Here is a 57,535-nt window from a genome sequence, read left to right on the forward strand (position 1 = left end):
CGGGCTTTTTGTCCTTTGGAACTCAGACCCTGATCCAAAGGAATTCCCCATGACCAAGCCCAAAACGGCGAACCCGACTTTTTCAATCTCCGACGCTAACCTCGCCTCTGCACTGGCACAGATCTGCGCGGAGATCGCCCACCAACCCCTGCGCAGCTCAGCGCTGGCGCGCATCATGCGCGAGACGTTTCATGGCAGTGATGCCGGGGGCGCCTGGGACTGGCGCATAGCCTATGACATGATGCAGGCTGCGGCCATCCAGGTGCTGCTGGGTGGGGACGGCGCGGCAGGTGACATCGCCGCTGCAAAGCTGCTTGCCTCACGGCTTCTCACGGAAACGCGCCGGTCAGAGCAGCAGATCCGGCTGCAGCAGTTTTCCACGCCGCTGCCATTTGCGGCGCTGGTCTTGCGGGCTGCGGCGATCCGCAAGGGCGAGACCGTGCTGGAGCCCTCGGCTGGCACCGGTGCCCTGGCTGCTTTCGCCGCCCGGGCCGGTGCCATGCTTGTAATCAATGAAATCGACCCCTCTCGCCAGCGCCTCCTGCGCGCGGTTTTCGGCGGCGAGGTCACAGGCCATGACGGCGAGCATATCGACGATCTGCTGCAGTCGCCGGTTCTACCCGACGTCGTGGTGATGAATCCGCCCTTCGCCTCCTCGGTCGATCGGTCGCGGGACAAGCACATCGCCGCCAAACATCTCATCGCGGCTTCAAAGCGTCTCGCGCCCGGTGGGCGGCTGGTGGCGATCATGCCGCCGGGGTTCACGCCCGAACGCGATGCCGCGCATTGGTCCCGCGCCTGCGGTCTCCTGACGCCACGCTTCGCGCTGACGATGCCGGGGCAGGTCTACCGCAAGCTCGGCACCTTCTGTCGAAACCCAGCTGATGGTCTTCGACAAGGTGCAGGAGGATGGGGAGATGATCCGCGCTATTGTGTGCGATCTGGATGAGGCCCTTCCTTTTGTCGACTCCGTGGCCGCGACCCGGACCAAGATGCGCCACGTACAACAGGCGGCAGCGGTTACTACTGCGCGACCGACCGTTGCACCCTCTGCCCCGCGCAAGACCGCCGCTGCGCCTGTTGCCGCCTCCAAACCCCGGGCCAATGCCGTCCGTCCGCTCAGCTTCACAAGCTTTGAGACCCCTCGCGACAACACGCCGGTCTCGGACATCTATGCGCGTTACCGGCCGCAGCGGATCGCGATTGCGGGTGCGCAGGAACATCCCACGCCGCTCGTTGAAAGCATCGCCATGGCCTCGGTTGCCCCGCCCATGCCCTCAAACACGGGCAGTGATGACTTGCGCCTGCCCGCCCGGTTGATCGAGGAGGGACATCTCTCCGAGGCGCAGCTGGAAACCATCATCATGGCGCATGACGCCCATGGGCGCGACCTGCCGGGTCGGTTCGCGATCGATGACGACCAGACCAAGCTGACGCGCGCCGATGATGACCCGGATGCACGAGCCTATCGCCTTGGCTATTTCCTCGGCGACGGCACCGGTTGCGGCAAGGGCCGCGAATGCGCGGGGCTCATTCTCGTGAACTGGCTGGCCGGACGCAGAAAGGCGATCTGGGTCTCTAAGTCCGCCGCGCTCATCGAGGACGCGATCCGCGACTGGACCGATCTCGGCGGCTCGCCCGCCGACATCCAGCCGCTCTCCAAATGGAAACCGGACCAGCCCGTCCCGATGGGCGACGGTATCCTCTTCGTCACCTACGCCACGCTGCGGTCCGCGGGCAAATGCGGCACCACGCGACTGAGCCAGATCCTGGACTGGATGGGCGAAGACTTTGAAGGCGTGCTGGCCTTTGATGAGGCCCATGCCATGCAGAATGCGGCGGGGTCCGAGCAGGGCAGGGGGGCCAAACCCTCCCAGCAGGGCCTTGCAGGCCTGCGGCTGCAACTGGCAGCACCCCGCGCTCGCGTCTTCTACATTTCGGCCACGGGCGCCACGAGCGTGCACAACCTGGCCTATGCCGCGCGTCTCGGTCTCTGGGGGCAGGGGCAGGAATACCCCTTCCCGAGCCGCGAGAGTTTCGTGTCGGCGATGGAAGCCGGTGGCGTTGCTGCCATGGAGGTGGTCGCGCGCGATCTCAAGACGCTCGGGCTCTACACGGCGCGTGCCCTCAGCTTTGATGGCGTGGAATATGATGTGCTGGAACATGCGCTGACCCCGGCCCAGATCGAGATCTACGACGCATACGCGACTTCGTTTCGGACGATCCACCACAATCTCGAAGCCGCGCTGACGGCGACCGGCGTCAACGACGCCTCGGGAGAGACTAATGCCTCGGCCGCACGCGCCTCGGCCAAGTCCCGCTTCGAGAGCACGAAACAGCGCTTCTTCAACCATCTCCTGATGGGCATGAAAGCCCCGACCATCATCCGCGCGATCAAGGACGATCTGGCGGCGGGCAAGGCTTGCGTCATCCAGGTTGTCTCTACAGGCGAAAGCCTGTTGAAGCGTCGGCTTGAGACGATGGACCCCGAGGATGAACTCGTCGAGGGTGCTTTGACGCCGCGCGACTATGTCTTGGGCTATCTCGAACAGGCCTTCCCGATCCATGCGCAAAAGCTCGTGGAGATCGACGGCAACATGGTGGCTGAACCCTTGCGCGACGCCAATGGCGCGCTGGTTGTCTCCCGCGAAGCGCTTGCCCTGCGCGATGCGGCCATGATGGAGTTGATGACGCTGGCCCCGATCCCTTCGGCGCTGGATCAGATCCTCTGGGCCTTTGGCGACGATGCCGTGGCCGAAGTGACCGGAAGGTCGATCCGACCTCTGAAGGCGGACGATGGCCACCTCTTCATCGAGAAGCGCGCCGCCAGCAGCAATTCCTCCGAAACCCAAGCCTTCATGGACGGCGAGAAGGATATCCTTATCTTCTCCGATGCAGGCGGTACGGGCCGGTCCTATCACGCGGCGCAAACGGCGAAGAACCAGAAACGGCGGCGGCACTATCTTCTGGAGCCCGGCTGGCGCGCGGATGCGGCCATCCAGGGGCTCGGGCGCACGCATCGCTCGGCTCAGGTCAGCGCGCCCTTCTTCCGGGTCTGCACCTCGGATGTGCATGGCGAAAAGCGTTTCACCTCGACTATAGCCAAGCGCCTCGACCAGCTGGGGGCCTTGACCAAGGGTCAGCGCGAGACCGGCTCGCAGGGCATGTTCCGCGAGGAGGACAATCTCGAAAGCCCGATCGCACGGGCGGCGCTGCGTGGGTATTTCGCCGATCTTGCCGCCGGGCGCGCCGAGGCGATGAGCTACGAGAGCTTCACCGACTGGACGGCCCTGCGGCTGATCGACAAGGACGGGGTGCTCCTTGAGGAGCTTCCCCCGATCCAGCGGTTTCTCAACCGGGTTCTGGCCCTGCCCATCCACATGCAGAACGCGCTCTTTGCCGAGTTCATGCGCCGGATTGCCGATCAGACGGAACGGGCGCGCGCGGCGGGCACGCTCGATCTCGGCGTGGAAACCCTACGCGGCGAAAAGATCGAGCAGGTCTCCACAGAGGATCTCTGGACCTGCCCGAAATCTGGCGCCGTGACGCGGATCATCGGGCTCGAGGTGACGGACCCGGTCCATGTCCTGGGCGCTGAAGAGGCCATATCGCGCAATCCGGACAAGCTGCCGATGGTCAATCGCGCCTCCGGCCGCGCGGCGCTCATCTCGGCGCGCCCTATGCAGATGTATGACGAGGACATTGTCACGCTGATGCGCAAGGCGGTGCGGCCCAACGGGTCGAGCTATCTGGAGGAGACGCGGTTCGGGTCCTCGGCCTGGGAGAACATCGGTAAGCCCGAGTTTGCAAGGCTTTGGGATGCCGAGGCTGCCTCCTTGCCCAAGACCACCACGACCAAGCTCTACCTGTTGACAGGGCTGCTGTTGCCGATCTGGAAGGACATTCCGACCACCAATGAGCGCATCTACCGGGTCACGCCCGACGGGGCGACCGCGATGATCGGGCGCACGCTGAGCGAGCAAGGCGCGGCCGCGCTGCACGCCCGCTTCCTCGTGTCCAACCCGCAAACACCGCAGGAGATGTTGACCGCCGCCCTGGGCACCACCGCGCCTGTCGATCTGGGCCGGGGTCTCACCCTGACCCGTCGCCGGGTCGCAGGCGAGATGCGCCTCGAGCTGGGCGGCGCGGACAAGGGCATGATCGACGGCCTCAAGGCCGCCGGCTGCTTCACTGAGATCATCGCCTTCCAGCTGCGGGTGTTCCTGCCGCATGGAGACGGGATCGACACGGGCCGCATTCTGGCTCGGATCGTCGGGCAGGGAACCACCAAAGCGGCAGAACAAGCCGCCTGAAAAGTCAAAGCGGGCTTCCGGTCGGGCGTCGCGGATCTGGGTTTCACCGGTCTGCGCTTTCCGGCGGCGCGCTGACCAATGCCACGCCCGGCCCCCCAATTACAGACAAGAGGACAGACCCATGACCAATCCCCAGATCGATTATGCCGCAATGGCGGCTCAGTGGCGCGCGGAGCGCGAAACCACCTTGAAGGCATCCCGAACGGAGCTGCTCGCGCAACTACGTGCGCTTGGCATCAGCGAGGTCACTGCCGAATACGAAGGCTATGGCGACTCCGGCAATGTCGAGGATGTGACGGTGCAGCCTGCAGAGGTCCAGCTGCCGGAGGCGCTTGCCGCAGAGGTTGGCGATTTCGCCTGGTCGCTTGCCTATCACCATCATCCGGGGTTCGAAAACAACGAGGGCGGCTACGGCACGCTGACCTGGGACATAGCACTAGACAGCATCACGCTCGATCATGCCGACCGCTATGTCGAATGCTCGCACAGCTATGACGAGGGGCTTTGAGATGGCCCATCCGCTTCATCATGCCGAAAGCTCTGCCCGGAAGTTCGGCGGGGTGCCGTCTGACTATCAGGCCGTCCACGATTGGTTTGACGCCTCGAAAGAGCACCTCGCGCTCTTCACGCACCGGGCCTTGCGTCACCATGCCCAAGGCCTGTTTGAAGCCGAACGTGTCTTCGGCTTGACCCTGACCAATAGCGCTGGTCGAGAAATCCCCGTGCGCTGGATCGGCGAACAGCATGTCCGTGAAGACTGCCAGGGCCGAATCCCGAGTATGGCGGACTGGCTGCGACGGATACAGCCCGAGCCATGGATGGCCAATGGCCACATCGACCGGCATTCCGGCTCCGAGCCCTGCGGCGACCCAAGGTTTGCCTGGGCCTCCGAGGTCGCCGCCGGACGAACGGTTCTTGGCCTGAAGGATTGGATGGCGGCGCGCGCGACGCAAGCGGCGCAGAGTGCCTTAAAGGACCCGGCTTTTTGCCAATTGAATGCCGCACGGAAGCCCGATTGGAAGATCGGGCCTCTTGAGTGTAAAACGCGGAGCAATATTGGGCCACGGAAGCGGCTGCGTTTTGCAGTTGTAGCGGAGTAAAAGTCCGCCAGTTTGTGCCCTTCGTTTATGCGGAGGGCGGGAGATGTATTCTGTGGATATTTATAGCCGCGTGCGCCGCGCGTGTTTGAAGGACGGCATGTCAGCGCGGGAGGCCGCGCGTTACTTCAATAAAGATCGTAAGACGATTGCCAAGATGCTGCGCCATGAGCTGCCGCCCGGCTATCAGCGTTCAGAACCGCCACGCCGCCCGACGCTTGATGGGTTTGTTGGTGTGATCGATGAGATCCTTCGCACTGACAAAGCCTTGATCAAAAAGCAGCGACACACAGCAAAGCGCATATTCGAGCGTTTGCGCGACGAACATGGATATGCGGGCAGCTTAACGACGGTGACCTATTACGTTCGTGAGCAAAAGCGGCGGACCAAAGAGGTGTTTGTGCCGTTGTCGCATCTTCCGGGCCATGCGCAGGTAGATTTTGGCGAGACGCTGGGTGTGATTGGCGGCGTGGAATGCAAGATCCACTTCTTTGTGATGAGCTTGCCCCATTCGGATGCGGTGTTTGTGAAGGGATATCCCGCCGAGACAACCGAGGCGTTCTGTGACGGCCACGTGTCAGCCTTTGCGTTTTTTGGCGGCATCCCGCAGTCCATTCTTTACGACAACACGAAGATCGCAGTCGCCCGCATTCTGGGGGACAAAACCCGCGTCCGGACCCAGCGGTTCACAGAGTTGCAATCGCATTACCTGTTTGATGACAAGTTTGGGCGGCCTGCGCGAGGCAACGATAAAGGCAATGTTGAGGGGATGGTTGGCTACACCCGCCGCAACTTCATGGTGCCCGCGCCACGCTTTGACAGCTTTGATGATCTCAATGCGCACCTTGAAGCGAAGTGCCTGGCCCGACAGGGCGAGACACTTCGTGGCCACGACAAAACCATCGGCGAGCGCTTGATATCTGATTTGGATGCGCTGATGGGATTGCCCGTTGCGGAGTATGAAGCCTGCGATCACGTCAGCACACGGGCCACATCGATCTCGATGGTGCGCTACAAAGGCAATGATTACTCGGTACCGGTGGCCTATGCACACCATGACGTTCATGTGCGTGGCTTTGTACACGAGGTACTGATCGGTTGCGGCAATGAGGTGATCGCACGGCACCAGCGGTCTTACGCATCCGCGGATATGATCTTTGATCCGCTGCACTTCTTGCCGCTGATTGAGCAGAAGGTTGGGGCCTTGGATCAGGCAGCGCCTTTGCAGGGTTGGGAACTGCCGGACGTCTTCGCGACCCTGCACCGCCTGCTCGAAGCCCGCATGGGCAAACCGGGCAAGCGGGAATACGTTCAGGTCCTGCGTCTGTTGGAAACATTCGACATGGATGTTGTACAGGGCGCAATCAGTCATGCCATTGATCTGGGTGCAATTGGCTATGACGCTGTAAAGCATCTCGTGCTGTGCCGGGTTGAGAAACGACCGCCGAGGTTGGATTTAGAGTTCTATCCGTATCTGCCCAAGGCCAATGTCGCCATGACGCGGCCATCCAGCTACATGAGTTTGATCGGAGGGACAGCAGCATGACTGACGCGCCTCAAATCCTTCTGCACCACCATCTCAAAAAGCTGCGACTGCCAACGTTCCAAGGCGAGTATGCCAAACAAGCGCAGCTTTGTGCGGCCGAGAACAAAGACCATGTGCACTACCTGGCACGGCTGTGTGAGATGGAACTGATTGATCGCGAGCGCCGGATGATTGAGCGGCGCATCAAAGCGGCAAAGTTCCCCAGTACCAAGAGCTTGGATAGCTTTGACTTCAAGATCATACCCAGCTTGAACAAGCCGCTGACGATGGAGCTGGCACGCTGTGATTACGTTGATCGCAAGGAAAACATCATCGCCCTTGGACCGTCAGGCACGGGCAAGACGCACATCGCTTTGGGACTTGGATTGGCTGCATGTCAACGCGGGTTGAAAGTACGCTTCACAACGGCGGCAGCCTTGGTTCATGATCTGATCGAAGCCCAAGATGAGCGGCGATTGCAGCGTCTTCAAAAACAACTGACCAGCCAGAACCTCTTGATCATTGATGAGTTGGGCTTTGTGCCCCTCAGCAAATCCGGCGCAGAATTGCTCTTTGAGGTCATATCGCAATGCTACGAACGCGGATCCGTCATCATAACCTCAAATCTGCCTTTTGATGAATGGACCGAGGTCTTTGGATCAGAACGCCTGACTGGCGCGTTGCTGGATCGTTTGACCCATCACGTCCACATCCTCGAGATGAATGGCGAAAGCTACCGGCTCAAACACAGTCGCAAAAACCGACAATAATCCACCCACAATCAAAGACAGGAAAATGCTGGCCCAAGGGCCAGCATGCGCTTTGGCCCGCTTCAGCTTTGTGAAGAGCACGCGCGCCAAAGCGCAAAACAACATCAAACGCAGTGGCCCCTTTTTATGCCGCGACCTGGCCCACTTTTACTCTGCGATTGACAGTCACGGATGAATTCAGGGAGCGCTATCCGGACATGCCGTCCCATCTCGCCCGCGGGCTCGGCGCGACCTACGCGGCCGTCGTCGAGATCCGGGACACGGAGGCCATCAATCAGGTCCGCCGCGAAATCGAGATGCGCGACGGGCTTGGGTCTGGCACGCGCGACGCACTGCTCGCAGCCCGCGGCGAAACTGCTTCGCAGTCTGGCCGTGCCGACCGCCTCGCAGACGAGATTGCGCGTGTCCTGGACCATGAGCGGGCGGGGGAGTTGTCCGCGCCCTTCGAGACCGAGGCGGAGCGGGACGCATTTCGCGACGAGATCGCGCGGGTGCTGGACGTTCGCCAACTCGACCGGCTCACATCTGGCGATGCCGATGCGCTGGAGAAGGTTCTCGAGGACCGTCTTGACCGGCTCTATGTCGCCAAGGTCTATCTGCAATCCGATGCCGCGACGGCCAACACGGAGGCCTTGCGCCAGGTGGTCGATGATCTTGCCGACACCGAATACGAAAAACACCGCACTGGCGATGTAGATGGCGAGACCGAGCGGGGACAGGTCCATTGAGCGCCTCCATGGGAAAAGCGCGGATCGCCACGGGCGTCCTGGTGGTAACGCTGGTGACCGCAGCCATAGGCTACACCATCGCCTCGGCGGTGCTGACCTATCAGGATCTCGGCTTCGGAGCCGAGATCGACTTTGCCTATATCGCGCAGAACTATCTGGCGATCCTCGATCGCCGCCCGGAAGACGCGCAACTTATTCACCTGATCATCGGCAGCTTCGCCGCCGCCGGCCTGATGCTGAGCCTCGCCCTCTCGGGGTCCGCTCTGACACGCTTTGGCCAGACCCATTGGCAGACCGCGCGCGAGATGAAGGCCAATGGCTTCTTCGGAGCGCCCGGTACCGGGTTCATCCTCGGCAAGCTGGGGCCGCCGGGCTCCCGCGCCAACTACATCTGCTCCAAGGTCTTCCCCCATGCGCTGATCGTGGCCCCCACGGGCCGCGGCAAGACCACGGGCTTTGTCATTCCGAACCTGCTGACCTGGCAAGGCTCCGCCGTGACGCTCGATGTGAAGGGCGAGTGTTTCGAGGCCACGGCCCGGCACCGCGCAGCCCAAGGCGACAAGGTCTATCGCTTTGCCCCCACCGATTGGGAGGGCAAGCGCACGCATCGCTACAACCCGCTCCTGCGCATCTATGAGTTGAAAGATCCCGCGCGCCAGCAGATGGAATTGCAGCTCCTGGCGACGCTCTTCCTGCAAAGCGACAATGACCGGGTGCAGGGGCTGCTCAAGGGCGGGATCGATCTCTTTGTGGCAGCAGGGCTCCTGGCCTTCCAGCGCAAGCGTCCGACCTTGGGCGAGATCTACCGCATCGCCGCCTCGGGCGGGAACAAGCAGAAGGAATATTTCGCGCGGGGCCACGAGGTGGACAACAGGGCCGCCAAGCTGATCTTCACGCGGCTGGCGTCGACCAACAACGATACGCTGACCTCATACGTCTCGCTCCTGATGACCTCGGGGCTCGATCAATGGCAGAACCCGGCCATCGATGAGGCGACGGCAGTCTCGGACTTTGATTTCCGCACGATCCGCAAGAAACCCTTTTCGGTCTATCTCGTGGTCCAGCCTCTGATGGTGAAGCCGCTTGCACCCCTGATCAGGCTGTTCTTTTCCGATCTCCTCTCCGCCATGCAGGAAAAGGACCCCGGGCCGGATGAGCCGTGGCCCGTAATGATCATGCTCGACGAGTTCAATCGCCTCGGCAAGATGCCCATCGTGGTCGAGAGCATCGAGACGCTGCGGACCTATCGCGGCCATTTGGCCGTGGTCACCCAAACCATCCCCGCCCTCGATGAAATCTATGGCGAAAACACCCGCCGCGCCTTGCAGGGGAATGCGGGCGTGAAGCTCTACCTGACGCCGTCCGATGAAAAAACCGTCGAGGAGCTCAGCAAGGCTGTCGGCAAGACCACGAAGACCGTCATCACGCGATCCCAGTCCATCGGCAAGAACCCCTTCGAAGGCCGTAGCCAGTCCACCCGGACCGAAGAAAGCTCTCTCCTGCCCGAGGATGAGGCGCGCCGGCTACCGCTCGACGAGATCGTCATGGTCATCGATGCCCAGATGCCGGTCCGCGCGAAGCGGATCCAATACTTTGACGATCGGCTGTTCAAGGCGATCCACGCGGCGCAATCAGGCGAGTTGCCGTTTCCGAAGCCGGGGGACAGGGGACCGCAGGGCACGCTGCCGCTGAGTGTGCGCGCCATGCCGATGACGCCGTTGGATGGGCCAGGGGGAACAGAAGCCGATGTGGAGAGGGCAAGCCAGGCTGGCGATGGTCAACCGTCAGGCCAAGCCGACGCCGCTCCAAAGAAGACCGCGCCTGTCGTTCAAGCCGTCATCACCGAGGAACAGCGTCAGATGGAGATGGATTTTGGGAGCCAGATTGCGGTTGCCGAGTCAGTGGGCGTGGATGATGAGGCGCAGATGCGCTCTGCTGTCGATGGATTGGATGATATGGAAGCGATGTTGCGGGAGGGGTGGGAGTAAAAAGCTGGTTGCTCGATAGGGTGGCGGACATCGCCTGCTTGTCGGGGAAGACGGATTCCGGACATTTGCAAAGGGTGCGAAAAGGTTCAACGCCATAAGCAGGCGCAGACATTCGGGGCTGGCCGTCGCCAAGGGTTGGCGTTCGTGCGAAGACCGAATGGCAAGTGTTTTGCGAACCAGTCAATCGGCTATGTGCTCGACGGCGCTGGCCACCATATAACATCTTGAGGGAAGTTGGCCCAAACTGTATCCATATCGAGACATGGCAAACAACTTGACCGCCGAAAAAGCTCTGATCTTCAGGATTACGCACATCAACAATGTGCCGTGGATCCTCAGGCATGGGCTTCATTGCAAGAATTCCGGAGTGCAAGACCCCAATTTCGTGCGAATTGGGAACCTCGAATTAATTCAGCGTCGGACTGCACGGAATGTACCTGTTGCACCGGGCGGATCGCTATCAGATTACATTCCGTTCTATTTCACGCCATTTTCGATGATGATGTACAACATCAAGACTGGCTACGGAGGAATTCGCCAGTTCCCGAACACGGAGATTGTGATCATGGCGTCCTCACTTCGGGGGCTCGAGGATCGAGGCGTAGCAACGGTGTTTTCAGATCGCCACGCATACCTCCAGACTGCGCAATTCTTCACCTCGCTCGACGACCTCGACAAGGTCGACTGGGGCATCCTGCAGCGTAGAGACTTCAAACGCGACGTCGATGATCCCGAAAAGACGGATCGCTACCAGGCCGAGGCGCTCGTGCACAGGCACTTGCCAGTGGAGCACCTTGCAGGCATAGTCTGCCTGAGCGAGAACGAAAAAGGAACACTTGAACAGCAACGGGAGGAGGTTGGGCTCGATCTCAAGATCGTGGCGCGACCAGGCTGGTATTTCTGATGGTAACTTACACGCAAGGCAATCTTCTGGAAGCTGACGTTGACGCGGTGGTGAACACCGTGAACACGGTCGGAATCATGGGCAAAGGAATTGCCCTCATGTTCAAGGAGCAATTCCCACGAAACTTCGAAGCTTATGCGCGCGCCTGCGATGAAGGCGAAGTGCGTACTGGCAAAATGTTTGTTACCGAGAACAAGGAGCTCTTTGGGCCGCGCTGGATCATCAATTTCCCGACAAAGACCCATTGGCGAGTGAAAACTAAGATTGAATGGGTCGAGGATGGATTGAAGGACCTTGTCCGAGTAATTCGTGAGAAGGGAATTAATTCAATTGCGATCCCTCCACTTGGCTGTGGTAATGGTGGCCTTGACTGGCGCGATGTGCGTCCTCTTATCGAGTCGGCATTGGCGGAACTTGAAGGGGTCAATGCCATTGTCTACGAGCCGACTTCCAAGTATCAGAATGTCGCCAAGCGCACTGGTGTTGAGAAGCTCACCCCGGCACGCGCACTGGTGGCTGAGATGGTACGTCGGTACTCACTCCTTGGGATTGAATGCTCAATTCTTGAGGTGCAGAAATTGGGATGGTTTCTCGAGCGCGGCGTGAAACGGTTCGGGGGTTCGGACGCACTCAAGTTCAGGTTCCAAGCAAACAAGTACGGACCTTATTCGCATAACCTGACGAAGCTGCTCGACAGTCTCGATGGAAGTTATCTCCGGTGCGACAAGCGCCTTGCAGATGCCGATCCCTTGGATCTCATTTGGTTCAACGACGCAAAGTATGATCGAGTGCAAGCCTATCTGAACTCGGGTGAAGGGAAGCAGTTCTCAAGCGTACTGGAATGGGCTTCGGCCACTATCGATGGCTTTGAGTCGCCTCTCGGCATGGAACTTCTGGCGACTGTCGACTGGATGATGCAGCACGACGATATCGAACCGACTGTTGAGGGAGTGATGGAAGGTCTTAAGGACTGGGCTGGCGGGGAAGTCGCTGGACAGCGCAAATTGAAAATCTTCGATCGCCGGTTGGTCGCCATCGCTTTGGGCCAACTTCAGATATCGAACAGGCTGCCTGCCTGTTAATCTTTGATTTCGTGGGCGGGAAGCACACATGCGGCGATGCCGCGTTGCTTCCGCAGCATCGTTACAACGCGGACATTCGTGGGAGCATCAAATCAACAAACCAATAACGGAGAGCATTCATGGCACTTAAACCAGGACCGAAGCCGATAGCAAAATCAACCGGGAAACCGGATCAGCGACGCCGTGACAACAAAACCACACCAGGGAACACACCGTCCCTGAAACCTAGCAAATCTAGCAAGCCCCCCGCAAAAAAATGAAAGAGGGTTCTCGTTAATTCGCCCTTCTAACCTCGCAGGCCGATCACTTCCACGTAGGATGGCGGGTCTCGGGACGGAGAGGCCGGTTAATTCTGACTAAGTCTGAACCTTAACGGTCGCAGCCGTTTGGGCATAAGACCGCAAAGCGCTGAGAGCAGTCCCGCGCGTCTGGCGCAGTATCGCGCCAAACTCTGAAACGCAGGGCGGAAAGCGGCCTCATGGCGTCGCGGCATTGCAGCCGCAGCCTAACCGTGAGACCAGCCATTCAGATTGATGGCCGCTGGCAACGGATTCATGACCACCTAACGGGTATAACGTCGACTTCCCCTAAGGGCCTGCAACACAATTGCAGCGACCGCTCGGACGTAGTCGCGCTTGCACCCTACGGCAAGTCACACTGCCGCCGCCCGCGCGCCGTTCTGGCCAACCGCGGGCCAGTCAGCGCCTAACTTTACAGAGACCCGCATTGCGTGGTCTCATTGGGAAGAAAAACTAATTGATCACAGGGACGTAGCGAATGAGTGAGGCGCTTCAGAAACTCTTCGAGCATGGCACGAAGTGGGTAAGGGCAGATTTCCACCTGCACACTCGAGCGGATAAGGAATTTCGTTATGACGGCGACGCTGACCGTTTCGTCGCCAGCTATGTCGAGGCCCTTGAAGCTAACGGAACACGCCTTGCCGTCATCACCAACCACAACAAATTTGACTTGGAAGAATTCAAGGCTCTGCGCAAGAGGGCGCGCAAATTCGGTATCGGTGTGCTCCCCGGCGTGGAACTATCCGTCAAGGACGGCGCAAACGGCGTTCACACACTCGTGGTATTTTCCGAAGCTTGGTTGGCCGATGGTCAGGATTACATCAACCAATTTCTTGGCGTAGCGTTTGCTGGGAAGGTTCCCGCGCAATACGAGCAGGAAAACGGACGTAGCAATGATGACCTGATCGAGACGCTCAGAAAACTGGAATCCTACAACCGCGACTTTTTCATTATCTTCGCGCATGTCGAGGCTAATAGTGGCCTGTGGAAGGAGTTAAGCGGCGGGCGAATGGGCGAACTTGCCGCTGAGCCGCTCATTCAAAAATATGCCCTTGGCTTCCAGAAGGTCCGCACCCATGACAAGCAGGATGGCGTTTGCCGCACGAAGGTCAAGGGCTGGTGGGGCGATCACTATCCAGCCGAAGTGGAAGGCTCTGATGCAAAAGAAATTTCTGAAATCGGCAAAGGTAAGAAGGTTTATCTGAAGCTTGGCGATGTTGGTTTCGATGCGGTGAAATTTGCCCTGACGGATCATGCTTTCCGCGTTGCGCCGGATATACCGTCCATAGGCCATTCCCACATCAACGCCGTTCGCTTTGAAGGCGGATTGCTGGATGGTAGGCGTGTTACCTTCTCTCCGCATCTGAATTGTCTGATTGGCATTCAGGGCAGCGGAAAATCTTCTATCCTGGAAAGCGTGCGCTACGCGCTTGATATCCCCTTTGGCGAAAAGGCACAGGACAAGGAATATAAGGATAAGCTCCTGCCCCATGTTCTGAAAAGCGGCGGCAAGGTAATTGTCGAAGCGACCGATCGGCATGGCGGTCGCTATGAGGTAAGGCGCATCTGGGGGCATTTGCCGGATGTTTATGTCGATGACGTGCTGCGCCCCGGTGTCTCCATTAAGGAGACGATCATCGCCAAGCCGCTTTACTTCGGGCAGAAGGACCTCTCCGCTGCTGGAAAGGGCTTCGGGCACGATCTTGTCGAAAAGCTCATGGGCGATAGCCTAAAGGGTGTGCGGCAAAAGATCGAGGAACGCGCGGGCGAACTAAAGTCGGCTATAGAGAGCTTCAATTCTGTCCGCGGCGATGCGGAGGACAAGCAAGCGCTGGAAGATGAACTGAAGGATGTTGAATTCAACCTGGAGCAATTCGACAAGCATGGCATCAAGGACAAGCTTGAAAAGCAATTGGCCTATAGCGAGGACCTGACCTACTGTCAGGGTATTGACGAGACGGCTGCGGCCTGGCGCAAGACGATTGATGATGCTGCAACCCAGGCCGAAGAAGATTTCAAGCTGATAGAAGTTCATGCCTCCGATCAAAATGCTGATTTCTTCACGCGCTACGCAGCCAAGGTGGAAGAGCTAAAAGGCACGGTGGCGACAGCCAAGGCTCTTGCTGCCACCATCAAGACCAAGTCCTGCGATCTGGATGAACTGCGCCAAGAGCTTGAAGGCGTGCGCGACGGCCTAAAGGAAGAATTTGCCGAGACCGAGCGGGAACTGGTCAAAGCGTTGGACGAACAGGGCGTTACCTCGATCCAGCCGGATGCCTATATCAAGCTTACGCAGCGCAAGCAGGAGCTTGAAGCTGAAATCGCCGAGCTGGCCAAGCGGACGGGAAAGGAAAAAACAAGGCTCGAAGCCGTCCTGATCGCCATGACATCGCTGAATGATGCCTGGCACGATGAATTCAAGTTAATCGCGGCGGCGCTGAAAATCATCAACGAATCGCAAGGATCATTGAGAGTAAATGTAGCGTTCAAGGGAGATCGCAACGCCTTCACGACCCATATCGACGGGTTACTTCGAGGCAATAATCTTCGCAGGGAATATTATAATGCACTTGCAGAGGCTTACTCCGATTTTGGCGAGATTTTCAAAGACCTCGAAAAGGCTTGTGCTCACGCGAAGGGAAAAAGCGAGGACTTCAAAAAGCACTTCATAGCAAATCTCTACGCACTCATCTCTTATCAGGTGCCCAACAGCTATGCGGTGACGTATCACGGCAAAGCACTTCTGTCGCATTCTCTTGGTCAGCGCGCCTCCGCGATGATGCTCTTCCTGCTTAGCCAGAAGGGGAATGATCTTCTGCTCATCGACCAGCCGGAAGATGATCTTGATAGCCAGACCGTCTACGAGGAGGTGGTCAAGCTGCTTCGGCAGATCAAGCCAAACCATCAATTCATCTTCGCGACACATAACGCGAATTTTCCGGTGCTTGGCGATGCCGAGACCATCACCACATGCAGCGCCAGCGATGATGACATCGCCATATCGGTTGGCAATATCGACGATAAGTCCTGTCAGTCCAACGTCATTTCCATCATGGAGGGCGGCCCGGAGGCATTTGAGCGCCGCAAGACAATCTATCAAATCTGGAAAGCCCGTGCCGTCTGACCATATCTAAAAGAACACGAAACGCTTCACCACTCTACTCTCGGCTACATTCGCCTCCGGTTTTTGCTGCACTCGGCTGTGAGCGGCCACTTCGGAGGCCCGAATGCAGCGCTGGCACACTTGGCTTTCCCGACTACGCTGCACACCGCCATAGATGATCGGTTCGGTGTAGCCGCAGCACAGCGAAAGTGAACCCGGTGAACGGCCGGACTGGGCCGTCACCGTCGTCCAAGCCGTCCCAGTCTCGCAAGCTGCGCCAGCATTTTTGATCCCGAGTCTGCGGATCCTGTGCCGCCTCCGGAACCCGTCTGCCCCATCCCTTGCCGCACTGGCATTTGCTGCACGCCCAAGAACTGCCGCGCCCTGAGGGCTGTGTATTCTGCGCCACTGGCCCCGCCGATGAGGTAGCGATTGTAGGCCTGCTGGCTGCCCATCGCTGCGCGAGCGAAGCTGTATCCGCCACCGAGGCCTCCGGAGAGGGCAGGCATCATGATGTTGCCGGAGATCGCGCGGACAATGAAGGGTGTTGCGATGATGAAGCCCTTGGCCATGAGGACCATCATGAAGAAGGGGAGAAGGGCACCAATGTTGGAAGCCCCTTCCGGATCACCCAACTCGCCGATGAGAGCTGAGGCCACCCCTGTAATGGTCGCGAAGACCCCTGCGATCACGATAGGGTAGATCGCGAATGAGATAAGCGCGGATAACCAGCGCGCGAAATAATCCTTGGTGACCTCGAAGAGGGTCAGGAAAATCATCACCGGGGCGATCCCGATCAGAAGCGCGATCATCAATCGGGAGGCCACGAGGATGAAGGCGGCCAGTCCGCCGAGGATCGAGAGCAGAAGCACTCCGACGATGTCGAGCATGGCGCCAGCCATCCAATTCAGCTCGGACCCGGCGGCATTCAGGTAATCGCCGAGCTCGGCGATCAGCCGGTCGAATTCTTCAGCGAAAGTTCCAGAAGGCCCCGGGCTGCCGCCGCCGACGGAGGCCACGAGCGCGCCCGCGATACTGTCGATCCCATAGAGAATAGCAGACGAGAACGCGTTGAACTGCATCCAATTGGTCGCGAATATCCCGATGAGCCCAATCTTGACCGCGAGCCAGAAGGCTGTGTGCCCATCCATGGCCCGGTATTGATAGATCATGTTGATTCCGACGAGGATCACCACCAGCGTTGTCCCCAAAACCAGGAGCGTGCCGACCGTTGCCGCAACCGCACCAAACTGGGTCTCAGCGGCGGTGTCGAGATAGGCTTGGGAGGTTTCAACGAAATAGGTGACGACGCTCATCGCGGGGCTTCCTTACCAATTGCCCGCGACGTCGCAGATGGCCTGGGCTTCGGGACGGGCGGCGTTGGCGTGGCGGTTGTAGGCGTCCGAGGCTTGCAGCATTTCCCATCGTTCGTCGCTCGCGTAGCTCTCATGAAACACGGCCTCGGCTGCGTCCCAAGAGGGGAACCGGGTCGCGCAGTCGCAGTTGCCGATCTCGACGACCCGCTCGAGATTCTGGGCGCGATAGATGTCCTGAACCAGAACCCGCTGATAGGCTTGGCGCAGGGGGATCTCCTGCATCCACAAGGGTTCAGCGGGCCGGTCCGGACAGACGTCAAAGCTGCGATCGAGGGTCGGCACGAGATCGCGCTCAGCGAAGGCGGGTGCCAACGTCAGGCCCAAGACCAGCGCAGTCAATACGAGGGTGCAGCCCGCCTGCCTCATGCCGTGGCTCCGGCGGGTGTGGTCTCACGCTTCAGGAAGACCGTGTGTCCCACATTGGCGAATTCCGAGGAGCTGATCGACACCACCTCCCAGCCTTCCGCACCTTTGGCATTCAGGCTGGCCTGCATGTCGGCAAGGCTGGTTTTTCGGGCCATGGGAAAGGACAGGATATCGTATTCAAAGGTCTTCATGGGGAAATTCCAATCTCAGTTGCGCCGGGGAGGTAGAATTCGGTGATGCCGCGTTTGCCGTCATGGCGACCGGCCTGGATGATCACGTCGATGGAATTCTCGATGTACTGGATCATGTCGGCATAGGTCATCGGGATCTCGGTCTTTAGTGCTGCGATCGCGAGGCGCTGCACGGCAAGTTGGGGAGTTTCGGCATGCAGCGTGGTCATCGAGCCGCCATGGCCGGTGTTGATGGCTTCCAGAAAGGTCATGGCCTCCTTGCCGCGCACCTCGCCCAGGATGATCCGGTCGGGGCGCATGCGCAGCGTGGCGGTGAGAAGCACATCGGCGGTCTGGAATTCTGCGTCGCGATTGGCGATGAGGGTCACGGCATTTGGCTGGGTCGGCAGAAGCTCGGCGGCTTCTTCGATGGTCACGATGCGTTCCTCGGCCGGTACGTGAGAGAGGATCTTGCGCGCGGCTACGGTCTTTCCGGTGGAGGTGCCACCCGAGACGATCATGTTCAGCTTGTTCTCGACGCAGAAGGTCAGAGCATCGTCGATGACGCCTGCAGCGACCACCTCGCGCAGTTCCCGGGTTTTCTCAATGCGGAGTTCTTCAAGCTTGCGTTCTTTGCCGTAGAGGAAATCGAGCGCGATCCCTTCGAGCGGCAGGCTCGAGAAGAACCGTAGGCTGATCGACATGGCGGAGAGCACGGCGGGCGGGGTGATGACCTGTGCGCGGATAGGGCGGCCCTTGTAGGTGATCGAGACCGAGACGATGGGGCGGTCCTTGCTCATTGTGGTATTGGCCGAGGAGGCGATCTGGTTGCCGAGGTCTTTGACTTCCGTCGTGGTCAACGCCTGGTCCAGCCTCCGCATGAAGTGATCGCCCCGGAATTCTCCCCAACAGCTACCGTCAGGGTTGATGCAGATCTCGATGACATCGTCGCGTGCGGCGGCATCGATCCGGTCGAGCGAGGTTTCGAGATAGCTCAGCGACATGGGCTCAGAATATCTCCAGATCGCGGTCGACCATCACCGTGACGCGCGCGCCCTGATCGACATAGATAATGGGGCCGATGGAGAGGTAGTCGCCAATCACAATGTCCGTGGCATCGGCGAGATCATCGCCCACGTCTTCGAGCACGTCCGCGGCGGTCTCATCCTGCACGTTTGCAGCGGCGGCGCTTGGGGCCGCTGAGATCAGAGAAATCAACGCCGCAGAGCCGAAGCGTTCATCGAAGCGGGTATCGACAAAGCCGGTCACACCTGAGCGACCCAGTTCATCGCCCCCGAAGGAGCTGATCTGGATCGTCTGGTTGTCGGGCAGGATGATCCGATCCCAGGCGATGGTGACCCGGCGCTGCGCGATATCGACGCCAGAGCGATAGCGCCCGATCAGGCGGGACCCGCGCGGAATGAGGAGGCGTGAGCCATCGAAACTGAACACGTCTTCGGAAACAAGGGCCCGGGTCTGGCCGGGCAGAGAGCTGTCGAGGGCGGTTTCCATGACGGCTTGGATCATGGTGCCCTGTAGAATCGTGTTGGAGGGATTGGCGATCACCTCGGCCTGCGTCACCGTCGAGGGCAGCGCCCCGTTCAGCACGAAATCCGTCACCTCGCCAAAAGTGCGTTCTGTCAGAGCCGTTTCATTCGCTCCGGAGGCACCGCCAAACGCGATGGTGGGCGAGGTGATGCGCCGCTCCTGGAAGGCGCGTTCCTCCGCGGCGCGGCGCTCCAGCTCGGCCATGCGCCGGGCTTCTTCCTCGCGGCGCAGTCGCTCTTGCTCGCGTGCGCGCAGCTCATCTTCCGTGGGGCCCACTGGCGCGGGTTGCGGTCGGCTGGCCTCGAGTTGGGCCAGTTCCAGATCCATGCGGAGTTGCTCAAGGCTGCGATCCCGCGCCGTCAGTTCGTCCTGAAATCGTTGCTGTGCGGCTTCCGAGGCGGCTTGTAGCGCCGCAATCTGAGCGGTCAGCGCGTCAATAGCCTCTGCGGCGGCGGTGTCTTCCTCGACAACTGGTTCAGGGGCGTTGCGCAACTCCTCGATCTGAGCCTGCAGGGCGCTGATCTGCGCCAGAAGCTCCGCGTTGGGCTCGACTGGATCCGGTCCGACAAACACAACCTCGGGCTCGGGCGGGGGCAAGGTCTCGATAGCGCCAAAGCCGTCCCCCTCGTTTTGGAAGACGTCCGGGGTGGCCGTCGGCAAGGCTTCCTCTTCGTCGGGCTGTGAGAGGAGATAGAGCAGGGCACCACCTGCGCCGATGACGAGGACCACGATCAGCGCGAGAAGGGGCGACCGGCGCTGCGACGCCGTGGGGGCGCGGGCACTGCCTTTCTCAAGGGCGGCGAGGCGTTTTTCCAGCTCGGTGTTCCCGGTATCGCTCATGAGGTGGCCTCCGCGGGCGGGATCGCCTCGATGCAGACCACCTCTTCGCCAAGTCGCAGGACCCATTGGCGGTTCACGCCGCTGACGCGGATCACGCCGTCTTCAGGAGTTTGCGTGTTGACCGTGCGCTCGCGGCCGCCCGCGTAGCGGAAGATTGCGGGCACAGGCGCGTTTCTTGGAAACGCGAAATACGTGAACGTCCCGTCATCCCAGATGCGGGTTGGCGTAAACTCGGTCCGCGCGCTGGCACCGTAATTGTAGTTTGGCGCTTGGGCGGCGATGGCTCGAGTCGGGCGCCCAGCGTCATCAGGATAGCGGAACTGCACCACATAGAAGGTCGGGCTGCGAACCTCCTCGACGTTGAGATAGTAGCTGCGCCTGTTCGTGTAGACGGTCACATTGGTATGGACCCCGCGCGCGACGGGCTTGATTGCAAATGCCTGGCCTCCGGGCACGCCATCGATCTCGAAGCCCTCGGTGTCGCCCGCGATGATCGAGCGGATGCTTTCACCCTCGCCGAATTCGACCGTGGTGACATGGGTAAGCGAGACGCTGAGACGGTAGACCTGACCTTCTTGATATGTTGCCAGCCGCACGCGGCTGTCATTTGGACCACCGCGCGGGATCGCTTCGGCAAAGGCAAGGGCAGGCAGCAAAACAAATATGGCAGCACCAAATAACTTATTGATCAAACTAATTCTCCAATCTGTCGGAACGGATGGAATATTCGAGGACCGTGAAGCCGAAAGGGTTGGTCCAGACCTCGTCGATGGAGCGGCGGGTCTCGGGGCGGAACTCGAAGAGAAGCGTGGCGGTGAAGAGCCCGGTCTGGACGCCATTGATGGATGTCAGACGTTTGCGCAGGCGGACCGTGGCGCGGTTGGTGCCGATGCGATTGATGCTGAGGATCTCCACATCGAGCCGGGCATTCGGGCCGTAGACTGTCGGCGGGTAGTTCTCGTTGGCGCTGTTCCAGATCTGGCGTAAGCCACTCTCGGCCGCCCGATCCGATCGGCGCAAGACGCTTCGGATGCGCAGATCGTTGTCGAGCTGGTTATAGACCTCCCGGTCGGTCACATAGCGGAAGACCTCCGCCTCGATGATCGCTTGGTTGGCGGTGACGGATGTGGCCCCAACGGACGCCTCGGGCAGGGCAAAACCAGTGGCGGGATCATACGGGACAACGACGGGGGGTGGGTCGACATCGAGGATCGAGACTGCTGCTGCGCTCAGACAGCCGATGATGCCGAAGACAAGACCTGTCAGACCAAGGCGTTGCCAGAGTTGTTCGCGGCGCAAGGCACCGTAGACCAGTTCTTCCTCGATGATTTCTTGTTCAGTCGCCACCCGTCATGCCCCCACGATCAGTCTGCCTGGAGGTCCGGTAGCGTGAAATCCATGAAGCGCTGTTCCTCGGCGATGGTGGCGGCGTCGATCACGCCGCCGGTGCCGTCACCCACGGTTTGAATCGCTTCCAGTTGCCACATCGCCACGAGGGCGATGGCCAATTCAGCGGTCACGCGCGTGTTGAGATCGATGCTTTCCTTGAGTTCGTCCATGTCGTCGATAAGCCCCACAAGACGGTCGACCCGCTCGAGCGATTGGCCGGCATCTTCATAGCTGTTCTGGGCGGCGGCTGAGACGAGCGCGCCGGTTGTTGCCTGCGTCGCCACGCGGTTGGCCCCGGAATTGCCGCTCGTGGCCATTTCCGAGAGCGTGTCTTCATCGAAGCCGAGATCGGCCAGCACCCGGTCCATCTGGGTTTCGATCTCGCCTGCGCCGGAGCCGGAGAGGCCAGAGAAGTCTCCGGTCTTGATCGCCTCAATCGTGGCGAGGATGTCCCCGAACTCCTGGTCGAGCAGACCGTTCAACTCGTCTTCCATTTCCGTGCGGATGATTTCCGGCAATTCGGCCAGGCGGGTCAGGGCTTCATATGTTCGTTGCAGCTCCGCAAGTTGTTCCGTGAGTGTGGCAAGCTGTTCGCGGAGCTGCGTCAGCTGCTCATTCTGCAGGATCTCGTCTTCGATCATCTGCCGGAGCTGATGGATGTTTTGCGCGATGTTCTGGGTGTCGACGACCGGTACACCTTGTGCTGCGGCAGGGGGTATGGCGCCGAACTGCAAGCCAACCCCAAGTGTTGTGGCCAAAGCTGTCCTCAAGAGCAGATGTCCCATCATTCAATCTCCCTGATCGTGAAATCCATGAACGCGCCCTCGGCCATGCGGGCGCTGGCCTGTGCCAGCTCTTCGGCAGACAGCACGCGGGTTCGCGCCGCCTGTAGCCGGATGCGTGCGGCGACAAGGCGCACGAGTTCGGCGCGCGCATAGGTGTTGAGCGCGATGCTTTCCTGCACATCCTCGGTTTCAGAGATCCGCTCGACGATGTCCGCGATGCGCAGGGCGCCCTGTCGGATCGCGGTGGGCGAATTGTTGCCATAGAACGCCGCGCCATGCCCGGTGATCGAGAGGTTGGCATTTGCCAGTAACGCGGGGTCGATCGTGCCAAGCGCTTCGATCCCCCCGATACGGGTCAAATAGAGGTTATAGCGTTCGGGGATGACCTGAACGTAGGCTCTAGTCTCGCGGAAGGGTGGCACGCCCCCATATTCGAACACGCGACCGGGGCCGGCGTTGTAGGCCGCGAGGGCGTTGATGATATTGCCGTCAAAGGTGTTGAGCTGGGCCGCCAGATACCGCGCGCCACCATGCACCTGCAGGTAGGGGCTGTCATAATATTCCGGGTTGATACCAAGATCGCTGGCGGTGCCGGGCATGATCTGGGTGAGACCATAGGCGCCGACGGGAGACCGTGCCCCAATCGTAAACCGGCTTTCCTGCCAGATGAGGGCTTGCAGCAACGCGCGCCACTGGACGGGCGAGAGCCCTGCGCGGCCAACTCCCGCAAAGCCGCTGGTCTCTTGGGCGACCCGGATGATGAGCTGCTCGATGTTCTCAGACGCATCCCCGAACATCTGCGCACCGCCGGGATTGGGATCGATTTCTCCCGTGCCATAGACGGCTTCCACGGCGCGGTGGGGATCGCCGCTGCCGCTTTCCAGCCCCGAGACCATGGCGGGCAGGCCCTGACCGCCGAAGCTGGTCTGGGCATTGAGGATGCGTCGGAGGGTTTCCAGCTGCTCCCGTTCGATCTCGGCGATGAGTTCGCGCACGGCAAGCTTGTCGGCCTGAACAGCCAAGTCTGCCTCGCGATCACCCGTTTCTACGATATCGCGTGCAGTCAGCCCGCTGTCATTGGTTGGCACGCCTTGGGACAGGGCGAGACCGGGCAACAGGCAAAGCGCCAGGATATGGGGCAGCCTAGACGTCAACGTCACCCTCCGGTGCGCCGAGGGGCGTGAAGCTGCAATCCGGCGCGACGGGTGCCGTGGACGCAAGGAATGTGAAGCAGTTCGCCTGCGGCTCCCGGTACTGGGTGCAGGAGGCCAGCGCGCCGAGCGCAGCCAAAGCGATAAGAATACGGATCATGAAAGTCTCCAGAAGTCCGGGCGGTTGCGGTAATCGGATCCGACGAGCGCCTCGCCTTTCTCCATGCCGCCGAGGATGGTGAGATTGGGCCCGAGGGCGCTAAGACCTGCATCGACGACGATGGAGCCCTGGTCATCACGGATCAGCGCAAGGCGGCTGTCGCTCCCGGTGTTGAGAAGCACATCGAGTTCCTTCTCATAGAGATTGAGCATCGCGTAATCGGCGGCATGGGCGCGGATGTTTGGGAGCAGGATCTGCGTCGGCACGGCCTCGATGATGGTCTTGCCCGTGCGCGTGCGCTCCAATTGGCTCGCGTATTGCGTCATCATCACCGCGACGGTGTTCTGCTTGCGCGCGGTCACCAGCCAGTTCGAGAGCCGTTCGGCGAAATACGCATTGTCAAGCGCCTTCCAGGCCTCGTCGATCACGATGATGGTGGGGCGGCGGTCCTCGATCTCGCGCTCGACCCGGCGGAAGAGATAGGAGAGGACGGCCATCCGTTCTTTCTCGGCCTCGCTGTCGAGAATGCCGGTGAGATCGAACCCGACGACATCGCCTTCGAGCGAGAACGTGTCTTCCAGCGTCTGCCCGAAGATCCAGCCATAGCGGCCCTCTTCGGTCCACTCGAGCAAACGCTGGTGCAGATCGCCGCCATCGTCGGTGGAGACAAAGAGCGATGCGAAATCCCGCCAGTTCCGTAGGGCCGGGTTTGTGGCCTGCGCGTTCTGGCGCACGACTTCCTGGATGCGGTTGGTCTGCGCAGGGGTCAGAGGCTTGTCGGCGCGGTAGAGCAGTGTGGTGAGCCAGTCCGAGAGCCACGCGGTGCCCCGCGCATCGGTCTCGGTCCAAAGTGGATTGAGACCGGTGGGCTGGCCTGCTTTCAGGGAGGCGTAGCGCCCGCCATTGGCGCGGACCGCCATCTCCATACCGAGACGGTAATCGAAGACGAAGATCCGCGCCCCTGCTCGACGGGCTTGCGTCATGAGAAAAGCGGAAAGCACCGACTTGCCGGATCCGGGCCGTCCCATGATCAAGGTATGCCCGCTGGTGGGTTCTTTCTTGGGGCTGCCTTGCTCGTGATAAGAAAACCGGTAAGCGCTCTGTTCGGGCGTGGGCAGATAGGTGATGACCTTCCCCCAAGGGGTTTTCTGAGCAGGTTTGCCGAGCTGCGTCCGATGAAACGCCGCGAAGTCGGCGAAATTACGGTTGGTGATCGCACTGGCACGCACGCGTTTCGGCTGGTTGCCGGGATGCTGACTGAGGTAGTGGGCTTTGGCCGCGACCCGCTCGCCGATCATCTTCACGCCTTCGGCGGCAGCGGCGTTGACGATCTCGGCGCTGAGCGTTTGCAACTCGTCCAGCGTATCGCAGAAGATCGTCACCACCATGTGGTGCTCGCCGAAGCTCTGGCGTTTGGCCTCCAGATCATCGGCGGCGATGTCGAGCGCTTCCATCAGCGACAGGGCCGCGTCCTGGGAGGCCTGCATCTGGCGCTTTTGCCGCTTGATGCGGCCTGCCATGAGGTTCGAATTGATCGGCGTGAAGGAATGGGTGACGATCATGTCGACCGGCAGGTTCAGCATGTCGAAAACGGTGCAGGAGGTGCCTTCCGAGTATTCCCCGATGGTGAAACTCTTGCCGTAGCGGTGTCCCACGACGCCTTCGGAGAGCTCGAAGTGATCGCCTTGAAACGTCACTCGCGTGTTGGCGACGTTGAAGGACAGGAAGCCATAGGTGTTCGCCGGATAGAGCGGCAGTTCCTGGCCAGTGTTGAGGGCCCCCAGAAAGCCGATCAACTCGCCGGACTTGGCCGAAAGCACACGTGGATTCAGCTCCGTCAGGCCAGACAGGAACACGTTCACGGCCTCGCCCAATCGGCGAAGGCGCTTCTCGGTCGCTTCCTTGAGGCGATCCGGCGCGCTGCGGTTCAGGAATGGCAGGACGCTTTTTGGAGGCGGGCGATGGATGATCGTAAGGGTGAGCGTCTTGTCGCGCAGCCCGCTGGTCTCTAGCTTCTTGCGCCAGAGCCGGTCGACTTCTCCCGCGAAACTGTCCTCGCGCAGCGGCTCGAGGTCCGGCGTGATCGCCTTCGAGACCTTATGGACGTAATAGCTGAACTCCGGCCCCAATTGCGCAATGATCCGGGCAAAGAGCGCGGTCACCTTGTCGAGATAGGCGTCATCGGTCGTGTAGCTATTGACCCCGTCGAGCCGGATGCACTGGAAAAGCTCGTTGACCCGGGTCCGCACGGTCTGGTCATCGACGAGGCTCACATAGGGCAGCATGTGCGCGAGGCGGGTCTCGTGCGCGTACCAGTCCGGCGTCATCGTGCGGAGATCAAGCGCGGCTTCACGGGGCATAGCTGTCCCCGCCGTGGATGGAGCGGTTCCGCGTGGGCGGCGTCTCTTGCAGCGCCGTCATCATCACGTCGATGAAGCGTGGGTCCCAATCCGCAGCCTTCCAGAGCACCGGGTAGAGCAGGGCCGCCACACCCAGCACCGCGATGTGCTGGACCCAGACGAACAAGAGCACCGAGCCGAAAAGCCAGACCATCGCGTACATGATGGGCAGGCCCAGAAGCTTGGGCGGGCGCACGAGGCCGAGAAAGAGAGGCGAGCGCTCAGCCACCGGCGAAAACTGCGGCAACGATAGTGGGAGCGGCGGCAACACCGGCAATGCCGACGAGAACCCAGAGGGCCTGTCGCAGATCGATGATATTGAAGAACCAGCTGAGGAACACGCCCAGAACGGCGAGTGTGGCGATCACGACGCCGAGCGGGCCGGTCAGCGCATCAACGATGCCCTGCAACAGGCTCTGAATCGGGGAAAGATCAATGCTTTGCGCAAGCGCAGGCTCAGCGAATACCAGAAAGAGCGCCAGCGAGGCGACAAAGAGGTGTGAAATCCAACTTGTTTGGAAAAAGCGGTATCGCCAATGCACTGCCGCGCTGCGCGCTCTCGTGACATTGCCGATAAGTGTTTTTAGGAATGATTTCCAAAAAGGCTGGGACATCATGAATTTGATCCTTCCAATCGGGCTACGACGGCCATGACGCGGGCCACGTGGTTCTGGGTTTCTCGGTAAGGGGGAATGCCGTCATACTGGCGGACCGCATCGGGTCCGGCGTTGTAGGCTGCGAGGGCGAGACGCGGATCGCCGAAGGCCCCCAGCATCATCGCGAGGTAGCGGGCGGAGCCGTCGAGGTTCTGCAGCGGATCACGCGGGTCGACGCCCAGATCACTGGCCGTGGCGGGCATTAACTGGCCAAGGCCAATGGCACCTGCACTTGAAATCGCATTCTGCCGATAGGCGCTCTCAACCTCGATATTGGCTCGATAGAGAGCCAGCCAATCCGTCACGGAAAGCCCCGCGCGACGCAGGCCGGGATGGCCGGCATAGCGCAAGGCCGTGGTCTGAATCCCAGAGAGAACATCGGCGCGGGGCAGGGGAGTCAGGCGGGCAAAGGCCGCAACTTGGACGCCCTCTTGCTCGGACTTTACCTCGCCGAGGATCGCGATCCCATCGGAGGCCGAACCCTGACCAATCCCGTCATTGTAGTTTCGAGCAAAGCTGCTTTGGGAGCGCGACGGGGTAAGAGAGCCGTCGCTATCCATGACCAGGACTATTTGCGCGGAGGCTGGCATGGCGACCAGCCAGAGGCAGACGAGGTTAGTTGTCAGCGCCCTTGTCTGATGGGGCTTTGTCTGGCGGGGCGAGTTTATGCGTGCGGCTTGTTCCCGCCTCAAGCGGCAGGTCGACATGCGCAAAACCAAGGCCAATGAAGAAAGACACCACGCCGGAGACCGTCTTGAACTCGCGGATCTTGATATCGTTGTAGGTCGTCCGCGTGCGGGCGGTGACGAGGAGCTTTTCCACCCCGTCATCAGAGACAACACGCATAATCCAGACCCCGTAATAGCTGGGGCCTTTCTTATGTGCCGTCTCCTGGCACAGGATTTCTGCACAATAGCCGCTTTCCACGAGTTCGCGGAACCTGGCTTCCGTAACCACATTTGGTGCTTCGATGTCCCAGTTCATGGCCCGGCTCACGCTTTCTTCAATGGCGCGACCCTAGGCATTTTCACTTGAAGCCCAGAGTTACGATAGTATACTTTCAACCGCAAGATGTAATATCATGCATCAGCTGTAGTTTAGTCACGCGGACACTAGTCACGGCTAGTGTCCGCGATCAAGGAGATAACAGGTTTGACAAACCCAAGGTTGACTGGACTGCTGCCATTGCAATCTGTGGTCCCTCTGATCTGCGTTCCCGGGCTGGTTTTGGCGGAATCCTGCTTCGCCCCAACCCGCCCTTTTCTACCAAGCGATTCGCTGGCGGCGCGGGAATATGCGGACATCATCCGTGGCGATTTCGAAGATTACATCCAGGATATCCAGAACTACTTCCGTTGCCTCGACGGTGAACGGGCCCGTGCCTTCGAGGAAGCGCGCGAAGTCAGCGAGGACTATGGCCGATTTCTGCAATTGGTAGGGGATTGATGGGCGACCTCGGGAGCATCAGACTTGCAGCCCATGGAAACCAGACGCCGATAACGCCCTCATATATCTACTTTTTAGATAACAGATTTCATCCGCTAGCGACGTTACAAAAGGTATGTGACGCGTGGCAAAGACAATCAGAAGCACGGGACAGGTGGCACTCTGCCAAGCGTTGGTCGACGCCCGAATCAAGGCAGGCCTTGGACAGGCTGAATTGGCGACTAAGCTCAGATGCCACCAATCCCTCATTGCCCGCCTTGAAAGCGGCCAGCGCCGGGTCGACGTCGTCGAGCTGGTTGTCCTCGCCCGCGCCATCGGCTTTGACCCCTATGAGGTTCTCGGGATCGTTGAAGCCGCCACGGAGCCCGACCATAGGATTTGAGAGCAATGCAAATTTGGGGCGTACCGCTTTGGATGTCCCTTCGTGAAATCCGCTACCTCAAGGAAGAGCAGTTAGCCAACATCCACCAATTGCGTCATGCTGTGCAGGCGAAGCCTGAGAACACGATGCCGCGATTGCAGCGCCAAAGTGCAGGAAGTCAGTAAACAGTGGACGATGATAATGGTGAAGGCGTCGCGATTGCCAATCTGATCGGGACCGACGGGCGCAGCGTTGTTGGTTGGGTTTATAGCTGGACTACAGGCGCGCACGCGGTGATGTGGGACGTCCATGGACCCCAGCCGGTATCAAAAATCCGGCCGGATATAAGTGACGAACAGAAGCAAGAAATCGACTTCGAGGCGCTCATGCGGATCGGAAGAGACGAGGGCGGGTGAGGAGGGCTACCCTGCGGCGTTTGCCGAAATGCCGAACCGTACTGCGACGACTAACGCGCGAGGTGGCATTGCACATGTCCGCGAAACCAATCTTACAGTCCGAGCCATTTCGCGTAAGTTCAGTAGTTCACCTGTTCAAAGCCGTAGTTGCCCTCGTAGTCACGCCAGTCGACGAAAACGGATTGATGATAGATACTGGGGCAATTCTGGCCCCATCGTTCGAGACCGGCATGGGCGGCTGGTAGGGCGGTTATGGAGGACCTCTGCCAGGCGAAGTCACCTTGCGTTCCATATGTGCCGAGGACCACGGTGGCACTACGGTTGCAATCGCCGTCGCGTCCGGATTCGTGCTGTCGCGCATACCGGACATCAAAGACGCGAATGGACTGCACGAAGTTGAACTCAGGTCCGCTGATATCGATGTCCGCGCGATCTTGAACGAGCCGGAGGGCCTGCTCGGCGGGAACAAGGTAGTCCGGGGCTTCTGAGGTGCGCCAAGCGGCCGCAATTGGGTCAGCGGTATCGCGCGCTGGATAGGATTGTCGCAGACCAGTGCTGTTGTACTGGAAGAACGCTTCAAAGATGCGGTCTGAACTGTTTGGTGCTGGAGCGGTCTCAAAGGAAGCGCCCATAGGGCAGCGCCAGATTTGAAGCGGAGGTTCCACCGGCCAAGGCGTAATTCGTCGGATGAATTCGGCGCGTGCTCGGGCGCAAGGAACGGAAGCAGGCCAGCCGCCAGACAAGCACAAGAGGATCGCGCAATCGATCGGGTATGTCTGCGCGCGAGCGGGCATCGGCAGCAAAGAACTTGTCACAGTCAAAGCGACTGCGACCGACGGGAGGAGCTTCTTAAATAGATGACGCATGCTGAGGGCCCTCTGTGACTAGGCTCAGCATATCTACGATAATATACTATCGCAACACTAAGATTTTGGACCGGTAAGAGTTATTATGTAATATATTGGCAGTATCAATCAGCTTTCCTTCGCTAATCAGCAATCCAAGCTTGACCTTCCCGTTGCTGGAAGCCCCATCTTAGGAGTTGGCATCATTTTGGAGGGCTAGAGCATGATACAGGTAACAGAACCGCACCCGCAAGAGCGGTCATCCGATCAGGCCAAGGATCCAGTTTGCGGCATGTCCGTCACTATGTCTCCGGAGGCCCGTCAGGCAAATTATGACGGTGAAACCTTCTACTTCTGCTCCGATAAGTGCCAGACCAGGTTCGAGGCCGATCCGATCTACTATGCCTCAGGTACGGCATCGGATCACAGCATGACCCCGAAAGCCGGGACTCAGTACACCTGCCCAATGCACCCCGAGATAGTTCGTGACGAGCCCGGCGCCTGTCCGATCTGCGGCATGGCGCTTGAACCGATGGTGCCGTCGGATGAACCCAGCGAAGAACTGACCGACTTTACCCGCCGAATGTGGATCAGTGCCGCCGCGGCCGTTCCTTCTGGTTATCTTGACTATGGGAGAGCTGGTCGGTCTGCCGGTCCGGGACTGGATCGGGCATCAACTGGCGACATACCTCGAGTTCCTGTTGGCGACGCCGATCGTGCTGTGGGCGGCGAAGCCGTTTTTCGTGCGGGGTTGTGCGTCGATCGTGAACCGCTCACCCAACATGTGGACGCTGATCGCGATTGGTGTCGGCGCGGCATATCTCTATTCGCTGGTCGCCACGTTCCTTCCTGGTGTGTTTCCGGACGAGTACCGAATGGGCGCGGGTGTCGGCACCTATTTTGAAGCTGCCGTCGTCATCATCACTCTGATTTTCGTCGGGCAAGTACTGGAATTGCGGGCGCGGGAACGGACCGGCGATGCCATCCGGGCGCTGCTCGATCTGGCCCCGAAAACCGCGCGACGCATTCTGCCCGACGGTACGGAATACGACGCACCGCTGGAAAACATCGTTGAGGGAGATCGCCTGAGGGTTCGCCCAGGTGATGCGGTCCCCGTTGACGCCAAGGTTGTTGACGGAACGTCATCCATCGACGAGAGCATGATAACCGGCGAGCCGTTGCCGGTCGAAAAAGGTCCGGGCGATACGGTCACCGGCGGCACAATCAATAAGATCGGCTCCCTTGTCATAGAAGCCGCCCGTGTAGGTGCCGACACGATGCTGAGCCAGATCGTCGAGATGGTCTCGAACGCGCGGCGATCCCGTGCACCGATCCAGGGGCTCGCGGACCAGGTTTCTTCCTATTTCGTGCCGACCGTTGTCGTGGTCGCCATCCTTTCCTTCGCCGCTTGGCTCGGCTTCGGGCCCGAACCGGCACTCGTCTTTGCTATCGCCTCGGCGGTGTCAGTGCTGATCATCGCCTGCCCCTGTGCTCTGGGTCTGGCGACCCCGATTTCGATCACGACGGCCGCAGGTCGCGGTGCGCAGGCGGGTGTCCTGATCAAGGACGCCGAAGCGCTGGAACGCATGGCCAAGGTCGATACGCTGATCGTCGATAAGACCGGCACCCTGACCGAAGGCAAGCCGACGCTAACCGATGTGAACGCTTTGGACGACGAGTCCGAAGAAACCATTCTGACCCTCGCGGCTGCCTTGGAAAAAGGCTCCGAGCACCCGCTGGCGGAGGCCATCGTCGAAGGTGCGAAAGAGAGAGGTATCAAAGTCGGCAATGCCGAGAACTTCGAAGCCGTGACCGGCAAGGGTGTGAGCGGAACCGTCTCGGGCCGCGCCGTCGCGCTTGGTAACACCGCGATGATGCGCGACATGTCCCTCGACACCTCCGCAGCAGAGGAGGCAGCAGATGTTCTGCGAAGCGAAGGCAAGACGGCCATGTTCGTGGCCATAGAAGGAAAACTGTCCGGCATCGTCGCCGTCGCCGACCCGATCAAGGAAACGACGGCCGAGGCCATCAAGCAATTGCACGAGGCGGGCCTGCGGATAATCATGGCTACGGGTGATAACGAACGCACAGCAAGGGCCGTGGCGCAGCGTCTTGGCATCGACGAAGTACGAGCCGGCGTTCTCCCGGAAGACAAAAAGGCACTGGTGGACGAGCTCCACGCGAATGGCAAAAAGGTCGCCATGGCCGGCGATGGTGTCAACGACGCGCCTGCCCTCGCTGCAGCGGATGTCGGCCTTGCAATGGGTACGGGTGCGGACGTGGCGGTTGAAAGCGCGGGCATCACTCTCTTGCGCGGCGATTTGAACGGTATCGTCAAGGCACGGACGCTGGCCGTGGCGACGATCCGTAACATACGCCAGAACCTGTTCTGGGCCTTTGCCTACAACACGCTCGGTGTGCCCTTAGCTGCGGGCGTGCTCTACCCGGTATTCGGGCTGTTGATGTCGCCCATGTTCGCCGCCGCCGCAATGAGCCTCTCGTCGGTCTCGGTCATCGCGAACGCGCTCAGACTAAGGCGATTGAGGCTTTAGACGATCCGCGTATTGAGCGTGAAGCTGGACGACACTTCTATTTCAGCAAAACGTGTATTGCTGATCTATGAGAACTTCAGCATAGTATGTTGCATGTTATTCAAAACGCGCCTTTTTCTGGTTGCTCTGTTGGTTGGCGCTGTTCTGGTGCAAATCAATCTTGCGTCCATTTCAAGCGTGGACCCAGCGCCTGAAATGGCCATGCAGAGCGATTGCTGCCCGAGTGATTGTCCGGATATGCCGGAATGCGATGCTGCCTGCATTTCCACGACGCAATGTCGTGTGGTCCCGATCGTGGCCGGGCTCGAACGGGTGATCCTGGCGAACCTGCCTCGCTCCGGACGTGCCGGGTTCTTGCGGACCGAGGCGACGGCGATCCTGCAACACGCGGACGGCGGATTGCAAAGACCGCCCAAGGCATAGCGGTTCTGGTGCTTGTCGCACCAAAAGCCGCGCGCCGATGTAACGTTTAGACCAGTTCCAGGTCGATACGATGGTCGGCGTTCCCGTTGCCCGTCAATACAGGCGTATCATGCCCCGTTATATTCACAGCGCCCTTGCTGCCCTCGTGGTCGCAGCCCAGCTTTCCGTGCCGGTGGCACAGGCCGCTGCATCTGATTACATTCTCGTTCTTGTCGAGACGACTTATGCCTTCGGAGACGATGCGGTTCTAGAAGTTCGTCTGATTGATACCCGCACCAATGCGCCCGTGGAGGGCGCCGTCATCTTTGCCACAAGGTTGGATATGGCGCCGGACGGGATGGAGACGATGACTTCACCGGTCTTGGCGTTACCCGGCGAAGAGCCGGGTCTCTATCGCTTCTCTGCCGATCTGACGATGGACGGAAACTGGCGCTTTTCCGTTGCGGCCAAGGTGCAGGGCGAGATGGAAACCGTTCAGGCACAGATCGTGATCGAGGTACAGCCATGAGCGCCTTTGGCAAACTGGTGCTGATCGCCGTCGTTGGCAGCGCGGCTGGATGGGTTGGCCTTGCGGCGGGCGGCAAAGGCTGGACGCCTGCGATGCTGACGGATGTGGCGCAGACGCAGCTCACAGCACTTTTGGGACGTAGAGCTGATGCGATGCCGGCCGAAATCCGATCGGCGATGGGCCCGATTATCTACTATCGACACCCTGACGGTCTTGCCGAGTGGTCCGCGGTGCCGACCGACACCGTCGATGGCAAGGCGTTTCTGCCGGTGCTGGCAAGCGAAGATGTGTCGTTTGACCCAGAGGCGCCCAACCCCCTAGAGGCGAAAATTGGCGAACGAACCGTTCTCTACTACCGGCATCCGATGGGCCTGCCCGATACGTCGCCGGTGCCTAAGCAGGATTCCATGGGCATGGACTACCTTCCCGTTTTTGCCGATGAGGCAAAAGATGCCGGATCGGTGACGGTATCGCCCGGCAAACTACAGCGCACCGGCGTACGTACGTCAGTTGCGGTGCTCAAGCCCATGGCAATGACGGTGCGAGCGCCGGGGATCGTCGCGCTGGATGAGCGTCGGGTAAGCGTCATTTCATTGCGTGCAGATGCTTTCATCGAAGAAGTTGAGGATGTAACGACCGGATCAATCGTTGAAGCGGGCGAACCGCTGGCGATGCTCTATTCTCCGGATATCGTCTCGGCGGCCGCACAGTATGTTTCGGACCTGCGAAGTGGTGAAGGGCGCGTGGAAGGCAGCCGTCAAAGGCTGGCAAACCTGGGAGTTCCCGTGTCAGTGATCGACAAGATCGCGGCGGACAGGCGTGCGCCGGTGCAAATCAGCCTGATGGCACCGCGGTCGGGCGTGGTTCTGGAAAGAATGGCCGTCGAAGGCATGATGTCCGAGGCTGGCGAAACGCTGTTTCGTATTGCCGATACCTCGGTTGTCTGGGTCTTTGCGGACGTGCCGGAATCCGCTCTGATCGGCCTTGCGGACGGAAACGCGGCCACGATCACCTTTCCCGGCCTGCCGGGCGAAACCTTCAGCGGCTTGATCGACAAGATATACCCTGAGGTCGATATGCAGACCCGAACTGCACGCGTCCGCATCGATCTGCCCAATACTGAGGGACGCCTGCTGGTCAACATGTTTGCTGATGTGGCTTTGGCGACGGGCGACGGCGCGCCCGTGGTGCAAGTGCCGGAAACGTCAGTGATCGACACCGGCGATCGCCAGGTGGTGATCCGGGACATGGGAGAGGGTAAATTCGCGCCGCAGGATGTGGTCGTGGGGCGACAGGCCTCCGGAATGGTGGAAATCCGCGAAGGTATTGCCGAGGGCGACCGGGTCGTCACCACCTCGACCTTTCTGATCGACGCGGAAAGCAACCTGAACGCCGCCCTGGCTGCGCTGGCCTCCCCGGAGGCAAGCGAATGATCGCGCGTGTCATCGAATGGTCCGCCCGGAACCTTGTTCTGGTGTTCTTTGCCACGGCCCTGATCATCGCCGCCGGGGTCTGGTCACTGCGCAACTTGCCGATCGACGCTATTCCCGATCTGTCGGACGTGCAGGTGATCGTGCTGACCGACTACCCGGGCCAGGCCCCTCAGGTGGTGGAGGACCAGGTCACTTATCCGCTGACCTCGGCCATGCTGACGGTGCCGCGATCCCGCGTCGTGCGCGGGTTTTCGTTCTTCGGCATTTCCTTTGTCTACATCATCTTCGAGGACGGCGTTGACCCGTACTGGGCGCGGTCGCGCGTGCTGGAATACCTCAACGCCGCAGCGGCTCGCCTGCCGGACGGGGTGACACCAGCCCTTGGTCCGGATGCGACGGGGGTGGGCTGGGTCTACCAATATGCGATCACCGGCGAGAACCTGAGCCTTGCTGAATTGCGGTCGTTGCAGGATTGGGTAGTGCGTTTCGGGGCCAGCCGTGCAGAGGGCGTGTCCGAAGTGGCCAGTGTCGGTGGCTTCGTTAAGCAATACTCGGTCACAGTTGACCCGGTCCGGATGCGCGCGCAGGGGATCACGCTGTCTGATATCGGCAAGGCCATCTCCGAGAGCAACATGGACACCGGCGGGCGCACGGTGGAGCTGTCCGAGTTCGAATTCATGGTGCGCGGACGCGGCTATCTGGCGGGGACCGAGGATATCGGCAACATCACCCTGCGCAGCATTGGCGGGGTGCCGATCAACCTGAAAGACGTCGCACGGATCGAAATCGTCCCCAGCGAACGCCGCGGCATCGCCGAGTTGAACGGTGAGGGCGAGGTCGCCAGTGGTATCGTGCTTCAGCGGGTGGGTGCCAATGCGCTGGATGTGATTGAAAACGCCAAGGCAGAACTGGACGTGGTGGCCCAAAGCCTGCCGGAAGGAGTCGACATCGTGCCGGTCTATGACAGGTCCGACCTGATCCTGTCGGCAATCGAGACGTTGAAAACAACGCTGCTCGAAGAAAGCCTTGTCGTGGCGGGGGTAACGATCATTTTTCTGTTGCACGTCCGCTCCGCCCTCGTGGCGATCATCATGCTGCCTGTCGGATTGCTCATGGCCTTCACGGCAATGAAATTTCTCGGGATCGGGGCCAATATCATGAGCCTCGGCGGCATTGCCATCGCGATCGGCGCGATGATCGACGCGGCCATCGTGATGATCGAAAATGCGCACAAACACCTCGAACGGGCCGCCCCTGACAAGCCACGCATCCAGGTGCTGATCGAAGCGGCAAGCGAGGTCGGCCCCGCGCTGTTCTTCAGCTTGCTGATCATCACTGTCTCGTTTCTGCCAATCTTTTCGCTTGAAGGACAGGAGGGACGCATGTTCGGCCCGCTCGCCTACACCAAAACCTTCTCGATGGCGGCAGCAGCGTTCCTGTCGGTGACGCTGGTGCCTGCGTTGATGGTGGTTTTCGTGCGGGGTCGGATCATCCCTGAACACAGGAATCCGGTAAACCGCGTGCTAATCGCGGTCTACCGCCCGATTATCAGCGCCGTGTTGAAGGCCAAGAGCCTTACGATCATCGTGGCCATTGCGGCACTGGTAATCACCATCTGGCCCGCGCGCCAGCTGGGGTCTGAATTCATGCCTGTCCTGAACGAGGGCACGCTTATGTACATGCCGACCACGCTGCCCGGGCTTTCGGTCACCAAGGCCGCCGAGCTGATGCAGACCCAGGACCGCATCATCAAGACCTTCCCCGAAGTGTTGTCGGTTTTCGGCAAGGCAGGCCGCGCGCTGACTGCGACCGATCTAGCACCGACGGAGATGTTCGAGACGATCATCCAGCTCCGCCCGGAAGACGAATGGCGTCCCGGTGTCACCATCGAAAGCCTGCGGCAGGAAATGGATGCCGCGCTGCAATTTCCCGGCGTGTCGAACGCCTGGACGATGCCGATCCGGGCGCGAATCGACATGTTGTCCACCGGCATCCGCACACCAGTGGGGATCAAGGTCTTCGGTACCAGCCTGACCGAGATGGAAAAGGTAGCCCGTGAGGTCGAAGCCGTCGTGCGCACGGTGCCAGGAACGACCAGCGCCTATGCCGAACGGGTGATTGGCGGCTATTATCTGGACATCACGCCCGACCGCGCTGCCCTTGGCCGCTACGGTCTGTCGGTGCAGGATGTGCAGGAGGTGATCGGCATGGCATTGGGGGCCAAGGCCATCACGCAGACCGTCGAGGGCCGCGAGCGCTACGACGTCGCAGTGCGCTATCCGGCGACACTGAGGTCCGATCCGGAGGCCATCGGACGCGAGGTTCAAGTGGCGCTGCCGGGCGGTGGCACAATTCCACTCGGGGACGTAGCCACCATCGAACGCACTCGCGGAGCCACGTCGATCCGCACCGAAAACGGACAGCTTGCCGTCTATATCTTCGTCGATATCGTCGGACGCGATCTTGGTGGCTACGTGGCCGAAGCGCAGGCGGCGGTCGCGGCTTCCGTCACCCTGCCACCCGGCTATTCATTGGGCTGGAGCGGGCAGTTCGAGTACCTTGAACGTGCGAAACAGCGGCTGGCCACAGTTGTGCCGTTAACGCTGGCGCTGATCTTTCTGCTGCTTTACCTGAACTTCCGCCGTCTGACGGAAACGCTGATCGTGATGCTGTCGCTGCCCTTCGCGCTGGTGGGCGGCATTTGGCTCATGTGGTTCATGGGCTTCAACATGTCGGTTGCGGTGGCCGTCGGGTTTATCGCGCTGGCCGGGGTGGCGGCTGAAACCGGTGTGATCATGTTGATCTATCTCGATCAGGCGTTGAATGAAGCGCGTGACCGCGCGGGCGGCCGCGACCTGACCCGCGACGAACTCTACGCCGCGATCATGGTGGGTGCAGTAGATCGCGTTCGCCCCAAGATGATGACAGTTGTCGCAATCATGGCCGGCCTAATGCCGATCCTCTGGGCGCATGGAACCGGGTCCGAGATCATGCAGCGCATCGCAGTGCCGATGATCGGAGGTATGGTGTCGTCAACCTTGCTAACCCTGATCGTCATTCCGGCGGTTTATGCCATCATCAAAGGCTGGAGCTTCAAGAAGGCCGGTACAGCGCCTGATTTGGCCCTCGGGCAGGCCGCAGAATAAGGGCAACAGCATTAAGGAGGCATTGGGAATCGAGATGAATGCTTGAAACCTATGGCGTCAGAGCGACTTCAACGACGCGAGTGGTGGTACTGCCGTCCGCGCCGCTGATTGGTTGCGTCCAGGCCACAAACGCCCCGGTTCCGCCAAGCGCCATCCTCGGAAAACCGACCGAACCGCCGCCTCGATTGATGTGGAGCGCCTGAGGCGCGACACATCCGGCATCTGGCGTTACGTGGCACATGACGATCGCTTCACCGCCTCCCACATATTCGATCCAGAGCGCCAATGCGCTGCCATCTGCAAATTGCAGGACGTCCACCCGACCTGCGGCTGCGCCGAGGTCAATGCGGAGCGGTTCGTCGAACTGCGCACCGCCATCGTCCGAAAAGGCGATACGAACCTTCGGCTCGTTCTCGGCTGCCGTGAACCAGATAACGGAAATCCTGTCGCCCATGGTATCAATGGCCGGGCCATTGACGGGGCATCCGGCGATTTCCCATCCGTCGTTATGGATCGTGGCGGGCTCCGTCCACTCCCCGTCGGCCTGCCGGACAGCCGATATATCGCGAATTTCATCGGCGGTTCTGTCACGATAGACCGCCACGATGTCGCCTGATGCAGTCCGCGTTGCAGAAGTCTGGCAACAGGTACAGGTGCGCACATCCAACAGGCTTTCTGGCTGCATCGTTCCGTCAAAGTTGATCTGCCGCGCGCGCAACTGCATCGTATTTTCGAAGCTGTCGCCTTCTGTCTGACTGCCATACTCCCGGCCATCCAGCCACAGCGCCGTCAATCCACCAAATTGGTCGGGTACCAACGAAACAAAACCATGCTCACGTTGAGACCTGTCATCGTGAGGGACAATCGAGTCAGTCCAGCTTCTGCCTTCATCTTTGGAAAAAGCGATTTTGACGTCGTATTGGTAATCGCCCGGTCCATTCAGCTCTAACCATTGTGCCGCCAAACCGCCACCAGCAAGCGCCACTACCGAAGGGAAGTCGGCCCAGTTGATGTAAATCTTTGACGATACATTAATTGTGCGGACGTCCGACCACTCACTGCCGTTGAGGATGGCCATGCGAACTTCCGCTTCGGTTCCGCTTTCTTCGGTCCAGCTCAGTAAAACCCTGCCATCCGACAAGGGTGCGAGTGATGGTTCGCGCGCATTGATGCCAACCGGTGATCCGCGGTCGGTCAATCTGAATAATCCGGTTTCCTCCGCGTATGATGCGGTGGACGAAGCGAGCAATGCACCAAGGATCAGAGTCGATGCAGCAGAACATTTACTCATGAACAGAATTTTCCCACCGTTATTGTTTTTCTGTGGCAAACCAAATGCTGATTGACCGTGCGCCAACTCCCCTTCTTTTGACCGACGAAAGTGCCTAGTCAATTCCGTTGGCCCGCTGCAAAGCTCGAATGTACGCCACGATAGCAAGGATGTCTGAGCGCGTCACGCCTTCAACCGCTGGCATGTTGCCAAATTCCCAGTGGTGCGCCCGAACTCCATTCTGCGCTGCAAGGACAAACGCCATGTCGCCGTGGTGGCTGGGTTCATAAATCTTGTGAACAAGCGGAGGAGCGACGCCATCTTGGCCCTGCGCGTTTCGACCGTGGCAAGCGGAACAGACCGCATCATAAGCGCTTGCGCCGATTTGCTCCTGCTCTGTGAAACTGTTTGGTAGCTTGACAGTAGCGAGAGCACCCGCGGAAAGCGCGATGCCCTCCTCCCTCTGGACGCCCGTCCGAGAGTGGCTCGGTTGCACAATGAACCATACTGCTGCAACGACGGCGACCAGAGCGAAAAATATCGCTGCCCATTTCATACTATCAAACTCTTTCATGATGTTGCGATGGCCCCTGCCTTTTTAGAGACGAAGCCGGGTATCTCAGTTGGGCTTGCTCGAATTGACTGACGTCCTGCGGCATGGTGTTGTCTGCTTGAACAATTGCGGATTGCTGGATCGATTTGTTGAAAAAGGTCGTGATTTCGTGGTACCGGATCCGCGTGTCTTCCAGCGTCTGATAGTAATTGAAGAGTTCTTTCAGCGGTGCCGAGAAGTCTTTGTGTGCGGCCAGGACGGCCACCAGGGCACCGAGTGTAATACGCCCTTCGATGACGAAATATCCTCCCAATGAGTAGAACAGGAATGGGGTCAGCGCGGTAAGAAAATTGTTGAGGGCCTTGATGAAGAACTTCAGGCGGAAAATTTTCCTGCGGACGTGCTCAAGCTCTCTAAAACTCGCTCCGGCCGGTAGCAGTCCGGTCGGATTGACCTGCCGTTCATGCAACTGTTCGCTGAGCTGTCTGCCGAGCTGTCGGACTTCCTTGATTCTTGTACGTGAAAGGGCGTTGACACGCCGTTGTAGCTTGGGCAGCAGCACGAGCTGGATTGGCAGCACCGTCAGTGCGGCGGCACCCAACACAGGGTCCTGAACGAACATGAAAAACAGGATCGTCAACAGTGTACCACCTTGTAGGATTGGCAGCGTGAGGACATCTGCCGCGAAGCCACCTATGGGCTCAACTTCCTGTGCGAGAATAGGGACGATTTCGCTCTGGTTCCGGGAGTTGGGATCGCTGCGCCATTGCCGATAGACCAGCAGCCGGAAGCGCCGCAGAAAACGCTCAGCTACAAATCCCTTGAACACGTTAAGGCCATATTTGTTTAGCCCATTCAGGATGATCGCCAAAAGGTAGAGACCACAGAGAAGCATTAGGAAAACGACCTGATCGACGTCTCGTCCCAAAACGGCAACGGGGAAACGATCAGAATCCAAAGCGTTGTTTACGATCTGCTTTGGCAGTTCGAGGGTCAAATATAGAATAGGCATCGCGATGAGGCTGACTACAATCATCAATGCCTGCTGCCTTCTGGAGTAGCGCAGGACCGTGCTGAAAAGGCTCCCTTCAAGCCCCCGTATGGGTTCAGGGAGGAACGTGGGGGTGTGACGGCGCTTCCAAAGCTTGAGAATGCCGCGAATAGCAAGATATGAGCCGACAGTGATCAGCAGCGCTGGTGCTAAGACCAGTATCAGATGAATGAACGGGTGAACCCAGTCTGGCGTCGCATCGCTGTAGTCGTACCCGAACGCGGCAGATACGTTGTGTACAAGCAAGTGATACCTGTCCAGGAGTGACATCAAAAATTCTAACCCTTGGATTTCGGCGCAAGGTGGTCGTGCACGATGATGACGCCCCACATGCCCGCCTCCCGGTGGCCGGGTATCAAGCATACGAACTCCAAGTTCATCATATCGGAGAACTCCCAGATCAACTCGGCATTTTGTCCGCGTGGGATCGAAACCGAGTTGGCGCGATCATGTTGCATATCGGGGTGTTCGCGCATCCACTGCTGATGTTTCGCAATTTCGTCAAAGGAGCCGAGAAAGAACTCATGATCCAGAGCGCCTGTATTTCCGATCAAGAACCGAACGACCGATCCCTTTTCAATCTGGATCGCGTCCGGCTCGAAAAGCATGTAGCCGCTTTCTGTCTCCCTGATGGATATTTCGATCGTCCGGTCGAATGAGGAACCGACACCGGGCTTCCCGATCGCATCATGGCCAGGCAATTCAAAGGCCCGCGCATGAGGTTGCTGGCCTTTGCCACTGGAAGCGTTCACTGAGAAAGCCGGAAAGACAAGCATAAGGGCGGCGGTGCAGATTATCAGGAAATTCATAATGCTCGGCTATTTCCGTAGCGCTTGATTTTATTGCCTCAAAGCGTTGGGGCCGGGCGTGTTCGCCTCGGCCCCATTGTCTATCTTCACTTCATCTGCGTGACAGTAAGCTTGCCCTTGACCCGGTCGGCGACGAACTCGATGTCCTGTCCTTCCGCCATCTTGGCCATCATCGCTTCGTCCGCGCGGAATACCATCGTCATCGCGGGCATATCGAGGTTGACCAGAGGGCCGTGGATGATTGTGACCTTGCCGGCCTTGGCGTCGATCTTCTTGATGGTCCCGCTCGTGTATTCCACGTCAGCCTGAGCCATCTGGTCCCCCACTGAGACCGCTCGGTGCATGCCGGATTCGTAGTGACCCGGGATCAGGCACGCGGCTTCGAACGTACCAGCATTCGCGAACGTCCAGACGACCTCACCCGAAGCGCCCGCATCGAGACGGATTCGGTTCGGGTCGTCGTGTTCCATGTCCATCTTGGCCATTTCGATCTTGTGCTCGGCGTTATTTTCAAGCGTGTCGAGAACAAACTCGTGTTCAAGCTCACCCTTGTTCGTGATGTTGAAGCGTATGGTTTCGCCCTGCTTGATGGTCATCTCCTCACTCTCGATCAGCATTTCGCCTTCGTCGTTTTCAAGCAGGGTTACATCAATCGTCCGGTCGACTTTTGCCGTATGGCCGGGCATACCGACGGCCATTTTGGCATGACCAACGTCAGCGAAAGCCCCCGTTGAAGCGAAAAGGACGAGAGAGGTGCTCAGAAGAAATTTTTTCATTTGGTTTTCCTGTAGGTTTGGTTTGCTTGGAGTCGATGAAGGGCCGTTCAGCCCTTCGAGTTTGGTTTTGGTGTGAGAATGGTCTTGGGACTGTTGTTCGACGCGAATTCGGGCAATTCGCCGGTCCATTCGTAGGCCATCTCGCCCGGAGGATTTTCGTACCAGCCGGGATCGGAGTAATCGTCCGCGTCGATGCCGTCCCGCACCTTTACGACCGAAAACATGCCGCCCATCTCGATGGGGCCGTAGGGCCCCCAACCCGTCATCATCGGGATCGTGTTGTCAGGCAGCGGCATTTCCATTTTCGCCATGTCCCCCATGCCGGACATGCCCATGGGCATGTATTCCGGCTGGAACTGACGGATCTTCTGGGTCAGCGGCTTCTTGTTGACCCCGATGAATGTCGGCACATCGTGACCCATGGCATTCATCGTGTGGTGCGACTTGTGGCAGTGAATCGCCCAGTCACCCAGATGGTCTGCGACGAACTCATAGGCGCGCATCGCGCCCACGGGGATGTCGATGCTGACCTCCGGCCATTGCGCTTCTGGCGGCACCCAGCCACCATCCGTGCAGGTGACCTTGAAGTCATAGCCGTGCATGTGGATCGGGTGGTTTGTCATCGTGAGGTTGCCGACGCGTACTCGCACCTTGTCGCCCTTGTTCACGACCAGCGGATCGATGTCGGGGAAGATCCGACTGTTCCACGTCCACAGGTTGAAGTCCGTCATCGTCATGATGCGGGGCACGTATGTGCCGGGATCGATGTCAAAGGCATTCAGCATGATCAGAAAATCGCGATCCACCGGCATGAAGGTGGGATCCTTGGGGTGGACCACGAACATGCCCATCATCCCCATCGCCATCTGGGTCATTTCGTCGCCATGGGGGTGGTACATGAACGTGCCGGACTTCACCAAGTCGAATTCGTAGACAAACGTTTTTCCTGGCGGGATGCTGGGATGACTCAACCCGGAGACCCCATCCATGCCCGAGGGCAGGATGAGCCCGTGCCAATGCACGGTGGTGCCTTCCGGCAGCTTGTTGGTGACGTAGATGCGGACCCGGTCGCCTTCGACTGCTTCGATCGTTGGACCGGTGGACTGGCCGTTGTAACCCCACAAATGCGCGATCATCCCGTCTGCAAGTTCGCGCTCTACCGGTTCGGCGACGAGGTGAAATTCCTTGACCCCGTTGTTCATCCGGTGCGGAAGGGTCCACCCGTTCAGCGTGACCACAGGTGTGTAGTCTGGCCCTGACGACGGACGCGCCGTAATCGCCGTTGCCGCACTGTCCATCTGCGCGGCTTCGGGCAGGCCCATGTTCAGGGTTTGACCCCAGGCTTTTGAAGAGACCAGCGTTGCACCTGCGGCGCCGGCTCCGAGTAATTGACGTCTGTTCAACATGTCAGTTCCTTTCAGTGTCCTGCGCCGCCACCGGCGGCAAGCGTTGCGCCTTCTCCACCAGCACCACCACCGCCTTCGCCGCCGCCATAGATCGCAGCGGTCAGATCGGCCTGTGCCATGTAGAACTCGCGTTTTGCGTTTGCCGCTTCCAGGGATGCGGCAAGTTTCTCGCGCACATCAGTCAGCAGCTCGAAAGTGTTGGTGATCATGCCGTTGTAGGACAGCAAACCCTCTTCTTCGACGGTCGTGCGTAGCGGCACCAGAACGTCGCGGTAGTGGCGAGCGATTTTGTATGCGGCATGATAAGAGGCTTCAGCACCGCGCGCTTCAGACCGGACGTTCACGGCCTTCTCTGCGAGCACGTTGGCCGCTTGAAGATAAGACAATTCCGCCTTGCGCATCCGGGCCTTGCCGGTGTCGTAGATCGGGATCGCGAACTCCACTTCCACCTGAGGCAAAGTCTTGGTTTCAATGTCGCCACTGCCTTCAACTTCACGCTCAAATTCGGCTCCCGCAACGATCTCCAGATCGCTGACAATGCGGGTCTGGTCGGTCAGACCAAACGCCTTGGCCTGCGCTTCCAGGCCAAGTTTGGCAACACGCAGATCCACCCGATTTCTTAGCGCCTTGGCCTCGATGTCGGTCACACGGCCGACAGAACGCGGCAGTGCAGGAAGGGCATCTGGCACATAATAATCGACTTCGGTGCCCCAGAGGCCCATCAACCTGGTCAAAGCCTCCTTGGACCGAGTGGCGTTCAATCGTGCCTGTGCAAGTTGCCCCGCCAGTTCGGCATTGAATGCCTGTTCGCGGGCCTGCCCAGCTTTGTTGAGTGCGCCGGTCTCGCCCAACCTCATCGCCAGTTCAGAGCCGGCGTCAGAGGTCGCTTTCGCGCGCCGCAGATAGCTCACTGCCTCGAAGGCGGCGACTGCATCGACCCATGCCTTTCGCGTCTGATTGGCCAGCGCGAGGGTGTCATTAACCGCACCAAGCTGAGCCTGCCGGAAGCTTGCATCAGCAATGGCCATGCGCTGTTTGCGCGTGGTGGCATCGAGGACGTTCGACCGGATCAGCCCTTCTATCGCCCTGTAGGCACCGAGCTCAGGCGCACCGATTCCCAGGACGCCAATTGAGACGATCGGGTTTTCCGGCGTCGATTGCTGCCAGGCCTCAGCGGCCGAGAGGCCAACATTGACGTAAGACGCTTGCAGACCCTTATTGTTCAGCAACGCAACCTGAACCGCCGTATCGGCCGAGATCGTCTTCTGATGCACCATGCTGTGCACCTGTTTCTTGAGAGCTTCGTTTTCGGCCTGCGTTTCCGCAAACACGGTCCGTTTGCCGATCGCTGGCGTGATCTGGCTGGCCACATTGGCAAAACCGGCCTTCGGTTCGGTGTAGCTTCCCGGTACTGCGGTTGCGCAGGCACCCAAGAAAAGTGGCAAGCCAAGAACCAGCGGAATCTTAGATACCCGCATCAGTTGCCCTCCGTCTGCTCTTGATTGACAGACCGCCAATCACGGGGGCCGGTCGGACCACGATAGGTGTAGCCAGCCAATGGATCTTGATAGCTGATCGGAGACGAAACGGTCGCGTTGACGACAGCCTGTTGTGTCGCAACGGAGGGCAAAGGGGTAGGCTCATAGGCGCATGCGCCAAGCCCGAGGGCCGAAGCCCCCATAAGTAGATGAATTTTCATGAAGGTATCCTGATTGATGAACGATGTCTCACGCAGAGTCTGCGCAAGGCTCACACCCGGATTGGGCGCCGTTTCAGATCAGGAATTGAGGGGGCCGCAGAAACCCTGATGTTTCGACGGAATGCGTCTGACCGCTCAGGATCATATATTCTTTCGCAGCAATAGGATCCGGGAATACCAAGTCTGCGTCTGGAATGACGACAGAAATGCATATTCCGTTACAACACTGAGTTGATTGATGCTCTGTTTCACCAATGTCGGAGGATATGTCATCCACGTCAACTGTCGCCGGGTGTTTCATGTGGTCGGCGTGGATATCAGTTCCCTGACCAACAGTCGGTTCGCTGAGAAGGGCGCTGATCGATCCAGAATGCTGACCATCATGCATTCCCGAGGCCGCGTGTGCCGCAGAAGGTGGAGACAGAACCAGAGCCAACGCAAAAGCGAAGCAAGTGAGGAATTTCACCCATACCGAAGTGGCGACACGCATTCTCATGAACGGAAACTTGGACGTTTTGACAAATTAGTCAACGCTTACAGCGCGGGAAGGTTTGGCACATTCTAGCGAGGCAGGCGAATTCTCGCTGCAAGCGCTCAAAACTGTTGCGCAATAGGTACATAGCAACGTTCACCATTCAGACAGAAGAAGCGAAAATGGCAGGGAGTATGTCTTTAATGACTGGAATTGACGGGACTAAGTCAGTCTTTCCGATCCGTAGCCCGCATCGTGAATCGCTGCCTTCAGAGCGCTTTCATCCAATGCGCTATCTACCTCGACGGAACGCGCAGTCAGGTCACAGGTGACAGTCGCGTGTGGGTCTATCGTCACAATGGCCTTCTTTATCGACGCGGTGCAATGTCCGCAGTTCATGTCCGGCACGCTGAACCTGATCATCACGATCTCCTTCTTGCTGCTGCTACCTAGGGCGTTCCCCTATGGGAAGGTCAATGCCCGAAAAAATTTCTCGATGCACCTGTTGACCTTCCAGCGAATGGAACCCTTATCTCTCGGAGGATCAGAATCAGGAGATTTCCATGTCCGGTCCACACAACGTCCGAATTTCCCTTCAAAACATGTCCTGCGCCTCTTGCGTTGGGCGGGTGGAGCGTGGGCTTTCCGGCCTGCCGGGTGTCAGCGACGTTCGCGTCAACCTCGCCAGCGAGACGGCCCAGGCGCAGATCGACGGGCCGGAGCGCATCTCGGACATCGTCGAGAAGTTGGAAGAGATCGGCTATCCCGTCCGGACTCAGAGCGTTCGTCTGAACGTGGCCTCCATGTCCTGCGCGTCCTGCGTCGGGCGGGTGGACAAGGCGCTGGCGGCGATGCCGGGCGTGCTGGACGTGAACGTCAATCTGGCCTCGGAAACCGCCACGGTGACTTATCTCGAAGGCGCGGTCGTGGTCGCCGACCTGCTCAAGGCGGCGGTTGACGCAGGCTATCCCGCGACCCTGCCGCAGGACAGCGCGCGGGAAGACACGAGTGCCCGCAAGGATGAAGAGGCGCGCAGGCTGGCCCGCAGGACCGCTATGGCGGCGGCCCTCGCCCTGCCGGTGTTCCTGCTGGAAATGGGCGCGCACCTGATCCCCGGGATGCATGGCCTGATCGGCGAAACCATTGGCCACCGGGCCAGCTGGCTGATCCAGTTCGGTCTGACCACCGTGGTCCTGTTCTGGCCGGGGCGCAGCTTCTACACGCTCGGGTTTCCCGCGCTGCTCAAGGGCGCACCGGACATGAACAGCCTTGTCGCTGTCGGCACCTCGGCGGCCTATCTCTATTCCCTCGTGGCGCTCTTCGCGCCCGCGCTGCTGCCCGAAGGGTCGCGCGCGGTCTATTTCGAGGCGGCGGCGGTCATTGTCGTGCTGATCCTGCTGGGCCGCTGGCTGGAAGCCCGCGCAAAGGGCCGGGCCGGGGCCGCGATCCATAAGCTGCTAGGCCTTCAGGCCAAGACCGCACGAGTGGTGGTGGGCGGAGAGCCGCAGGACGTGGCTATCGAACGTATCACTGCGGGCGACATCCTGTTGGTGCGTCCCGGAGAGCGGATCGCGGTGGACGGCGAGGTGACCGAAGGCAGCGCGCGTGTCGATGAGAGCATGATCACCGGCGAACCGGTGCCGGTTGCCAAGTCGGTGGGCGACCCCGTCACAGGCGGGACGGTCAACGGCTCCGGTGCCTTTCGGTTCCGCGCGACGCGAGTGGGGGCGGATACGACGCTGGCCCGGATCATCCGCATGGTCGAAGAGGCGCAGGGGGCGAAGTTGCCGATCCAGGGGCTGGTCGACCGGATCACTCTGTGGTTTGTGCCCGCGGTCATGGCTTTTGCCGCCCTGACCGTCTTGGTCTGGCTGCTGGCCGGGCCGTCACCCGCCCTGTCCTTTGCGATGGTCGCCGGTGTTTCGGTCCTGATCATCGCCTGCCCCTGCGCGATGGGGCTCGCTACACCGACCTCGATCATGGTGGGCACAGGGCGCGCCGCCGAAATGGGCGTGCTGTTCCGCAAGGGCGATGCGCTGCAACAGCTTTCGACAGTGGATGTGGTGGCGCTGGACAAGACCGGCACGGTGACCGAAGGCCGCCCCGAGCTGACCGATCTGGTGCTGGCCGACGGCTTTGACCGCGCCGAGGTGCTGGCGCTGATCGCGGCGGTCGAGGCGCAGTCGGAACATCCCATCGCCGAGGCCATCCTGCGGGCGGCGGAGGCCGAGGGCGTTGCCCGTCACGACGCGCAGAAATTCACCTCCATCACCGGCTACGGTGTCCGGGCAAAGGTTTCGGGCCATGACGTGCTGGTGGGGGCCGACCGTTTGATGACGCACGAAGGGCTGGACATCGGTGCGTTGGCCGACGAAGAGCGCCGCCTGGCCGAACGGGGCCGCACCGCGCTTTACGCCGCCATCGACGGACGCGTTGCCGCCGTCATCGCCGTGGCCGATCCGGTGAAGCGGTCCAGCGCGGCAGCCATCCGGGCGCTGCACGATCTGGGCCTGAAGGTTGCCATGATCACCGGCGACAAGCGCGAGACGGCAGAAGCCATCGCGCGCGAGACCGGCATCGACCATGTGATCGCGGGTGTGCTGCCGGATGGCAAGGTCGCGGCATTGGACGATCTGCGCGGCACGGGCCAGCACATCGCCTTTGTCGGCGACGGCATCAACGATGCGCCCGCGCTTGCCCATGCGGACGTGGGCATCGCCATCGGCACCGGCACCGACGTCGCCATCGAATCCGCCGATGTGGTGCTGATGTCGGGCGATTTGCGCGGCGTGGTCAACGCGCTGGAAGTGTCGCGGCGTACGATGCGCAACATCCGCCAGAACCTGTTCTGGGCCTTCGGCTATAACGTGGCCCTCATTCCGGTGGCGGCGGGGCTGCTCTACCCGGTGTCGGGCCTGCTGCTGTCGCCGGTGCTGGCGGCTGGGGCAATGGCGCTCAGCTCGGTCTTCGTACTGACGAACGCGCTGCGCCTGCGCCGTGTCCGCCCGGCGATGGACGACGCGGCGAAGGCCGCGACTGCCCCCCGCATGTCCCCCCTCCCGGCAGAATGAAACAAGGAGAAAACGATCATGAATATCGGAGACGTGGCCGACCTGTCCGGCCTTCCTGCGAAGACCATCCGCTACTACGAGGACATCGGGCTGGTCGAGCCGCTGCGCAGCGCGAACGGTTATCGCAGCTTTCGGCAGAGCGACGTCCACAAGCTGGCGTTTCTCGGGCGAGCGCGTGCGCTTGGCTTCACAATCGAGGACTGCCGGAGCCTGCTGAAACTCTATGCCGATACCGACCGCGCCAGCGCGGAGGTCAAGCAGATCGCCGAGGAACACCTCGACCGGATCGACCGGAAAATCGCAGAACTGACCGAGATGCGCGCGACGTTGTCGCACCTTGTCGATGCCTGCGCTGGCGATCACAGGCCTAATTGTCCGATTCTCGCAGATCTGGCTATGGAAGAGGATAAGACCCGGACCGCCAGGGCAGCGGATTAAGCGGGCTTAGATACGTCCCGCAGCGGGCAGCGCCACCCACAAGGTGCGACTGGCTGCAGCTATTTCGGAACATTCCAGCGCGGGAAAGTTGTTCCACCTCTAGACTTCACGATTTCGAGAGAGGACAACTTCATGTCATATGGCCGCTTTTTCGCGATGATCGCCACATCTACCGTCGTCATGTTCGGTCTGATGTATCTCAATACCTACCTCTGGACGCATGTGTTCTGGTCGGAAACGCGGGCCTACATGGCTCTCCTGATGGGTGCCACCATGGCGATCATCATGCTGGGCTTCATGCTGTCGATGTATTCCAGCAAGATGGCTAACGCCGCCTTCTTCATCGGTGCCGCCGTGGTCTTTGCCGCCTCGCTTTGGCTGGTCCGCAGCCAGGTGACGGTGGGCGACACCAGCTACATGCGGGCAATGATTCCGCACCACTCGATCGCGATCATGACCTCCAGCCGCGCCGATATCTCGGACCCGCGCGTGCGCAAGCTGGCGGATGAGATCATCTATGCGCAGGACAAGGAAATCGCCGAGATGCGTTATCTGGTGAACGATATCGACGCCAACGGTGACAGTCTGGCACAGTCAGAAAGCGGACCGACGCAGATCATGAGCCTTGACGAGGCGCTATCAACCCCGGAAATCGCCATTCTCGACCTCGAATTTCTTACTACGGAGGACATTGCGCAGATGTTTCCCGGCGGCGCGGCGTGCACGTTCACCTACACCACCACAAGCAGGCCTGCGCTGGCGGTGGGCCGCATCGACGGTGGGAGTGTAGCTCTCGCCAAGATCAGCGGCGATCTGGTGCGGCTGGAGGCTGGCGACGCCGGAAGCACTTGGGGCACGGAAGGCATGACAGTGGCGTTGAGCGCGCCGAGCGGAACCGGCACATTGGACGCAAATAGTGGCGAAATGCAGGACGCCGATCTCGTTCTCGAACTTGGGTCCGGTCTGCGTGCAGGGTATCGCGGATATTACGGTTGCGGTGCCTGAACCAGAAACTGGAGGAAACACTATGCCGAATGACGCATCGAAATCAGCCCAACTCTACCGGATGGTCATGCCGGATCATCTTTGCCCCTATGGCCTGAAGTCCAAGGACCTGCTCGAACGCGAAGGGTACGAGGTTGAGGATCATCACCTGACGACACGCGAGGAAACCGATGCCTTCATGGAAAAGCACGGGGTCGAGACCACGCCGCAGACCTGGATCGGCGACAAGCGGATTGGCGGCTACGACGATCTGCGGGTCCATTTCGGCCTCGACGCGCCGGAAAGCGAGCGCTCGGACACCTCCTATCGGCCGGTGATCGCGATCTTTGCCGTCGCGTTTCTGATGGCGCTCGGCCTGTCATGGTACAGCTTTGGAACCATCCTCAGCCTGCGCGCGCTGGAATGGTTCGTCTCGATCTCGATGTGCTTGCTTGCAGTGCAGAAGCTTCAGGATGTCGAGAGCTTTTCGACCATGTTCCTGAATTACGACCTGCTGGCGCGCCGCTGGGTGCGCTACGGCTATCTCTATCCCTTCGGAGAGGCCTTCGCCGGTATCCTCATGGTCGCCGGGGCGCTCACCTGGCTGTCGGCACCCGTGGCCTTGTTCATCGGCACCGTCGGCGCGGTTTCGGTCTTCAAGGCCGTGTACATCGACAAGCGCGAGTTGAAATGCGCCTGCGTCGGGGGCGACAGCAACGTGCCACTAGGGTTCGTCTCGCTCACCGAGAACCTGATGATGATGGTCATGGGTATCTGGATGCCGATCCGGGTCTACCTGATCGGCTGACGGCCCCGCGACCTCTACAGAGGCGCGGCGTGTACGACCTTGCTGAGTGGTGGAGATGATCCTCACCTACCAGCCATCGCGCCAAGAGCTGGTTCGAGGTTCGTCAGCCGATCGTCGCGAGAAAGGGAAACGTCCCCAGCAACCAATAGGCAAACCGTGACAATTGCCCGGTCATGATGGCAATGCCCATGATGATCATGGCAACACCCGCGCCCTTGTAGAGCCAGCGACCGGCCTTGCCGATCTGCCTGACCCGCGCGGCGATGGCGTCGGTGAACAGCGCCGCCAACAGGAACGGCACCCCCAGCCCCGCGGAATAGATCGACAGCAGCCAGATGCCGTCCGACATGCCGCCGGACGTCGAACTGAGTGTCAGGATCGCGCCGAGGATCGGTCCTATACAGGGTGTCCAGCCAAAGGCGAAGGCCAGTCCCAGCACGTAGGCCCCAAACGGGCGACCGCCGGGAATGTCGAGATTGAAACGGGTATCGCGCGAGAACGTCTCCAGACGAAAGACACCCAGCATGACCAGTCCGAACAGAATGATGATCGCGCCGCCGAGAAAGTTGAGCTCGGAGCGCCATGTCAGCAGCAGGGATCCGAGCGCGCTGGCCCCGGCCCCGAGGGCGACGAAGACCGTCGAAAAGCCCAGGACAAAGCAGGCACTCAACCCGAGCGCCCCGGCGCGCGCCCGCAAGCCGACCGACCGCGTCGTGCGCAAATCCGGCTGACCCGCGATATAGGATACGTAGCCCGGCACCAGCGGCAGGACGCAGGGTGATAGGAAAGAGATGGCTCCCGCCAGGAATGCCGCGAAAATGCCGATGCCGGAAATATCCATCATACATCACGCTCGGTGCTGAAGGGCCACACGGCCCACCAGAACGCGACCAGCGGGACCACCATCCATTGCAAAACAGGTGACAGGCCCGCATCGAGGATCGGAATGATCGGCATCAGGTCCGAATAGGCCCATGCCTCACGGATCACGATGTTGAGCCATTCACTGAACAGCGTGTATCCCAGCCCGAACACCACCGTCAGGACGGTCACAGACCGCCGCGTGGAGGCGACCAGAGGCCAGCCCTGGCCCGTCAGCATGAGGGCAAGCATCAGCGCGCTCATGGCGATCAGGATATCACCACCCGTGCAATGGACGGCTGCGAAAACGATCTCACCCCAAGTGCCCTCGTTCCAGATCGTGTAGAGCGGCATATGCGCGAACTCCCAGAACAAGTTGGCCGGGATGATCACCGCAAAATACCGACGCAGAGCTGTCAGGGAAATTCCGTCTGTTAAGGACAGCCTGACGCCAGTCGCGACGACACTCATTGAAACACACCTGTCAGCCGGTCCCACCAGCTGAGCTCCCGGCGTCGATGCTGGGCATTGTTGATCAACTCGCTGACATAGAGGATCAGGTTCACGTTCTTGAACTCCATGCCATGGAATTTTGCGGCGAACCGCCCACCGATATCCAAGACATGAGTGACTGCCCCGTGCATCATCATGTCGCTGTCGGCGGTCATCGTGAACTCAAGCCCAAAGTCCCGCGCCAGAAGGCGCGTGGTGTCTTCAGCCTGATCGGGCTGCTTGGTCAAAATGACCCAGTTGCTTTGATCGAACCCATGCCGATCCGCGTAATCGCGCAGCACGTCCGGCGTGTCGTTCACCGGATCGGTCGTGATCGAGATGAACTGCACTAAATCCTTCATCGGCCCGTCGTTGATCGAGGCCTGTATGGCCGCGATCTTTTGGGAGTGGAGCGGGCAGACATCCGGGCAGTTGGCGTAGATGAAGTGCAGGATGACCACCTTGTCGCTAAAATCCGACAAGCGCACGGGACTCCCCTCGGAATCCTGCAGCTCGAAACCCGGAGCCTGCGCTGCATCGATGGCTTGGAAGTAGGGCTCCATCTCGAACATGCGCGCATCCAGGTTTTCACCCGGATGATCGGCGAAGGCCGGAGACGAAATCGTGGTCACAAGTATCGCCAAAGCGGCGCGTCGTGTTAGTGCTGTCAATTCTTGAATCCTTCAAAACTTTTGCCTGCCGATCCGTAGACCGACAGGCACTTTCGGCAATTTAGCCGTCAGAATTTGGCGAAGGCATCATGCCGCCGTCCATATTCTCGGTCATGGACGCCATCATCTCGGTGCAGGCTTCCATCATGGGTTTCATTTCGGTCATCATCTTCATCATGTCCATCATGTCGCCGTCCATCATGCCGCCTTGCATGGCCCCCTCATTCTGCATCATTTCGCCCGTTTCCGACGTGGTCTGTTCTTGGGCGCTGACGGCAAATGCACTTGCGGTAAGGGCTGTTGCGACGACGAAGGTTTTAAATGCTTTTCTCATGGTTTTCTCCTTGGGTTGGTTGGTCGTGTGGTTATTGAAAGAGCTCAGTCGGGAGACGCCCCCTCCGGCGATTTGGAGCAGCCCTTTCCAGACCCGCCCTTCATGCACAGACCCAAGCCGCACATCGCGGCACAGGGGGCCAGCGAGACCAGAACAGGCGCGAGCCCGATCGCGGTGAGCCATCCCCAGTTCAAGGCCATGCCGCCCCCCATCACAGTTGCCGCACCGACGAACAGCAATCGTCTGCGCGTCAACCACCGGGGCCAATTTCCTGCGCTTTCGATGTTGGCGGCACCCGCAATGTTGGAAGGTGATATTTCGGTCATCCGGAAAGTCCTTTCGATGATTAAAAGCTAGTCATTCCAGTAACTGGAAGGTCAAGGGTGAGCAGTGGACTTTTGCTGGAATTCATTCAATAAAGCTTCGCAAAAAGGACACCATCTCGGGATCATCCCATTCGGCCGGGCCGACCAGTCGCCCGAGCTCCCGCCCCTGCGCGTCGATCAGGATCGTCGTCGGCAGGCCAACGGTGCGCAGCGCGGTCATCGAAAGCATGGTCTGGTCGACATACATATTGAGATTGGTGACACCGATCTCGTCGTAGAAACGCCGAACGATTTGTGATCCGGCCCGGTCGATGGAAAGGGCAACCACTTCGAAGTCGTCGCCGCCAAGTTCCGCCTGAAGCGCATCGAGCGTCGGCATCTCTTCGCGGCAGGGGACGCACCAGGTTGCCCAGACATTCACGAGGATCACCTTGCCGCGAAAATCTTCCATGTCTCCGCGGCTGCCGTCATCTTTATCGTAGCGCACATTGGCGACAGGCTGCGGGGTGTCGTGAAGTGCAAACCCTTGCGGTGTCGCGAAAGCCGCGCCGACGGACAGTGCCCAGGCGATCAGCGCCGGTTTCAGATTTTTCATGGCGTTTTCTCCTTGGCGGATTGGGTTTTGTGGTCACGGACGATCGGCAGCAGCGTTTCCTGCAGGATTGCTCGTGTGATCGGACCAACATGGCGGTAGGCTATGGTGCCGTCGGGCGCGATGACGTAGGTTTCGGGCACGCCATAGACGCCCCATTCGATACCGGCGCGTCCGTTGATGTCGGCCCCGATGCGCGCGTAGGGATCACCCAACTCGTCGAGCCAGGCGCGCGCCTGATCGGGCGGGTCCTTGTAGTTGATTCCGTAGAGCGGCACCTCACCGGTTGCGCTCAACTCCATGAACAGCGGATGTTCGGCACGGCAGGGCACACACCACGAGGCAAAGACGTTCACCAGCGAGACATGGCCGATCAGGTCCTGCGTCGAAAGACCTTCTTCGCGGCCGAGCACCGGGGGCAGCGCGAAGTCGGGCACGGGTTTACCGAGAAGTGCCGACGGCAAGTCGTCGCCACCCCAAAAAAGCCCCCAACTGAACAGGACCATGAGGGCAAAAGCTATCAGCGGCACCAGCACGAACCCGGAGATTCTGCGTCGCGACACAGGGTCGGCATTTCTCTCGACCTCTTCCGTCATGGCTGCGCCTGCTCATCGGCAAGGGATCGGCTTTCCTGCGACGCGCGGATCCGGTTGGGCCATGTGCTCTTGATGTAGTCGATGATCGCCGTGATCTCATCGTCTGTCAGCACATCCTCATATCCGGGCATGTCGCTTTCGTACCCGTTCCCGACAATCGCCGCCGGTCCGCGTTTCACGATGTCGAACAATACGCGGTCGGGGTGATGCCAGGTATGGCCGGAGGCGTCGTGCGGTGGGGCAGGCAACCTTCCGTTCGGCAATCTGGAGCGCCAATCTAGCTGCCCCTCTAGGTTCGCCCCATGGCAACTGGCGCAATTCTCTTGATATAGGCGCTCACCCATGCGCACGTCGCTCTGCGCCGCAACCGGCAAAACCGTTGTGGCGAGCAGGACAGCCGAGAGCCTAATCGTGTTTTTCACTAAGTTTCCGCCTTCTTGTTACGAGCCACCTACAGAGGACGATGAGTGCCGCGAGCGACGACAGGACAAGCAGGACGCAAAGCGCCCAGACCAACCCCATCGACAACAGGCTGTCGCCGCTGCTGGCACCCTCAATCCGCATTCTGGCACATTTCTATTTTCCGCTGTCCGAACGGATGTATTTGACCAAGGCGATCGCCGCGAGCACCAGCACACCCACGATCAGCAACCAGACGACGCCCATCGCAATCATCATGCCGCCGCCCATCATTCCACCGTCCATCATCATGCATTCCATCCTTTGTTTTCCCTTGAAACCGGTCTGGCACGGATTCGCACCAGACCGCGCGATTGATCATTCGACCGAATATACGGTCGGGCTCAGACCTTCCTCGACGGTGTAAATCTTGAAGGGCTCCTGTTTCGCGCCGCCCATACCCGGCGACCCCAATGGCATGCCGGGAAGAGTCACACCGGCAATTTCCGGGCGCTCTTCCAGCAGCCTGTTGACGACATCAATCGGCACGTGGCCGCTGATGACGTAATCGTCCAAAAAGCCTGTATGGCAGCCTTGGAAGTCATCCGGGATGCCCGCATCGCGGCTGATCTGCGCCAGATCGTGGGTCGGCTTCACCTCCACCGTGAAACCGTTCTCGCGCAGATAGTCCGCGTAACTCTCGCAACATCCGCATTGTGGGTTCTTGTAGAGCGTGACCTCCTGCGCCGCGGCAGGCGCGGCATTCAGGCTCATCGCAAGGACGGCGACGGCACCTGCCGTGCCGAGGCTGGCAAATCCAAGTATCTTCTTTATCGGTTCATTCATTTTCATGGTCCTAAGTGTGTGAGTTTCAGGTTTTGGTCGTGCCAGGTTCGACACGGATGACGCCCATCATGCCCGCCGCCTGGTGTTCCAGAATGTGGCAATGGAACATCCAGTCACCGGGATTGTCCGCGGCGAACGCGATCTCGACCCGTTCTTCGGGTGCCATCAGGACGGTGTCCTGCCATTCGCGATACCGAGTTGGTTGTCCGTTGCGGGCGATCACACGGAACGAATGCCCGTGAAAATGGATCGGATGGTGCCAGGCGGTGCGATTATCCATCTCGAACACGTGCGACGTGCCCTGCGGCAGGACCAGCAAGGGGTCCATCATATGACCCGTCGCGGCTTCTCCGTTGATGAACCACATGTTGCCCTCGCGCATCTGGTCCATCATCGACCCCATACCGCTGCCCATCATCATCTGCCCCATCATTCCGCCGTTGAAGACGATCTGGTGCCGCGCGGCCGACGCCATGTCCGGTTCGACCAGCGGGTTGGGCGGCAGGTCCATCGACCAGTCCGGTACCGCGTCCCGCAACCTGTCCGGTCCGTAGGCAAGATCGACCAGCCGGTATTCGAGCCCCTCGTAGAAGGTATCGATGACGGTCACGGCGTCTCCAGGCTTGCCGGTCATGTCGATCACCAGATCGACACGCATGGCCGGGCCGATCACAACGATGTTGCTATCAGGGACATGAGGCGTCACGGGCTGACCGTCCAAAGCGACTACGACAGGCTCAAGAGCCCCGAAATCCAGCCCAAAAATCCGCGCGTTCGCTGTGTTGATCAATCGCAGCCGGATACGTTCGCCGGACCGCACCGCAATGCGCTCCGGCATCTGACCGTTGATCGTCACGGAATTCCCGATACGACCGCCATGCATGGCGTCGTGGCGGCTGCCGAAGTCACCCGCAATCTGTCCGTCGCGGGTCATGCGCCAGTCGTCCAGCATCCAGGTCAGGTCCCGATCCACGCGGATCGGGTCCGCTTCCTCGACAATCAGCGGCCCGTAAAGGCCGCGTCCGACCTGTTCGGAACTGCGCTGGTGCGGATGGTACCAGAACGTGCCCGCATCCAGCGCATCGAATTCGTAAAGGAATTCGCCCGCGACGGGGATCGGGTCCTGCGTGAGGAACGGCACCCCGTCCATCGCATTGGGCGTGCGGATGCCATGCCAGTGGATTGTGGTCCCTTCATCCAACCCATTCTGAGCCAGAACCCGGATACGGTCGCCTTGCCGGACCCTGATTTCAGGACCGGGGACGGATCCGCTATAGCTCCAGACATTAGTCGGGCCGTATG

Annotated in this window: 57 protein-coding genes and 3 pseudogenes (1 of these 60 cut by a window edge); 23 read left to right on the forward strand and 37 right to left on the reverse strand. The window is 59.9% G+C overall.

The genetic code is table 11. The features are described from left to right. The first annotated feature begins 49 nt into the window (after positions 1-49). The 10 genes and pseudogenes from SJY36_RS17530 (at position 50) to SJY36_RS17575 (ending at position 15,830) form a co-directional block, all read left to right on the forward strand. Positions 50-4,313 (forward strand): annotated as a pseudogene (locus SJY36_RS17530) (strawberry notch-like NTP hydrolase domain-containing protein). A 121-nt stretch (positions 4,314-4,434) separates the two neighbouring features. Beyond that, positions 4,435-4,821, forward strand: a complete 387-nt coding sequence (locus SJY36_RS17535) for a DUF6878 family protein (protein ID WP_386176755.1) — start codon at positions 4,435-4,437, stop codon at positions 4,819-4,821. Position 4,822: 1 nt separating this feature from the next. Then, positions 4,823-5,413, forward strand: a complete 591-nt coding sequence (locus tag SJY36_RS17540) for a DUF6915 family protein (protein WP_386176756.1) — start codon at positions 4,823-4,825, stop codon at positions 5,411-5,413. Positions 5,414-5,456: 43 nt separating this feature from the next. Continuing rightward, a complete protein-coding gene (gene istA / locus SJY36_RS17545; protein ID WP_286699790.1) occupies positions 5,457-6,956 on the forward strand; it encodes an IS21 family transposase in 1,500 nt (499 codons plus the stop codon). Beyond that, complete coding sequence (gene istB / locus SJY36_RS17550; RefSeq protein ID WP_286699791.1) at positions 6,953-7,705, forward strand: IS21-like element helper ATPase IstB; 753 nt, start codon at positions 6,953-6,955, stop codon at positions 7,703-7,705. Before istA ends, istB begins: the two co-directional genes overlap by 4 nt. A 164-nt stretch (positions 7,706-7,869) precedes the next feature. Then, positions 7,870-8,433: pseudogene (locus tag SJY36_RS17555) on the forward strand (endonuclease); the annotation flags it as partial. An 8-nt stretch (positions 8,434-8,441) separates the two neighbouring features. Continuing rightward, positions 8,442-10,421, forward strand: coding sequence for a type IV secretory system conjugative DNA transfer family protein (locus tag SJY36_RS17560; RefSeq protein ID WP_243252190.1), 1,980 nt, complete (start codon positions 8,442-8,444; stop codon positions 10,419-10,421). Positions 10,422-10,695: 274 nt separating this feature from the next. Continuing rightward, the gene (locus SJY36_RS17565; protein ID WP_206054332.1) at positions 10,696-11,325 is read left to right on the forward strand and encodes a DUF4433 domain-containing protein; all 630 of its coding nucleotides are present in this window, start codon (positions 10,696-10,698) and stop codon (positions 11,323-11,325) included. Then, the gene (locus SJY36_RS17570) at positions 11,325-12,407 is read left to right on the forward strand and encodes a macro domain-containing protein (protein WP_132998414.1); all 1,083 of its coding nucleotides are present in this window, start codon (positions 11,325-11,327) and stop codon (positions 12,405-12,407) included. Before SJY36_RS17565 ends, SJY36_RS17570 begins: the two co-directional genes overlap by 1 nt. Before the next feature lie 777 nt (positions 12,408-13,184). Beyond that, the gene (locus tag SJY36_RS17575; RefSeq protein ID WP_386176757.1) at positions 13,185-15,830 is read left to right on the forward strand and encodes a TrlF family AAA-like ATPase; all 2,646 of its coding nucleotides are present in this window, start codon (positions 13,185-13,187) and stop codon (positions 15,828-15,830) included. A gap of 218 nt (positions 15,831-16,048) precedes the next feature. On the opposite strand, the gene SJY36_RS17580 is transcribed toward SJY36_RS17575, so the two are convergent. The 15 genes from SJY36_RS17580 to SJY36_RS17650 form a co-directional block, all read right to left on the reverse strand. Beyond that, positions 16,049-17,125 (reverse strand): type IV secretion system protein, encoded by a 1,077-nt coding sequence (locus SJY36_RS17580; protein ID WP_243252196.1) that lies wholly within the window; start codon positions 17,123-17,125, stop codon positions 16,049-16,051. 12 nt (positions 17,126-17,137) lie between these two features. Then, entirely contained in the window at positions 17,138-17,551 is a 414-nt protein-coding gene (locus tag SJY36_RS17585) for a hypothetical protein (RefSeq protein ID WP_132998428.1), read from the reverse strand. Next, entirely contained in the window at positions 17,548-17,742 is a 195-nt protein-coding gene (locus tag SJY36_RS17590) for a DUF4177 domain-containing protein (RefSeq protein ID WP_243252198.1), read from the reverse strand. Before SJY36_RS17590 ends, SJY36_RS17585 begins: the two co-directional genes overlap by 4 nt. Further along, on the reverse strand, positions 17,739-18,725 hold the full coding sequence (locus tag SJY36_RS17595; protein WP_243252208.1) for an ATPase, T2SS/T4P/T4SS family: 987 nt from the start codon (positions 18,723-18,725) through the stop codon (positions 17,739-17,741). Before SJY36_RS17595 ends, SJY36_RS17590 begins: the two co-directional genes overlap by 4 nt. 4 nt (positions 18,726-18,729) lie before the next feature. Beyond that, complete coding sequence (locus tag SJY36_RS17600; RefSeq protein ID WP_243252209.1) at positions 18,730-20,109, reverse strand: TrbI/VirB10 family protein; 1,380 nt, start codon at positions 20,107-20,109, stop codon at positions 18,730-18,732. Further along, the gene (locus SJY36_RS17605; protein ID WP_132998441.1) at positions 20,106-20,801 is read right to left on the reverse strand and encodes a TrbG/VirB9 family P-type conjugative transfer protein; all 696 of its coding nucleotides are present in this window, start codon (positions 20,799-20,801) and stop codon (positions 20,106-20,108) included. Before SJY36_RS17605 ends, SJY36_RS17600 begins: the two co-directional genes overlap by 4 nt. A gap of 1 nt (position 20,802) precedes the next feature. Beyond that, entirely contained in the window at positions 20,803-21,456 is a 654-nt protein-coding gene (locus SJY36_RS17610) for a virB8 family protein (protein ID WP_386176758.1), read from the reverse strand. 17 nt (positions 21,457-21,473) lie between these two features. Further along, positions 21,474-22,283, reverse strand: a complete 810-nt coding sequence (locus tag SJY36_RS17615) for a type IV secretion system protein (protein WP_243252218.1) — start codon at positions 22,281-22,283, stop codon at positions 21,474-21,476. Next, on the reverse strand, positions 22,283-23,437 hold the full coding sequence (locus SJY36_RS17620; protein WP_243252212.1) for a lytic transglycosylase domain-containing protein: 1,155 nt from the start codon (positions 23,435-23,437) through the stop codon (positions 22,283-22,285). Before SJY36_RS17620 ends, SJY36_RS17615 begins: the two co-directional genes overlap by 1 nt. Next, positions 23,427-23,594: a hypothetical protein gene (locus SJY36_RS17625; RefSeq protein ID WP_162840128.1), complete on the reverse strand. Its 168-nt coding sequence runs from the start codon at positions 23,592-23,594 to the stop codon at positions 23,427-23,429. Before SJY36_RS17625 ends, SJY36_RS17620 begins: the two co-directional genes overlap by 11 nt. Further along, complete coding sequence (locus tag SJY36_RS17630) at positions 23,591-25,954, reverse strand: type IV secretion system DNA-binding domain-containing protein (protein ID WP_037941707.1); 2,364 nt, start codon at positions 25,952-25,954, stop codon at positions 23,591-23,593. The genes SJY36_RS17625 and SJY36_RS17630 overlap by 4 nt, the downstream gene beginning before the upstream one ends. Further along, a complete protein-coding gene (locus SJY36_RS17635) occupies positions 25,944-26,222 on the reverse strand; it encodes a type IV secretion system protein VirB3 (RefSeq protein ID WP_008327373.1) in 279 nt (92 codons plus the stop codon). Before SJY36_RS17635 ends, SJY36_RS17630 begins: the two co-directional genes overlap by 11 nt. Continuing rightward, positions 26,215-26,499 (reverse strand): TrbC/VirB2 family protein, encoded by a 285-nt coding sequence (locus SJY36_RS17640; protein ID WP_037941840.1) that lies wholly within the window; start codon positions 26,497-26,499, stop codon positions 26,215-26,217. The genes SJY36_RS17635 and SJY36_RS17640 overlap by 8 nt, the downstream gene beginning before the upstream one ends. 107 nt (positions 26,500-26,606) lie before the next feature. Continuing rightward, complete coding sequence (locus SJY36_RS17645) at positions 26,607-27,221, reverse strand: lytic transglycosylase domain-containing protein (RefSeq protein ID WP_386176773.1); 615 nt, start codon at positions 27,219-27,221, stop codon at positions 26,607-26,609. Between the two features lie 43 nt (positions 27,222-27,264). Next, positions 27,265-27,633, reverse strand: a complete 369-nt coding sequence (locus SJY36_RS17650; RefSeq protein WP_037941710.1) for a hypothetical protein — start codon at positions 27,631-27,633, stop codon at positions 27,265-27,267. A gap of 210 nt (positions 27,634-27,843) precedes the next feature. On the opposite strand from SJY36_RS17650, the gene SJY36_RS17655 reads away from it, so the two are divergent. The 4 genes from SJY36_RS17655 (at position 27,844) to SJY36_RS17670 (ending at position 28,872) form a co-directional block, all read left to right on the forward strand. Next, positions 27,844-28,095 carry a hypothetical protein gene (locus tag SJY36_RS17655; RefSeq protein WP_114865742.1) on the forward strand — a complete coding sequence of 84 codons (252 nt, stop codon included), beginning with the start codon at positions 27,844-27,846 and terminating at the stop codon, positions 28,093-28,095. Positions 28,096-28,219: 124 nt separating this feature from the next. Then, complete coding sequence (locus SJY36_RS17660; protein WP_037941711.1) at positions 28,220-28,477, forward strand: helix-turn-helix transcriptional regulator; 258 nt, start codon at positions 28,220-28,222, stop codon at positions 28,475-28,477. Between the two features lie 32 nt (positions 28,478-28,509). Beyond that, positions 28,510-28,641 carry a hypothetical protein gene (locus SJY36_RS17665; RefSeq protein ID WP_268874241.1) on the forward strand — a complete coding sequence of 44 codons (132 nt, stop codon included), beginning with the start codon at positions 28,510-28,512 and terminating at the stop codon, positions 28,639-28,641. Positions 28,642-28,644: 3 nt separating this feature from the next. After that, positions 28,645-28,872, forward strand: coding sequence for a hypothetical protein (locus SJY36_RS17670; protein WP_009503808.1), 228 nt, complete (start codon positions 28,645-28,647; stop codon positions 28,870-28,872). 119 nt (positions 28,873-28,991) lie between these two features. On the opposite strand, the gene SJY36_RS17675 is transcribed toward SJY36_RS17670, so the two are convergent. Then, positions 28,992-29,738, reverse strand: a complete 747-nt coding sequence (locus tag SJY36_RS17675) for a hypothetical protein (protein ID WP_235183684.1) — start codon at positions 29,736-29,738, stop codon at positions 28,992-28,994. A 202-nt stretch (positions 29,739-29,940) separates the two neighbouring features. Between SJY36_RS17675 and SJY36_RS17680 the strand changes: the two are divergent. The 5 genes and pseudogenes from SJY36_RS17680 (at position 29,941) to SJY36_RS17700 (ending at position 37,779) form a co-directional block, all read left to right on the forward strand. Next, positions 29,941-32,269, forward strand: a pseudogene (locus SJY36_RS17680) (heavy metal translocating P-type ATPase). 12 nt (positions 32,270-32,281) lie between these two features. Further along, positions 32,282-32,692 (forward strand): hypothetical protein, encoded by a 411-nt coding sequence (locus tag SJY36_RS17685; RefSeq protein ID WP_132998294.1) that lies wholly within the window; start codon positions 32,282-32,284, stop codon positions 32,690-32,692. A gap of 109 nt (positions 32,693-32,801) precedes the next feature. Continuing rightward, positions 32,802-33,200, forward strand: coding sequence for a FixH family protein (locus tag SJY36_RS17690; RefSeq protein WP_037941715.1), 399 nt, complete (start codon positions 32,802-32,804; stop codon positions 33,198-33,200). Next, positions 33,197-34,633, forward strand: a complete 1,437-nt coding sequence (locus SJY36_RS17695) for an efflux RND transporter periplasmic adaptor subunit (RefSeq protein ID WP_037941717.1) — start codon at positions 33,197-33,199, stop codon at positions 34,631-34,633. Before SJY36_RS17690 ends, SJY36_RS17695 begins: the two co-directional genes overlap by 4 nt. Next, positions 34,630-37,779: an efflux RND transporter permease subunit gene (locus SJY36_RS17700; RefSeq protein WP_386176759.1), complete on the forward strand. Its 3,150-nt coding sequence runs from the start codon at positions 34,630-34,632 to the stop codon at positions 37,777-37,779. The genes SJY36_RS17695 and SJY36_RS17700 overlap by 4 nt, the downstream gene beginning before the upstream one ends. A gap of 49 nt (positions 37,780-37,828) precedes the next feature. On the opposite strand, the gene SJY36_RS17705 is transcribed toward SJY36_RS17700, so the two are convergent. From SJY36_RS17705 to SJY36_RS17750, 10 genes are all read right to left on the reverse strand, one after another. Then, the gene (locus SJY36_RS17705; protein WP_386176760.1) at positions 37,829-39,136 is read right to left on the reverse strand and encodes a sialidase family protein; all 1,308 of its coding nucleotides are present in this window, start codon (positions 39,134-39,136) and stop codon (positions 37,829-37,831) included. Between the two features lie 28 nt (positions 39,137-39,164). Further along, a complete protein-coding gene (locus tag SJY36_RS17710; protein ID WP_235183686.1) occupies positions 39,165-39,623 on the reverse strand; it encodes a cytochrome c in 459 nt (152 codons plus the stop codon). Next, positions 39,610-40,923 carry an ABC transporter transmembrane domain-containing protein gene (locus tag SJY36_RS17715; RefSeq protein WP_386176761.1) on the reverse strand — a complete coding sequence of 438 codons (1,314 nt, stop codon included), beginning with the start codon at positions 40,921-40,923 and terminating at the stop codon, positions 39,610-39,612. Before SJY36_RS17715 ends, SJY36_RS17710 begins: the two co-directional genes overlap by 14 nt. An 8-nt stretch (positions 40,924-40,931) precedes the next feature. Continuing rightward, on the reverse strand, positions 40,932-41,462 hold the full coding sequence (locus SJY36_RS17720) for a plastocyanin/azurin family copper-binding protein (protein WP_243252142.1): 531 nt from the start codon (positions 41,460-41,462) through the stop codon (positions 40,932-40,934). An 86-nt stretch (positions 41,463-41,548) separates the two neighbouring features. Continuing rightward, entirely contained in the window at positions 41,549-42,238 is a 690-nt protein-coding gene (locus SJY36_RS17725; RefSeq protein WP_243252144.1) for a copper-binding protein, read from the reverse strand. 47 nt (positions 42,239-42,285) lie between these two features. Next, the gene (locus SJY36_RS17730) at positions 42,286-43,644 is read right to left on the reverse strand and encodes a multicopper oxidase family protein (protein ID WP_110476940.1); all 1,359 of its coding nucleotides are present in this window, start codon (positions 43,642-43,644) and stop codon (positions 42,286-42,288) included. Positions 43,645-43,655: 11 nt separating this feature from the next. Next, a complete protein-coding gene (locus tag SJY36_RS17735) occupies positions 43,656-45,122 on the reverse strand; it encodes a TolC family protein (protein WP_243252145.1) in 1,467 nt (488 codons plus the stop codon). Then, the gene (locus tag SJY36_RS17740) at positions 45,122-45,343 is read right to left on the reverse strand and encodes a hypothetical protein (protein WP_221227929.1); all 222 of its coding nucleotides are present in this window, start codon (positions 45,341-45,343) and stop codon (positions 45,122-45,124) included. The genes SJY36_RS17735 and SJY36_RS17740 overlap by 1 nt, the downstream gene beginning before the upstream one ends. 73 nt (positions 45,344-45,416) lie before the next feature. Then, entirely contained in the window at positions 45,417-45,839 is a 423-nt protein-coding gene (locus SJY36_RS17745; protein WP_386176762.1) for a hypothetical protein, read from the reverse strand. Between the two features lie 198 nt (positions 45,840-46,037). Beyond that, the gene (locus SJY36_RS17750; RefSeq protein ID WP_037941729.1) at positions 46,038-46,238 is read right to left on the reverse strand and encodes a heavy-metal-associated domain-containing protein; all 201 of its coding nucleotides are present in this window, start codon (positions 46,236-46,238) and stop codon (positions 46,038-46,040) included. 140 nt (positions 46,239-46,378) lie between these two features. On the opposite strand from SJY36_RS17750, the gene SJY36_RS17755 reads away from it, so the two are divergent. The 4 genes from SJY36_RS17755 to SJY36_RS17770 all read left to right on the forward strand — a co-directional run bounded on the left by SJY36_RS17755 (position 46,379) and on the right by SJY36_RS17770 (position 51,116). Then, complete coding sequence (locus tag SJY36_RS17755; protein ID WP_386176763.1) at positions 46,379-48,886, forward strand: heavy metal translocating P-type ATPase; 2,508 nt, start codon at positions 46,379-46,381, stop codon at positions 48,884-48,886. An 18-nt stretch (positions 48,887-48,904) separates the two neighbouring features. Further along, on the forward strand, positions 48,905-49,324 hold the full coding sequence (gene cueR / locus SJY36_RS17760) for a Cu(I)-responsive transcriptional regulator (protein ID WP_037941731.1): 420 nt from the start codon (positions 48,905-48,907) through the stop codon (positions 49,322-49,324). A gap of 132 nt (positions 49,325-49,456) precedes the next feature. After that, the gene (locus SJY36_RS17765) at positions 49,457-50,329 is read left to right on the forward strand and encodes a DUF305 domain-containing protein (protein WP_037941732.1); all 873 of its coding nucleotides are present in this window, start codon (positions 49,457-49,459) and stop codon (positions 50,327-50,329) included. Between the two features lie 22 nt (positions 50,330-50,351). Continuing rightward, on the forward strand, positions 50,352-51,116 hold the full coding sequence (locus SJY36_RS17770; RefSeq protein ID WP_184583059.1) for a MauE/DoxX family redox-associated membrane protein: 765 nt from the start codon (positions 50,352-50,354) through the stop codon (positions 51,114-51,116). A 103-nt stretch (positions 51,117-51,219) separates the two neighbouring features. Here the strand turns inward: SJY36_RS17770 and SJY36_RS17775 are convergent, their stop codons facing one another. The 11 genes from SJY36_RS17775 to SJY36_RS17825 all read right to left on the reverse strand — a co-directional run. Further along, positions 51,220-51,960, reverse strand: coding sequence for a cytochrome c biogenesis CcdA family protein (locus SJY36_RS17775; protein WP_037941734.1), 741 nt, complete (start codon positions 51,958-51,960; stop codon positions 51,220-51,222). Beyond that, on the reverse strand, positions 51,957-52,448 hold the full coding sequence (locus SJY36_RS17780) for a hypothetical protein (protein WP_051843822.1): 492 nt from the start codon (positions 52,446-52,448) through the stop codon (positions 51,957-51,959). The genes SJY36_RS17775 and SJY36_RS17780 overlap by 4 nt, the downstream gene beginning before the upstream one ends. Continuing rightward, positions 52,445-53,140: an SCO family protein gene (locus SJY36_RS17785; protein ID WP_340246777.1), complete on the reverse strand. Its 696-nt coding sequence runs from the start codon at positions 53,138-53,140 to the stop codon at positions 52,445-52,447. The genes SJY36_RS17780 and SJY36_RS17785 overlap by 4 nt, the downstream gene beginning before the upstream one ends. A gap of 61 nt (positions 53,141-53,201) precedes the next feature. Then, the gene (locus SJY36_RS17790; protein WP_132998288.1) at positions 53,202-53,474 is read right to left on the reverse strand and encodes a hypothetical protein; all 273 of its coding nucleotides are present in this window, start codon (positions 53,472-53,474) and stop codon (positions 53,202-53,204) included. Between the two features lie 44 nt (positions 53,475-53,518). Further along, a complete protein-coding gene (locus SJY36_RS17795; protein WP_037941737.1) occupies positions 53,519-53,800 on the reverse strand; it encodes a hypothetical protein in 282 nt (93 codons plus the stop codon). Between the two features lie 82 nt (positions 53,801-53,882). Next, the gene (locus SJY36_RS17800) at positions 53,883-54,395 is read right to left on the reverse strand and encodes a TlpA disulfide reductase family protein (RefSeq protein ID WP_037941738.1); all 513 of its coding nucleotides are present in this window, start codon (positions 54,393-54,395) and stop codon (positions 53,883-53,885) included. Further along, positions 54,392-54,988: a DsbE family thiol:disulfide interchange protein gene (locus tag SJY36_RS17805; RefSeq protein ID WP_037941739.1), complete on the reverse strand. Its 597-nt coding sequence runs from the start codon at positions 54,986-54,988 to the stop codon at positions 54,392-54,394. The genes SJY36_RS17800 and SJY36_RS17805 overlap by 4 nt, the downstream gene beginning before the upstream one ends. Then, the gene (locus SJY36_RS17810; protein ID WP_240558221.1) at positions 54,985-55,362 is read right to left on the reverse strand and encodes a cytochrome c; all 378 of its coding nucleotides are present in this window, start codon (positions 55,360-55,362) and stop codon (positions 54,985-54,987) included. The genes SJY36_RS17805 and SJY36_RS17810 overlap by 4 nt, the downstream gene beginning before the upstream one ends. 202 nt (positions 55,363-55,564) lie before the next feature. Then, positions 55,565-55,699, reverse strand: a complete 135-nt coding sequence (locus SJY36_RS17815; RefSeq protein ID WP_268874242.1) for a hypothetical protein — start codon at positions 55,697-55,699, stop codon at positions 55,565-55,567. Positions 55,700-55,765: 66 nt separating this feature from the next. Further along, positions 55,766-56,239 (reverse strand): DUF411 domain-containing protein, encoded by a 474-nt coding sequence (locus SJY36_RS17820; protein WP_235602561.1) that lies wholly within the window; start codon positions 56,237-56,239, stop codon positions 55,766-55,768. Positions 56,240-56,258: 19 nt separating this feature from the next. Beyond that, on the reverse strand, positions 56,259-57,535 hold the 3' portion of the coding sequence (locus SJY36_RS17825) for a multicopper oxidase family protein (RefSeq protein WP_235183690.1). Its footprint extends 70 nt past the window's final position; 1,277 of the gene's 1,347 nt are visible here — the last part of the coding sequence; the start codon falls outside the window, past its right edge; its stop codon occupies positions 56,259-56,261.

The organism is Sulfitobacter sp. R86518, from assembly GCF_042466275.1.
Taxonomy (GTDB): domain Bacteria; phylum Pseudomonadota; class Alphaproteobacteria; order Rhodobacterales; family Rhodobacteraceae; genus Sulfitobacter; species Sulfitobacter pontiacus.

Coding starts and splice junctions, on each gene's coding strand:
- SJY36_RS17730 (WP_110476940.1), bottom strand. CDS start 43,644: ATGTTGAACAGACGTCAATTACTCGGAGCCGGCGCCGCAGGTGCAACG.
- cueR (WP_037941731.1), top strand. CDS start 48,905: ATGAATATCGGAGACGTGGCCGACCTGTCCGGCCTTCCTGCGAAGACC.
- SJY36_RS17790 (WP_132998288.1), bottom strand. CDS start 53,474: ATGAGAAAAGCATTTAAAACCTTCGTCGTCGCAACAGCCCTTACCGCA.
- SJY36_RS17710 (WP_235183686.1), bottom strand. CDS start 39,623: ATGAAAGAGTTTGATAGTATGAAATGGGCAGCGATATTTTTCGCTCTG.
- SJY36_RS17800 (WP_037941738.1), bottom strand. CDS start 54,395: ATGAAAAATCTGAAACCGGCGCTGATCGCCTGGGCACTGTCCGTCGGC.
- SJY36_RS17570 (WP_132998414.1), top strand. CDS start 11,325: ATGGTAACTTACACGCAAGGCAATCTTCTGGAAGCTGACGTTGACGCG.
- SJY36_RS17695 (WP_037941717.1), top strand. CDS start 33,197: ATGAGCGCCTTTGGCAAACTGGTGCTGATCGCCGTCGTTGGCAGCGCG.
- SJY36_RS17775 (WP_037941734.1), bottom strand. CDS start 51,960: ATGATGGATATTTCCGGCATCGGCATTTTCGCGGCATTCCTGGCGGGA.
- SJY36_RS17675 (WP_235183684.1), bottom strand. CDS start 29,738: ATGCGTCATCTATTTAAGAAGCTCCTCCCGTCGGTCGCAGTCGCTTTG.
- SJY36_RS17820 (WP_235602561.1), bottom strand. CDS start 56,239: ATGAAAATGAATGAACCGATAAAGAAGATACTTGGATTTGCCAGCCTC.
- SJY36_RS17535 (WP_386176755.1), top strand. CDS start 4,435: ATGACCAATCCCCAGATCGATTATGCCGCAATGGCGGCTCAGTGGCGC.
- SJY36_RS17590 (WP_243252198.1), bottom strand. CDS start 17,742: ATGAAGACCTTTGAATACGATATCCTGTCCTTTCCCATGGCCCGAAAA.
- SJY36_RS17735 (WP_243252145.1), bottom strand. CDS start 45,122: ATGCGGGTATCTAAGATTCCGCTGGTTCTTGGCTTGCCACTTTTCTTG.
- SJY36_RS17690 (WP_037941715.1), top strand. CDS start 32,802: ATGCCCCGTTATATTCACAGCGCCCTTGCTGCCCTCGTGGTCGCAGCC.
- istA (WP_286699790.1), top strand. CDS start 5,457: ATGTATTCTGTGGATATTTATAGCCGCGTGCGCCGCGCGTGTTTGAAG.
- SJY36_RS17805 (WP_037941739.1), bottom strand. CDS start 54,988: ATGACGGAAGAGGTCGAGAGAAATGCCGACCCTGTGTCGCGACGCAGA.
- SJY36_RS17740 (WP_221227929.1), bottom strand. CDS start 45,343: ATGAAAATTCATCTACTTATGGGGGCTTCGGCCCTCGGGCTTGGCGCA.
- SJY36_RS17755 (WP_386176763.1), top strand. CDS start 46,379: ATGTCCGGTCCACACAACGTCCGAATTTCCCTTCAAAACATGTCCTGC.
- SJY36_RS17625 (WP_162840128.1), bottom strand. CDS start 23,594: ATGATCCGTATTCTTATCGCTTTGGCTGCGCTCGGCGCGCTGGCCTCC.
- SJY36_RS17750 (WP_037941729.1), bottom strand. CDS start 46,238: ATGATCAGGTTCAGCGTGCCGGACATGAACTGCGGACATTGCACCGCG.
- SJY36_RS17795 (WP_037941737.1), bottom strand. CDS start 53,800: ATGACCGAAATATCACCTTCCAACATTGCGGGTGCCGCCAACATCGAA.
- SJY36_RS17715 (WP_386176761.1), bottom strand. CDS start 40,923: ATGTCACTCCTGGACAGGTATCACTTGCTTGTACACAACGTATCTGCC.
- istB (WP_286699791.1), top strand. CDS start 6,953: ATGACTGACGCGCCTCAAATCCTTCTGCACCACCATCTCAAAAAGCTG.
- SJY36_RS17815 (WP_268874242.1), bottom strand. CDS start 55,699: ATGATGATGGACGGTGGAATGATGGGCGGCGGCATGATGATTGCGATG.
- SJY36_RS17540 (WP_386176756.1), top strand. CDS start 4,823: ATGGCCCATCCGCTTCATCATGCCGAAAGCTCTGCCCGGAAGTTCGGC.
- SJY36_RS17665 (WP_268874241.1), top strand. CDS start 28,510: ATGTCCCTTCGTGAAATCCGCTACCTCAAGGAAGAGCAGTTAGCCAAC.
- SJY36_RS17600 (WP_243252209.1), bottom strand. CDS start 20,109: ATGAGCGATACCGGGAACACCGAGCTGGAAAAACGCCTCGCCGCCCTT.
- SJY36_RS17575 (WP_386176757.1), top strand. CDS start 13,185: ATGAGTGAGGCGCTTCAGAAACTCTTCGAGCATGGCACGAAGTGGGTA.
- SJY36_RS17585 (WP_132998428.1), bottom strand. CDS start 17,551: ATGAGGCAGGCGGGCTGCACCCTCGTATTGACTGCGCTGGTCTTGGGC.
- SJY36_RS17650 (WP_037941710.1), bottom strand. CDS start 27,633: ATGAACTGGGACATCGAAGCACCAAATGTGGTTACGGAAGCCAGGTTC.
- SJY36_RS17560 (WP_243252190.1), top strand. CDS start 8,442: ATGGGAAAAGCGCGGATCGCCACGGGCGTCCTGGTGGTAACGCTGGTG.
- SJY36_RS17595 (WP_243252208.1), bottom strand. CDS start 18,725: ATGTCGCTGAGCTATCTCGAAACCTCGCTCGACCGGATCGATGCCGCC.
- SJY36_RS17765 (WP_037941732.1), top strand. CDS start 49,457: ATGTCATATGGCCGCTTTTTCGCGATGATCGCCACATCTACCGTCGTC.
- SJY36_RS17580 (WP_243252196.1), bottom strand. CDS start 17,125: ATGAGCGTCGTCACCTATTTCGTTGAAACCTCCCAAGCCTATCTCGAC.
- SJY36_RS17720 (WP_243252142.1), bottom strand. CDS start 41,462: ATGAATTTCCTGATAATCTGCACCGCCGCCCTTATGCTTGTCTTTCCG.
- SJY36_RS17630 (WP_037941707.1), bottom strand. CDS start 25,954: ATGCCCCGTGAAGCCGCGCTTGATCTCCGCACGATGACGCCGGACTGG.
- SJY36_RS17780 (WP_051843822.1), bottom strand. CDS start 52,448: ATGAGTGTCGTCGCGACTGGCGTCAGGCTGTCCTTAACAGACGGAATT.
- SJY36_RS17615 (WP_243252218.1), bottom strand. CDS start 22,283: ATGGGACATCTGCTCTTGAGGACAGCTTTGGCCACAACACTTGGGGTT.
- SJY36_RS17725 (WP_243252144.1), bottom strand. CDS start 42,238: ATGAAAAAATTTCTTCTGAGCACCTCTCTCGTCCTTTTCGCTTCAACG.
- SJY36_RS17700 (WP_386176759.1), top strand. CDS start 34,630: ATGATCGCGCGTGTCATCGAATGGTCCGCCCGGAACCTTGTTCTGGTG.
- SJY36_RS17770 (WP_184583059.1), top strand. CDS start 50,352: ATGCCGAATGACGCATCGAAATCAGCCCAACTCTACCGGATGGTCATG.
- SJY36_RS17745 (WP_386176762.1), bottom strand. CDS start 45,839: ATGAGAATGCGTGTCGCCACTTCGGTATGGGTGAAATTCCTCACTTGC.